The organism is Syntrophotalea acetylenivorans (assembly GCF_001887775.1).
GTDB classification, from domain to species: Bacteria; Desulfobacterota; Desulfuromonadia; order Desulfuromonadales; family Syntrophotaleaceae; genus Syntrophotalea_A; species Syntrophotalea_A acetylenivorans.
In genome coordinates, this window is sequence record NZ_CP015519.1 from 691549 (window position 1) to 749219 (window position 57671).

Sequence of the window (57671 nt, forward strand, 5' to 3'; positions counted from 1 at the left end):
ATTCTGACTAACAGGGTCGATGTCCGCAAAAACGGGCCGGGCTCCACGCATAACAATGGAACTGGCCGTGGCGATAAATGAACGACAGGTCGTGACGACTTCATCCCCAGGTTCAATCCCCAGCGCATACAAGGCCAGTTCCAGAGCCACGGAACCGTTTGCCACGGCAATCGCATAACGGGTCCCAACATATTCGGCGAATTCATTTTCGAAGAGTCGACATTCTTGACCGGTCCAATAATTCACTTTTCCCGACCGGAGGACGGCGCTGACCTTCTCAATTGCTTCTTCAGAGAAAATGGGCCAGGGAGATAATGGAGGGATTTTTCCGTTATGGTTTCGGAGCATGGCGTTACTCCTGGTCGAGGTTTATAAACATAACAGAATACAAGATATAAGCAGGCGTGGGATATTTCTGTCCTCTTTCAGGGAGATCAATCGCAGTGGCCGGGTATTTCCTCAGCAGTTTCAGCCATTATTTTATCCCGCCTTTCCTGATCCAGATCCGTTTCGACAGCGTCCGGATCAGCCGACACACCGTCTCGTGAAACAACTTTGACGACCGTCAGCAAAAGGATCTTGAAGTCCAACCACAGCGACCTGTTCTCGACATACCAAACATCAAGGGCCAGTCGTTCTTCCCAAGGCAGAAAGTTGCGGCCATGAATCTGGGCCCAGCCGGTAATTCCGGGTTTGACACTGTGACGCAATCGCTCTCGGTTCGTATAGTACGGCAGATAACGCATAAACAAGGGGCGTGGACCAACCAGGGCCATATCCCCCTTGATTACATTGTACAATTCAGGTAGTTCGTCCAGGCTGGTATTACGTAAAACACGTCCCAAAGGAGTCAATCGATGGGCATCGGCAAGTAATTTACCATCACTGTCCCGCTGATTGGTCATCGTGCGAAATTTGTAAAGGCGAAATGATTTTTCCCCTAAACCGGCCCTCTGTTGGGCAAAAAATACCGGCCAACCGTGCTTGGCCCAGACCAAGACAGCTACCAATGCCAAAACGGGCCAGATTAACAGCAAACCCAAGACAACCAAAATGAGATCCATCGTTCTTTTTGGAAAGGAACCTTGCATAGCATGCCCCTTGAAAATTACCAGACCTCCGTTCATCGGTTCGAATTACAAAAAAACTTATTGAAAAGCCTAACGGCAAGGCCATCCCTGCAATGGTGTACCTTCCATCAGGCCGTGTAATTTATCCTTGAAAACTCTCTAAACGCATCCATTTTCGATATGTTTATTTTCATTCACCTGATTCTTTTGTGAAAACTTTGCCACCACGATAGAGGCTGTTCCTCCTTTTCGCCTAGTCGACACTGTCTGCGCCGAATTAATTGTTTGGCCAAAAAGCAGAGCCTTTGCAGAAAAGGCTTAGGGTCTTTGATGTCCCAGATGGGATGCACATGGGGCTTAAAGTATGGCCGCAGATAAGCGGATAAAGGATATTTTTCTTGTCTGAACGACATCAGGGAATAACAAAAATCTCGCGTAATATCGGCCCAGTAAATACCTTCTTTGAACGCAGCAGCTTGGGGGCGTTCTCCCTCCATAAGGTGCCGGTAGTGCAACCAGGCAAAATTGATACCGCAGTGTACCGACAAAAGGCCGGATAAATTGTGACGACCATTAATCTCCATCAATTTATAAAGGCCGTCCCGTGCATCCCATTTGAACTCGGTACAAGCGTAACCGCTGAAACCGACAGACTGGAGAGCCTTTCTGCCGGGCTCGATGACTTCAGGTATCCATTCGCTCAGGGCCACCCTCGGTGACCCCCAAAGGTAAGGGGCATTTCGGATATGTCGCGAAGTAAATTCTGTCAAGGCTTGCCCTTGCCAGGTGTACGCATTGTAATTGACCACCGCATCATCCCCGCCGGGGATGATCTCCTGAAGCATTACCTCCAGATTGTTTTCCGCCGCCAATCGATAGACGGCGATCATTTCCTCCCTGTTCTTGACCGGGATCATCTTTCTTTTAAAACGTTTATAAAACAGATGCCCCTGGGAGGGTTTTACCAGATAGGGAAACTCTATACCGACGGCGTAACTCTCTACATCCTCCACCGAAGTTGGCACGAAAGTCCTCGGTACCGGTACTCCTGCTGACTCTGCCAGAGGGTAAGTATTTTTCTTGTCTATATACCGGGAAACAATCTCTTGATCCGGACAGGCGACAACAAAATGCTCTTCCAGTCGTTCTTTGTGCCGAGAAACCGCGACCAAGGTTTCATCGGAACAGGGAATCAGGAAACTGCCGCCAAAACGGGCTCTTTGCTGAACAATAATATCGATAAATTGATGTTCATATTTCTCGGGGTGAGGTACTTGGACTATTTCTTTTACATAACGGGAATGATGAGCCATATCCCCTTCGCGATAACAGAAAAGAACAATCGGCACCCCCATTCGCCCAAGAGAGCGAATAACGCCAAGGGCAACGGTATGATCGCTTAGCACAAGCGCAGGTTTCAGCATGAAGTCTCCTGAAATAATATTACCTTTTACAAACTAACGACCTATTTCAGCCCTAACACAGCCATTACAGGGAAATGGTCAGACCCACCTGAATCTTTAATCGTTCCTGCTTTAATGGATATAAAATGATTATTAAAAAAAATATGATCGATTCGAATCAGAGACGGCACCGAAACCAAACCGAACACCTTTATGACCGAAGAAGGAAAAGAAAAACCGAACCCGAATCCCGATTCCCAATGAGCATTTTTTAAAACCTCGCTGATATGTTTATACGTCTCTGCCTGATCCGTGGTATTGAAATCTCCAGCAAGGATTACAGGACCTGTTTCTTGAATTATATCTTCCTGTAGTAAAGTTGCTACTTTCCGGTACCTGGACAGCCAGCCTCCCCGTCGCAACATGTGAACATTAAAAACGGTGATTTGACCGGATGGAGAGTTTAAAACAACTTTCTGGACCCTGCCCTTTCCTTTTAAAACAGTACTAGAATTCGCTGGGTAACGGCTTGCTACCGCCAGTAACAGTTGAGGTTCATAGGAAAAATAGACTTTATGACCGTCATAAAGATCTTGAAGTTGGCTTGCCAGTCTCTCGAATACCGCGGGCTTAACCTCCTGCAACAGAAGAATATCAGGCCTCTGCCCCTTGATAACCCCAGCGATTCGACCCGTGTCCAAATTTTTAGACCAGGTATTATAACTGAGAACCTTGAGGTCCATGACACCAGGATCAAAACTTCCCGAACGTGACCAGAAAAGAGGGGCATAGTTGACTACGATGATCACTGCAGAAAGCAGCAAAAGAGCGGTCAGCCAGCGATATTGAATCAAACCGGCCCAGAGGGCACCGGGCAATAACGCGAGAAGAAGCCAAGGCATCAGATATCCCGTATAGCGGGCAAGAAAAAGCTGATCGCCGGTCCACCAACGCAGAATCAAACCTGCAAGAAGAAGTAGGCCCAAAACCCACCAGGCCAGCCATAATATGGTAGGCATTCTCATGTCTTTCTCAATATATTTGAGCGCATATCATTTACAAAAGCCGGTATTCGAATTGTAACCTTCCAGCTAATATCTCTTGCTTTTTTCATTTATAGGGACAAGGCACTTCAGTCCTTGACCTGAGCGGTCCGATAAAGAAGAAACCGCCGCATGATATAATGAGGCAGCTCCTGATATCCGAGCAGCCTATGAACCCACAGAGCGGGGATATTGGTCGCGGAGTAATAACCATATGCCCTGTGATACCCTTTACCATAAAGATGGTGCAGTACACTGTTCAGTAAAAAGGTCGCATGCCCACCTCCCCGCTGTTCGGCACCGACGTGCATATCGAACATGTAAATTTCTTTGTCGGCGAGATCAATTTTGAACCGCTGGACATCAGGATGGATCTCTGGGGTTTTAGCCGTGCCGCGACTCACGTACCAAAGATCGCCAATCGCCCTGCCATCATGGACCATGGCCAACCCCCGATACCCCTTTTGGAAATAGAGATCAACCCTTTCCTGACGGCTGCGCAGGGGATATTTGAATGCCTGGGGTGAAAAATTCTCTGGGGTCACCTCGACCAGGTGCATCCCTTCTTCGGCACCTTTGAGCGGCGGCAGATCCGTCAGGCTCCTTACTACCGGCACTTCCTCATCCCGGTGGTAAAGGGCGAAACAACAGGCCGAAAGAAAACCTTCCTGATGCCAGTGCTCAATAAACTGGAAATATTTCACCCGCAGGAGAGACAACATCGGTCTAAACCTCCTTTATGAACAATTTTTCCGGGTTCTCACCTGCAATCAGTGCAAACAGGTCTTCCGGTCGGGAAAATTGTTGTTCCAGAACCCAGTAAAGCTTGACAGCCGCTTTCCAGGAAAGCTCATACAAAGCATCTGAACCAAAAAGGATCCGCTCAGGTTCTACCTGACCCACGAGCACGCTAAGCACATCAACCGACAAAGCGGAGGTATCCACCAACAAATGATCATATTTGGAAAGTAGCTCATGTAACTGCGGCAAAACCCGACGTTGAAACTCTTCGGCACCGATCCCAAAGGCTCCGGCATGGGCGATGACGATGGGGTAGCAAGACCCGGCCAGATCGAGTTTGGCCAGATGGTCTAATTCGCCCTGTTGACATGCCGTTGGCGGATATCTCACGCTTGGGCTCTTCCCGCCATGCACAATCACCGGCATACCAACCTTCTGGGCCGTCTTTAAAAGAGCATCTACGCGCGCACGCCCTTCCACTGCAGTGAGCTCATGCCCGGATAATGTCGGATGGACTTTAAGTACGCTGATTTCGTACTTTTTGATCGCTTGCTGGATGTCCTCCTCGACCCTTTCCGGGGCCAGCGTATTTGGCAAACTATAGCCCCATAAAAAATGAGGGTCATCACCGAACATCCTGGCCATTTCCGCCATTCGAACATCGGCGGTGCGGCCCGGCTGTGCCACAGCCAAAAGAACGAATCTCCCCAATCCTGCAAGACGCGCCTGATCAAGCCAATATTGGGGCCCGGTATGGGTAAAACGGCGCCGCATGGTCAACAGCATCATTCGTTCTACCAAATCACGAGGCGTATCAGGATCTGGCGATGCCGGAGCTTCGAGAGAAATAGCGGCACTCATTGGCGGCACATAACACGCCTTTCCGGTACTATAAACTCCGGCCACTTCTGAATTAGGCTCGTATCTGCAATCGTCGTACATTACTTCATAAGGATGAGCATGGCAGTCTGTCAGTCGCACCGACGCTCCGATTTCTTGAATCGTCGCCAGATAACGCTCGACGGATGTCTTATCGATCCGCATGTTTGGTCTCCATGGCCAACGCTCGCAGCGCCGCACGATTAATTTTTCCCCTTCCACATCGGGGGATATCCGCCAATGGCAACAAACGCCGAGGCATCATGTATCCCGGAAGACGGTCACGCAATCGTGCCATAATAAATGCGTGGTCAGTTCCGCCATTGTCCTCGACAAAAGCAACCAACTCCTCCATCCCGCCCCGGTCTGCTGTCACTACCGCCGCCTCGCAAACCCCATCGATGGCCCGGAGCGCCTGTTCAATCTCTCCCAATTCGATACGATAGCCCATGACCTTAACCTGCTGATCCTTGCGGCCGACAAACTCGATATTGCCATCCTCCCTTCGCAATCCCAGGTCTCCGGTATGGTACCAGTTCTCTGCGGAAGCTCCCGGGACCCTTACCGTAAAAAACACCCGGGCGGTACGCTCCGTATCGTTCAGATAACCTTTTCCCAGACCTGGACCGGTCAAACAAAGCTCACCAACCGTTCCATTCGGAACAGGCAGGAGGCTTTCATCGAGCAGGTCCGCCTTCATCCCTTTGCAGGAACGACCGATAGGAATACGCTCTCCAGGTTCTTGCGGTATATTTTTAACTGGATAACAGAGGGAAATACCCGTGGCCTCGGTGGGCCCATAAACATTGAAGAATGATTTGTCCGGGAATGCTTCCATCCAACGGATAAGAGTGCGAGTCGGCAGCGCATCGCCGCCAAAAAGAACACGGCTCATGGTAGGAATTCTCCCTGGAGCAATAACCCCGGCCCGGTCCATATAGAAAAGGAGAGAGGAGATACCCTTCCAGATAGTGACTTGCTCCGCTTCCATGAACCCCAGAAGTTTTTCTGGAAACAGAGTCAGGGCTTTATCCGCCAGACAGAGAGTAGCCCCGGCCTTAATCGGGCACCATAGATCAAAGGTGGACATGTCGAAATGAAAAGGAGCCGTACCTAGAAGTCGGTCTTCACTATTTATGGCAAAATAGTCGACCGCCCAGTCAATATAGTTGCATATATTTCGATGAGTGATCATGACCCCTTTAGGGGCACCGGTCGATCCTGAGGTATACAGTACATAAGCCAGGTCATCGGGCTCGTTACTGCACGGGGGTGCCCTCATCGAACTTGCCAGGACATCTTCTATCGCCGCTGCCGCTTCAACACCGGCAAGAGGCAGTTCGCAACGGGGCGCGAAAAAGATACGTGGTATAGACGCCTTAACAGTCTCCGCTAGAGGCAGGATTGTCTGACTGTCACATAAGATGGCAGTCGGCGCGCAATCGGCCACAATCTTTTGCCACCTTTCCGGCGGGGAGTTGGGATCGAGCGGGACATATACCGCATCAGCTTTAAGAATACCCAGAACGGCTGGAAGAAAAGATGCCGACCGGTTTAAACAGAGGGCCACCCGGTCCTGGCGGCGGACTCCATATTGCTTCAGCAAGGTGGCCAGGCGATTGGAAAGGTCTGCCACTTCGGCATAGGTGATAGACCTGCGCCCATCGGTACAGGCCACCTTGGCCGGCGACACCGGGGAATGGTGCAGGTAATGTTGAACGAGGTTCCCATCCATAATTAAAGCCCCATCAAGCGCGAAATAATGGCCTGTTGCATCTCGCTGGTACCTGAGTAGATGGTGGCTGCAATGCTGTCTCGCAGATCTCTTTCGATTTCGTATTCCTTGGAAAAGCCATAGCCGCCGTGAACCTGAACAGCATCCAGGCAGCTTTGTTTCAGGCCCTCACTAATGTACAATTTAGCGATGGAGGCCTCCATGGCGGCTCTCTTACCCTGGGTTTTAAGGGTTGCAGCCTTGTACAAAATCAAACGGCCAAGTTCAAAAGCAATTTTCATATCAACAATTTTATTGGCCACCGATTGGTGTTTACCGATAGTCTTGCCGAAGGAGGAGCGTTTTTTGGCATAGGCAATAGAGGTCTCCAGCACCCGCTCAAGGGTTCCAAGGTGGGCAGCCGGAAGGAGACTCCGTTCTAACTCCATCGACTCGTTGAAGATGATCGCCCCCTGCCCTACCCGGCCAAGCAGAGCGGATTCCGGCACATAGCAATCATCGAAAACGAGTTCCCCGTTCTGCAGGGTGGATAACCCCATCTTTTCTATGGAGCGGCATCGCTCAAAACCCGCCGTTTCCTTCTCGACCATAAAGCAGGAGACACCGCCAAGGCGACTCCCTTTAGAATCGGTAAGGGCAAAAACGATGACTACATCCGCTATCGGTCCGTTGGAAATAAACATCTTCGAACCATTCAGGACATAACCATCTTCCGTCTTTTCGGCTCGAGTGCTCATGGCCCCTATGGCATCGGAGCCGGCACCGGGCTCGGTTATCGCTTGCGCAAAGATCTTTTCACCACGGCATAGCGCTGGCAGGAAGCCTCGCTTCTGCTCCGGGCTACCGAACTGTTGGATCTGCAGGCCACAGAGGATTTGCGTAGCAAGAGCATGAACCAGTCCAGAATCCATGCAGCTATAGCCAAGCGCCTGCAACACAATAGCGGTTGTCAGGAAATCACTTTCACAACCGCCATACGCCTCAGCAAAGGGAAGAGCGATGATCTGCATGTCGGCACACTTCTGCCATGATTCGAAGGGAAAGTTTCCTTCTTTATCGTAGCTGGGAAGGTCATGGTCGATTTCCTGGCGGGCGAAGCGGATAACCGCATCTCGCAAATCTATCTGTTCATCGCTCAAGACGAATTCCATATCAACCCTCCCCAACGATGCCGTTTTTTTTGTCGACTAAGGAGGAAATCGCTGCAAGGGTGGCGAAATTTTCGGGGAGCAATTCGTCACCTTCAATAGTGACGGCAAATTTCTTCTCCAGGAATTCCAATAGAACGATAATTCCCATAGAGTCGATAATCCCCTGATCGATGAGCAAATCGGTGTCGGTAATGGGTTCGCAATTTCCACCACAAATCTCGGAGGTTATAAAATGCCTGATATTGTCGATCGTCCTCATTAGGTCTTTCCTCCCTGGCATGAAGAACTGCGTCGTCCTGTATCGCTCCTCGTCTCTTAAATATCCCGGGGTCAAAATTCATAGGAATTTTTGCACCCTATTAAACATGTTCAGAAATATGAGCCAGCCGGTGACAGTTTAAAAAATTCGTTATGTCGAAAGTATATCAATCATCGATAAAGGCTCAACCTGAGAAGCCTGAATAACTTCCCGGAAGGCTAAAACAAAAAGACCTCTCCAAATGCTTAAAATGAATCAGAGGTCTCCCACAAGGAAACCCAGGCAACTCATTTTACGAGGGAAATATTCCATATCAATAACAAGGTGTTGAGTCGGTCAAATATGAACGATTCGAAATCCCTTTCAATGGCCCGCAACCACTGTCAGGGAACTTTCCAGACAATCCGTCACGCCTGTTACGTATTTATTGTTGCTAACCCTCGCAGAAAAACTAAAATTATAGAAAATTCTTTGGATTGGTCACTTTGACTCAAACAGCCATCCAGAAGGAATCATCCCATTTACGACGTTTGGGTAACCTGTAGTTGCAACGTCCGGATTTTCCAAACTTAGAGGGTGACCTTATGCATTTTGTCGTTTGCATTAAGCAAGTCCCGGATACGATGGACATAACGATTAATCCGGAGACCAACACCCTGCAACGGGACGGTGTCGCTTCCATCATCAACCCCTTCGACATGTATGCCATAGAAGAGGCCATACGCCTTCGCGAGAAACTGGGCGGGCAGGTAACAGCCCTCAGCATGGGGCCGCCCCAGGCTGAAAGTGCCCTCCGCGAAGCGATTTCTATGGGAGTCGACAATGCTGTTCTGCTCTCCGACCGTGCTTTTATCGGCAGCGATACCTGGGCTACCAGCTATACCCTGGCAACGGCCATACGAAAACTTGGGGATTACAGCGTGATATTGTGTGGCAAACAAGCGGCTGATGGGGACACAGCCCAGGTCGGACCAGGCATTGCTGAGCACCTCGATTTACCCCAGATAACCTATGTGCGCAAAATTGAAAAAATGACTCCGGATCTTATTGTGGCCCAACGCATGCTGGAGGAGGGAGTCGAGGTGCTCGAAGCAGAGTTGCCTTGTGTATTGACGGTGGTTAAGGAGATTAATAAGCCCCGGCTACCATCATTGAAAAACATTATGAACGCCCGCAAAGCACCCATTACCCACTGGCAGGCGAAGGACCTTGCCTGTGACACCTCAAAGCTCGGGCTGGAGGGGTCTTTGACCAAAGTATTAACAGTTTTCAGTCCTCCCCCACGAAGCAGTGGTGAGGTTATGACCGGAGAGGCCGACCAAATCGTTCACGCCCTGGTGGATAAAATCAAAGAGGCGATCATAACGGCAGCGTTATAGGACTATTGAAAGTGAAACAGACCCATGGATCCTATTTGCATCATAAAAACTAAATGCATCGGTTGCGGGTTATGCGTTAAGGCATGTCCCTTTGCCGCTATCAGCTTGCAAAATGATCTGGCAGTGGTCGATGTACCCAAGTGCACCTTATGCGGGGCCTGTCTTGAGGTTTGCCCCCATGACGCCATCGAGATACGTCAAGCACAGGGCGTTGCTCAGGATTTGAATGATTATTATGACGTATGGATATTTGCGGAACAGAAAAATGGGGTGGTTCAACCCATAGCCTATGAATTACTGGGCGAGGGTCGCAAACTTGCGGATACCTTGGGAATGTCCCTTTGCGCCGTTTTGATCGGACACGATATCCAAAAACAGGTAACCGCCCTCACCTCGCGGGGAGCCGATCGAGTGCATCTTGTCGATCGCGCAGAGCTGGCCTACTTTCAGGATGAACCCTATGCCAATGTACTGAGTGAGCTGGTCCGCCGTCACAAACCGGCGATTTTACTCTACGGCGCCACCAGCATCGGGCGCAGCCTGGCGCCACGGGTGGCGGTGGCGGTTAACGCCGGCCTCACGGCCGACTGCACCGGCCTGTCGATTGTTCCGGAAACCGGTGATCTTTTACAGACCCGTCCAACCTTCGGCGGCAATATCATGGCGACCATCATCAGTCCTGACAACCGCCCGCAAATGGCTACGGTGCGCCACAAGGTCATGAAAGAAGCCGAGGTCGTTGAGGGGCATAACGGTGAGATTGTGCTGGAAAAGATAGCGAGCGAGCTGTTGCGATCACGCACACGGCGCTTACGCTTCGAGCCCGAACAGGAAACCACCATGAATATCGCCGAAGCCAATATCATTGTCTCCGGCGGCCGTGGTTTGCAAAAGCCAGAAAATTTCAAATTAATTCGTGACCTGGCTGAAGTTCTAGGAGCGGGTGTTGGATCGTCCCGTGCGGCAGTAGATGCCGGCTGGATTCCCTACTCGCATCAGGTGGGGCAGACCGGAAAAACCGTCTGCCCGAAGATATACATTGCCTGCGGCATCAGCGGTCAGATTCAGCATCTGGCGGGCATGTCTTCATCGGATCTAATTATTGCCATCAATAAAGATCCGGATGCCCCCATATTCAAGTTTGCCAACTATGGACTGGTTGGGGACCTGTTTACAATCGTCCCGCTCTTAACCAAAGAGTTCAAAAACCTTTTGGGCAAGTAGTTGCGTATCGGTCAAAAATCCTGCCGATAGACCGGAAAAGCCTCCCTGTCCTGCCTAACCTGTCCAGACAAATTACGCCATTTTTCTTCCAGTCGATCATATTCCTCATGGTTAAGCACCATGCGAAAGGTAAAAAAGTCTGCATAATCATTGGAAAAGCCCGCCTTGAACTTAAACAGGGAATCGGCCTCTCCCCCAATCCGCCTCCCAGATGCAATACGCGATGCCCTTCCTCTTTTCCCCAATTCCGCACGTCGTAAAACATCAACTTGCTAGGCGCCACACCAAGAAATTGTTCGGCAGTCCCTCCCAGATGATACTCGATGATACCGTTTGTCACCGTAAACACAGCACCTGCGGCGAACTCGCCATCGGCAGAGAGCACCACCCATAAATCGAGTTTGTCTTTGAGAGCCTTTTTAAGATCATCGAAATACTCATCGGAAAAAAGATAGAACCCTTTTGCCTCGACCCTTCGCATCGTTGCACGGTAAACATCCATGAACTGGTGCCAGAATGTCCAAGCATTCCTTACTGTTGAGAATCCATTGTTCTGTAACTTCCTGATATTACGTTTATGATTCTTGCAAGTCTGCCCCAGCATGTCTTCGCAAGATAAACTTAAATCGCAATGAACGGTCTGGCCATGCTGTATCAGCAACCCATATTTTTGCAACGTCTCTTTGGGAAAAGAAAGCAAGGGATGCATACGCATGAAGACCGAAATAAGCCCACGCTCCTTTCCCAGTTCAATAAACTTTTGCCATAGAGCGTCTATAGCGTTTTCATCAGGAGAGCCATAAAGAATTGGGGCGGGATAACCGTAAGGAGACAGGGCATCGCAACCATCAGACTGGATATTTAGATTTTCTGGCAGCGGTCTGATAAGTAAGGGCAGCAACAGGCCCGCACCCTGTTCTTCAGCGAGGAAGGCCACCGGCTCGCCCTCTTCGTATCTGGCGGCAAAAGAGACATATTCCGGAAGGTGATAGAAATCGTGAGCAGCTTTGGCCAGGAAGGCCTTCCACCTGGGATCATCTGGGGTAATGAATTCGGCGCTCATAGTCACCTCACTATTGAAACAGGATCATATGCAAAAAACCATGTGGATATGGCCGTATTTAGTACTTATTCGGCGGCTCCTTCCAGCCAGGCGACAAATCTTTCGGCGAGAATGCCGCGGCCAAACTCCTGCTCAGCCAGAGCACGGGCATTTTTCCCCATTTCGACCAATTCGTCCCTGTGTTCCGCCATGTATTCCAGGGCATCTGCAAAGGCTTTCGGGTCAGAGGGAGGGACCGCGAGGCCACATTTATGGTCTTTGATCATGCCGGCGAGCCAGCCTGGGTAGTTGTTCAGTACCGGCAAACCGGAAGCGATGTAATCAAAAAACTTGTTGGGTGAGGTGCCATAGTAGAAAGCCGGAACATTGGCCAGGATCATCAACCCCACATGAGCGGCCCTCTGCAAACAGGCCAGCTGCTTTTTGGGCACGGGGTCGAGAAAAAGGCAATTGGTTAAACCTTCCGCTTCGGCGCGCTGTTTCAGGGACGGCTTGAGTTTTCCATCCCCGATAAAAACCAGCTTGATGTCGGATCTGTGCCGTTTGATTAATTCCGCAGCCGCATCCAATACAGCAGTGAGTCCATTAGCAATGCCATGGGCGCCGGAAAAAATGGCCACAAAATCGTTTTCGGAAATAGCCTCCGGAAGGAAAGTCTCTTCGGCATAGGGGGTAAAAAGATCCAGATCACAGCCATTGGGAATCATGGCTATGTCGGCGTCATCGATACCGCGCCGCTTGATCCCCTCCACAATCCCCGGAGACAGACCGATGCATTTTCTGGCGGAATGGTAAGAAAGCCATTCCAGGATATCCATGGCCTTAAGCACAAGGGGATCCCTGATAACTCCCATTTCGCGAGGGAGTTCCGGCCACAGGTCTCTGACCTCAAAAACAAAGGGTTTTCGCCGGAAAAAGGAACCGACAATGCCGGGCAGGCCAACGGTTAAAGGAGTGGAAGTGGTAAAGATAAGATCGTATTTTTCAGTAAGGACAATTTTTAAACTGCGCAGGGAAAAGCGTAAGAAGGTAATGCTTCTTTTATATATGCTGTCGTAGTTCGAGTAGGGCAATTCAAGCTCGATCACCTTGATGCCATCGACATATCCAATACGCTTGCCCCCTTTGAACTCTCCGGAAAGGCCGGTCCTGCCAAGAAAAGTAGCCGCGCAAACCATGGTGACCTCATGGCCCGTTGAATCAGGGCCTTGGCCATTTCATACGACCTAAGACCGCCTGCTCCTTCAGGAGTCGAGAAATACTGGTGAAAATATAAAATTTTCATAGTCACCTCAAGGGTTGATGTAAAGATCAGAGGTAATAATAGCCTCTGCAGCGTTGATCTCTATTTCCAGCACAGGAATCTGCGCTTTATGCAGATAAAATCGCGATTCCCAACCATCCTGCAATTCGAAACGACTGATCGCTACGTTACCGGATACTTTTATCTCTAACTGTTCTCCAACACATTTCAAGCCATCAACCAACCAATTCCCAGGTGCCAGGCGCCAACGTAAAACAGCCTTAGTTTCGATTCCACCTAACTCGTCGACGACTCTCCACAGACTGCCCACGTTGGTAATGGTACGCTTATGACTAGCCCCGCGATAATCGCGATAGGAACCGGACCAGGATGTCTGTCCATTCGAAAAGCTCAGTTCTCCCGGTTGCTCCATTTGCAGCCAGCCCCCGCGCAAAAACCGGCTGAGTCGCGGCATCTGATCCCGTCCGTCAAACTCAACAGTATTGTGGGCTCTGGTGGATGAGAAGTAACTCTGCCAGGGTTCTTCGGCATTGTAAGAATAAGATCCCGAATCGCGCAGCAGGTTGTCACCCCGATGCCACAAGTCCAAATGAAAGGCGTCGGCATGGCCTGGGCGAAAACAGAAGTTCGGATAACGCAGGGCACCCCATGTCCTGTCCTCGCCCCTGATCACCACATAGCCTCCGTCAGGAAAATCGCAGGCACTCTGAGAAACGCTCACCATAGGCAGACGTTCATTCGTCAACTCGAGCCATTTAAGAGGCTCATCCCACGGTCCGGATGGATACACCTTGCCGTCATAAAAAAGGCACATGCCGAGCTGCACTGTTGGGCGAAAGTCCCGGTAGTCGGTGTCCGAAAGAACGAAGAGCCGGGCACCATCATTGGACCCCAAGTTAGGACCATCTCCGCTTTCGTCCGTCAACTGATACAGCCAGTTAATCGCAGCCTTACATCGGGCATAATAATTGGCAGAAAACTCCTTCTGTCTCAACTGACGGCGCCAGAACTCTACGATATTCAAGGTGTCCACAAGAAGTCGGTGGTAATTGATGGAATATTGAGAAAAACTGCCATCTATCGCTACCAGTTTTTGTACCCTATTTTCCAGCCATTTAAGGCCTTTCTTTTTAAACCGGCGGCCATTGGTTCTGAGCCTGGGTTGTTTGGCGAATTTTTCAAGCCAGGCACCACCGACATAGAGGGCGGCCGCCTCACTCGTCCCGTGATTGTTATCCTGGGCTATGGCGTACTTTATGGTAGGCGCTATGCGGCCGCAGTGTTCCGCAATAAATCGGATAAGCCTAGTACTCGGGTTTTGATCCTGCCCGAGCAAAAAGCCGGTCAGCAGCACCTGTAGTAATCTTATGCTGCTCTCCTGACCGCATTTCCAATTGAGGCCCGCGTTGAGGGGGTTATGCTTAATCCAGTCCGCTACCCAGGAGTTTAAGGTGACAAGAAAACGTTCATCAGCTGTCTTGCCATAGGCCCTGGCCAAAACAAGTGCCCAATCAAAACGCGAAAGTTCCCAGCAAACCTTGATGTCGCCAACATCCTGATTGAAATCACCGATTTTCGACCAATGCCGCTCAGGGTCTTTGCAGGTGCGACCAGTCAAAGGATTTCTAAACCAGTCAGGCGGCGCGCCCACTTCGATGAACTGATGCGAAAAGTATTTGATTTTGCCTTGCAGGATGTCTTCAGCTTCCTTGACAACGGAACCGCTCAAAGATGGTTGAGATGGGCTATCACAGCAAACAGGCTCAGCGGTGAAAAATGCTCCTTCATAGTTCCTGCCCTTTGGGAGCAGCTTTTCAATCAGACCGGAACGAATGGCCAATCTGTACAAGGCTACGACCGCTACGTTGTTCAAGCCAAGACGATACAACGTAGGCATATAAACAGACAGTTTTCCAAGCATGTTGCTCCTGTTGAGCCTGGTGCTAATTAACTGGCATGGAAGTTCATATCGAGTATGGCATCAACGATTCTTTCCGCCGCCTTACCGTCCCATTTCTCCGGTATTTTTCCACCCTTAAATTGGCCATTCAGAATCCGTTCAGCTGCCTCCAGAATTTTATTTCGACTATTTCCAACAATGACATTGGTCCCTTCTTCACAGGTTATTGGTCGTTCTGTATTGTGCCGCAAGGTGATACAGGGAACTCCCAACACCGTCGTTTCTTCCTGCAATCCCCGCTGTCAGTGAGGACCATCGTGGCGCCCATATTCAGGTGCAGAAATTCGAGATATCCGAGGGGAGACGTGAGCCAGATTCCTTCAACCTTGTTCCCCGTGGTAAAAAAATGATCCAGACCAAACTCGCTTACCATCTTGCGGGTGCGGGGATGGATAGGGAAAACAATGGGCAGTTCCCTGGAAATTTCATTTAATGCCTCCAGGATTTCCACCAGGGTTTCTTTATCGTCCACGTTGGAAGGTCGATGAAGCGTTAGAGTGGCATATTGCCGACAACCAAGACCCAGGTCTTTACGAAGACTGAGTCGTTCGGCCATCTCCTTGTGCTTTAGCAAGGTGTCGATCATGACATTGCCGACAAAATATATCTTGTCCTGCGCAACGCCTTCGGTTTTCAGGTTTTGACCTGCCATGTAGTCTGTGATGAAAAGCGCATCGCATAATACGTCGGTACAGAGCCGGTTAATCTCCTCCGGCATGGTCATGTCACGGGAACGAAGTCCCGCTTCCACATGAGCAACACGAATCCCGAGTTTTTTGGCGGTTATGGTACAGGCCATGGTTGAGTTCACATCTCCCACCACGATTACCAGGTCAGGTTGCTCTTTAATACAAACATTTTCGAATTCCACCATGATACGGGCAGTCTGTTCAGCATGCGATCCGGAACCGATTCCCAGGTCTATATCGGGTTTCGGCATACCCAGTTCTTCAAAGAAGACCTGGCTCATCTTTTGATCGTAATGCTGACCGGTATGCACAAGAATATGGTGAATACGATCCGGATATCGATTCATGGCATCGATAATCGGTGAAATTTTCATAAAGTTGGGGCGAGCCCCGACAACATTGATAATTTTCAAATCACAACTCCTCACCAAAGCAAGAGAGAAATCATATATTCAACTCTCTAAACAGCATCATTTAAGACGGGGCCATCCCCAGAATTAATATCTTCTCTGGTAATTATATCCAAAGGGGTCATTAAACCGACGAAGGCCAAAGCTAGCTCCAGTATTTCTCCGACATCGAAAAAAAGTTTATCGATCAGTAGATAGGCAATTAAATTGACACCGCAAAAAATGGCGGTACTCAACGAAGGAGATGGCAAGGTTGAAATCAATTTATTCCGGACAAAAATCCCTATTTTTTTCATAAATGGAATGACAAACCATACAATTCCACAAATTAAGTAAAATAAAGGGTTAAGTATGATATTAAAGTTACGCAAATAATTGCACCTTGGGTCACCATCGGGAAGGCCGCAAATCTTACAGATATTTAAATTGTGTACATTGAATTCATTTTGTTTGTTGTATTCTTGCAGAATTTTCGTTGTTTCAAATTGAAAAACATGCTGTCCCCAGCTCAGCTCTTCTCCAAAACATACGAAGCTAAACAGAGAAAAGCCAACAAGCCAGAAAGCAACCATATTCCAGCCATTTTTCCTAAAATACTTAAGAAATATCATCAAAAATATAATTGCAGAGCATAGCCAGCAGAGTGCTTCAATATATTCTATAAGGCCTTCCCCGTTATAGTTTCTGTTGGCTATTTTTGCGGACCATTCACTCAACGACGGAAAAATAATTCCACTGATACTGATAAGGAAAAACAGGGCTACTATAACCGAGGCTAAATAGGTTCTTTTTAAACTCATGGACAAATTGAATATTGATATCATCACATCACCTTTCCTGCGGCATTTTGTGGCTTTTTCGAAAGGAAGTATTGGTATGCATACAATAACTCACAAAACGGTCTGTCCATTTCTCAAAATCAAACAGGGCTCTTCGATTTTGAACGCCGTGACATAAAGTCTGATACATCGCCCCATCAACGACCATGTCGGACATGGCGTTATATAAACTATCTGCATCTTGAGGCGGAATCAGTATTCCGCATGTTTCATCGACAATTTCAGGTATGGCTTTCCATATCGTCGTAATGACGGGAATTCCTGCATTAAATGCTTCCAGTATCACTCCGGGATACCCTTCCCCGACATAATAGGTGGGCAAAATAAGCGCATCGTGGTTCTGAAGTATTTCCGGAACCCTGTCCGGTTCGGCAACACCGCAATAACTGACACGTTTGCACTGGTTGAAAACGTCTTCCTTCAGGCCATCATAAAACGGTCCATATACATTAACCGATACACTATCGTCAAAGCGCTCCGCCGCGGCGATTAGTTCCGGAATGCCCTTAGTAGGGCGAACATGCCCTAAAAACACGAATCGTCTGCATTTTGCCCTACCTCCGCTACAGTCAGAGAAAGTTCCCGGCAAAGGCCTGCTGGTGGGAAACCACTCTACCCTTTCAAGCCCTGCATCCTTGGCCCCTTGCTGCAGAACCCGGGTCTGAACCAGATAAAGATTGGCTCTCCGTATGACCCACTCGCCGACAAAGCCTTTCAGCCCCTTAAGCTCCCGATGATCATTTCCTCCAAACCGCCTGATCAGAAACGGTTTTTTTGACCAACGGCAGGCGGTATAAACAAAAGGACCGATCAAGGGCAATGCACCCAGCCCGACATGCAGTGTGACAACATCAACGTCACGAACACAACGAAAGATCTCAAAAACAGTCCTCAAAAATTGCCGGATTGCCTTGAACCCCGTACTGCGAATACCACCTGTATTGATAACCCGGACCCGAACATCATCCCTGCTCTGTAGAGAGCTTACTAGATGCTTCAGCGATACGCTGGTGCCACCGACCGGAGGTGGAAGTGTTCCTATTACGCATATCTTAAGAGTCAACGGACTATCCTTTGCTTCGTTAAAGCCACTGGGTCAAAGGTTATGCTTTCGGTGTATCGGCAACAGACTGTATTTCCTCATCCTGTTTCAAGTATACGGCCCCCTGGGCTGCCACCAGAGAGATAAAGAACCAGGTCGGTTTGCGATGAGCCCAGCCCAGTGTCATAACCCCTACAAGCCAGGTTGCAAAAATAAATATCCACAATCTCCTTTTGACTACGGGCATGTCTTTTAGCCCGTAAAGAGCTGCCAGAACAATAGCGATGAATAACAGCAGCCCGACAATTCCAAGGTCGACCATAATCGACAAAAACAAATTGTGGGGTGACATCGGAACCCCGAGAAATGGCTCAACACTAAAAGAAAAGGTGCCAATCCCCGACCCAAAGAACGGATCATGAAAAAATGCCTTCAGGCCACTTCGCCAGATGTTCATGCGCGAACCCAGATCACCGGCAGACACCTGACTGCCTATGGTCATCAACCTGGCCCATGAATAGGATGGGATGTATTTTATTGTTAATAAGCTTGAAACAAGGACCAAAAGGAACAATGCACATTTATTGAACAATGATAGACGGGTAAAACTTGCAACCACAAAAAGCATCGCCACCATCAAGGCAATGAAGGCCGACCTTGAGGCCGTAAGTATGATTGCAATTGTCGCAAGGGGAACATACAGGCGAAACAGCCAGGACATCCAATTGCCCTTCACCAGGGTCCCAAGATACCAGGCGATTGGAACACCGAGCGCTATGGTCAAACCGATATCGTTAGGGTCAAATCCGGCAGCTGAATAACGGAAATACGAACTCTGGGCCCCCTGGAAAAAAGCCATTGCTATGTTGATTATCGGTATCAGTGCTCCAAGAACATAGGCTTTAAGAAGCTGAATTTGCCGTTCTTCAGAAACAGCTATTTCCCAGACAATCCATACAAATACTCCCTGTTGGGCAAACAGTTTGATTGCATCCCGACTGCTGACAAGATCCCTGCTCCAGTAAAAAGTTGCCGTAATCCATATGAAAAAAAATACAAAAAGAATTTGAACAGGCCCAATCCTCCGTATCCTCTGTTTCTTGCATAATAAAAGCATTACAGCAGCGGCAACCAGAATACCGACAAACCGGGAGATCGTTCCGATGCCCGGCAATACGAGCATATTTTCTGCCGGAATCGAAAAAACAAGGAGCCAGAGAAGTCGAAATGCTAATTTATCCACAACACTCCCCTTCAACAACTTTCAGATAATCGTTGACCGCCCACTCGGGTTCGTATCTTTTCATCAACCCGTCATCCAACATACCCTTTTCACTATCAAGACACTCGACAATGGCTTCGGCAAGCTGCCGGGCATCATCGACCGGAACCAGTTTACCAAGGGCACCACCCATAAGAATCTCTTCAGGACCGCTTCGGCAATTGGTAGAAACAACGGCCGCCCCGACGGCAAGGGCCTCGATAAGAACGGTCGGAAGACCTTCCCACTTGGAAGAAAGAGCAAAAACAGCTGCCTTACTCATATATTTATAGGGGTTTATAACAAAACCAGGCAAGGCCACATCTTCGTCTAGATTCAATTCAGATATTAGCTTTTCGAGGTCTGGTCTCAATTCTCCCTCTCCCAGAATCATCAACCGGGCAGCCTGTTTTTCTCTGACTAAAGAGAAAGCCTCTATTAATTTTGCATAATTTTTTTGTTCGCTCAGGCGGCCTACGGATAGGATGACAGGCGGCTCCTCTGAATTGAACCAGGGGTGTTCCAGGATTTCTGCAGCTTTTTCTAAAACCTCGGACGTTATCACCGGGTTATATATTACCTGTATTTTTTCAAGGGGAATCCCTGTGACTTCGGCATAGTCACCGGCCACCCCATTGGAGACCGCAACGATTGCATCAGCCCCGGGAAAAAACCTTCGGATCAAAAACGGGAAGAGCTTTCGTCTGGAAAAGAGCGGTGTTGTCTTCATTTTTTCGGAGACGGTATTGTGCAGGGTAATGATAACCCGGGTTTGAACTCCAGCCAGCCGCTTGGCCCACAGGGCCGCGATATTGGCGTGATCCAGGGCAGAGATCAAAGCTTTTGGACGTTCTGTTCGAAGATATCGAACAAGTGCCGGCAAGCTTGTAAGCACCCTGGATGCCTTTAGATCCACCAGCCTGGCTTCTTCAGGGAGTTGGTCCAGAAAAGGCCCTTCGGCCCTTCCCAGGATAAAATCCACCTTGTGACCTTTACTGACAAACCCATGGGCCAGATTCAAAATGACCCGTTCGGCTCCTGCCCCGACAAGCAGAGGCAGAAAGAGGGCGATGCGATCTGATTGAGATTTCATTGGTCCCCCTGTATTTTGAAAGGTTGTCCTTTCACTGTGCTAACCTCTGTCGTATCTGTTCATTTATCCAGCTCCTGGAAAAATTCCTGGAAAAATACATATACTCAAGGTACCCGCTGTATAAGGCGTGACAGGTGCCCCCTCATCCCTCCTACATTTAAAAGCCATAGCAGAACGCCAAAAACGACCGTACCCCAACTCACCTGAGCGGCAAGCTGTAAACCGCCGCGCAAGTTTTCAATGGGCAGCAGAGCCAGCACCATAATGAACGTTGCAAGAACCAACTTGGCAGCTTCTTTGCCCGGCCAGGGTAAAACAAAGACCTTCCGCCCCATAATCAAACTCAAGACAATACCTATTGCGTAAGCGACAACGGTCGCGTAAGCGGCTCCTATAAAGCCGAAGACCGGAATCCACCAAAGATTTAACGCAACATTAACGACAGCAGCGACCAGGGCAACCCACACTTGACCCATCGTATATTGCCCAAGCTGAAAACTAAGATCAAAATGGAAGGACTTGATTCCGGATAGAAAAGCTCCGAGAGCCACCCATGGGATCAGTCCGGTTGCCGCTTCGCGAAAAGCTTGCCCCAGAAAAACCTCCGCTATGTTGGGGGCCAGCAAAGCAAGACCTGCAGCAGCCGGCAGTGAAATAGTCAACAAAAGAATCGCATTTTTCGAAAGCTGAAGGTTTGCGGCTTCCTTGCCCTTTTGCTCCAGAGCACTGACTGCCAGGGGATATGCAGCGAGATTAACCACCATCATAAATATCCCCAGTGAATTACTGGCAAGATCGTAGCTAACGGAATATAGACCCGTAGCCTCGCTGTGAACCATATATCCCAGAAGAAAACGATCAGAACTTCGAACAATAAATTTCAACGCAAACGTCGCCGTTAGGGGCAATCCATAAAAGAGAAGTTGACGAAAAAGAGCCGAGCTCGCCAGCCGCAGTCGAACCGTTCGCCAGTCCCGCCAAACTTGCCAGATACCCGGCAAAACAAAACCTAATAGCAGCCCGTAAAGAAGGCCATTGACGCCCCATCCCAAGTAGGCGAGTCCACCCCCTACCCCCAGAGCGATAACTGCCTTAAGAAGGGCCAGAAGCCCATACTGGCTTGGGGAAAAACGGCATCGAACAAGCTCCTTGTTAAGTTCGAAGAATGCGCTGCCCCAGAGCAAAATCAACCCAATCGCTACAAACCAGCGGAGCAACGGATCAACCATAAAGAACAAGGCAATGACAGTTGAAATCCCTGTCAATACAACCAAACCGACAAAACCAATAAAAATCGTGGAAAGGAAGACGTCCTGCTCTTCTTTGTAGGCCGGTAAAAACCTTAGTAACCCAAGGCTCAGCCAGCGAAAAAGCACCACATTGAACAACCCTACCCCGGCGACTACCAGAGCGTACTGACCGTAAGCTTCAGGTGAAACGAGTCGAGTCAATACAGGTATCGCCAACAGATTGACTGCCCCGGACAGTCCGCAAGCGACAAAATATAAAGCACTGTGTTTTAAAAGCATCGGGCATAATCCCGGTTAAAATCCGGGACCCTCTTTGAAGAAACTCCCTGGAAGATCTCTCAACTCTCAAGGCAATTTATTTATAGGTAGACGCTTTCTACGAGACTCCTCATATTATTTTCTTCATTGTGATATTGCTTAACCAAGGCCCACGCCATCATGCTGGACAACTTGAAGCCAGCGATTCAGGTAACCCTGCTGTTCTTACAACAATAGAACACTTGAAACCCGATTCAAGGGGTAGCCCCTAAAAGAGGCTGATTGAGAAAATTACGAGGTAGAACAATAAGGAAAGAGAGTCCCTGAACAGGAACCCATTTAATCTTGCAGGAAAATTTCAGTAGAAAATGAAAACAGCATTAAAGAAAGTGGTTAGTTCATACCGTATGTTTCGAAAGCGGCTACCATACCTAACCGGGCTCGCTCATATGCCTCTGGCTACAAACCGCTGACAAATATATAGAACGGTACTCAAGAAATCATGAAAACAATTGACAAGGAAAACACTTTTGTACAAACCCAATATTGCAAGTAAATCGCTAATGATCTGCTATCATTGGTTAAAAGGTAATCGGAATCTAGCATCGACGAGAATTCAAAAAGCATCCCAGGCAAATGCTAGACACTTGGGAAAAATTCTTTTGTGGTTGAAAGTAAGATACATGTCGATTCCCGGCCGCCTATTTCACTATCGAAACTATGGAACTTAAACTAGAAAAAAAATCAAGTCTGGCAATATTAATTGTGTTCCTCCTTACTGCTATTCTTCTTTCCATTTTTGCTTGTTCGGAATTGAATTTGGCATCAGGGCATTCGACCGCCCCACTCCCTGAAGCACAAAGCCATTATGGTAGCAGCAGAGATATTATCAATATTCCTTCGGTTAAGACTCTCAGCAATTCCTCCCTCTGGCCAAAACGAACCTTAAAAGTTTTTCCAGGCGCTGAAGGTTTTGGAACAGAGACCCCGGCTGGACGGGGTGGAAAAATCGTTAAAGTAACAAACCTTAAAGACAATGGTCGCGGTTCCTTGCGCAGGGCAATAAATACAAAGGGTCCAAAAATTATTGTATTTGAAGTAGCGGGAACCATTGAACTTGAATCAAACATAATAATCAGTCATCCCTATTGCACAATCGCCGGACAAACAGCACCACCACCAGGCATAACTATTAAAAATTATGGAATCAAAATTTCCGCTCACGACATTTTGATACAGCATCTGAGAATAAGACCTGGCGACCAGGGGAAAACCAGGGATGGCCGCTGGGACAACCTGGACGCTCTTCAGCTCAATTCTGGTGCCGGAAATGTGGTAATCGATCATGTTTCCGCCAGTTGGGCAGCAGACGAAAACGTAAGCACCTGGACGGGTGGGATGAACAATGTCACTTTTTCCAACTGTATTATCAGCGAAGGGCTGCACAATTCCATTCACACTGAACAACCTCATTCTAAGGGATTGTTGATTGGACCCAATTCCGGAAATGTTTCAATAATTAGCAACCTGATGGCGCACAATTTTGACCGGGTGCCGCAAATCCAGGGAGGCAATAATGTTGTAGCCGTCAATAATCTGATTTATGAGGGTGGCGCATATGCCTTTGTTGATCTGACCGACCCCTATAAAGGAGGTCCGATAAGGGCCAATTTCCAAAGCAACATCTTTATAGATGGCCCTGCCACCTCCGGGAAAAGAATTTTTGCCTTAGCCGATAACCTCCACCCGAAATCCCTGTTTTTCCAGCAAAACAATATCCACATCAATCGCTCTGGGACCCAGGTACCTGTTCTGATCAGGGACAATACACCTGGTGGGATAGAGACTACCGAATCCCCAATTTCGATTTCAGGAATAACTGTAAGGGATCTTGCGGTATTGGAGGATCATGTTTTAGCTACCGCCGGCGCTCGCCCCGGAGAGAGAGGAACTCCCGACGCAGATCCCGTTGATGAAAGAATCGTCAAACAGGTAAAAAGCCGCACCGGCAAGCAGATCGACTGTGTAGAAGGCTGCGACAATTCTTCTCCAAATGGATGGCCAGCCCCTCAAGTATCAAAAAGAGCATTCCCTATCCCACCCTATCCCCATGATGATTTTGATGCCGATGGGTATTCAAATATCGAAGAGGTATTGCATCACATGGCCGAAACGGTAGAAAAATCCAACAAGAATGTTAAATGGTGGCGATGGTAGAGGGTCAACTAAGATAGCCCTGCCTTTTCACATAAAAACAGGGGATGAATCAAGTTTGATTCACCCCCTGTTTGGTTCAACCTATGGGAAAGGCCTTAAATTTTAACCTGTAGCATTTCCCTTTTATACTTTTAATAAACTGCGCCCTGACTTACCTTCCTTCAACCTGCATGGCCATCTGATGCAAGACTTCTTCAAGGTTGGTGTAGCCGTCGCCATCGCTGTCACCGTTCGGGGACGAAGGAATGTACTGATCGAAATCCCGCGAGGTCGAAGAATAGCTGGGCCACAGGCCGCTGGAGTGGTTTTTCCGAGAACCGGTGCCGCTGTATACCTCGGAGACGATCCGTGCGTCGACATCGTCCCGCTGCGCAGGACGGCTGCCGGCATAGGTCAAGACCGAGTCCGCCACCTGACCGCTCGCCAGAGGAGTGTAGTCGGAAATCACGAGGGGCGGCGAGCTGACCCGGCAACCGGCGCTGTCCTTAATCAGATAGGACGGACGGCTCAGATTGACGTTATCGTCTGCATAAAACGCTGAACCGGAAGCCAGGTTGGATTCGGCTTTGATGGCGTAAGCGCCGGAAGCCGACTGCGGACCGTCGACGAAGACATTGCCCTGATAGGTGGCCAGAGTCTTTTCGCTGACGTAATTGCGGGTCATGTTGGAGATAGAGTAGCTATCCCCGCAGTTGTACATGACGTTGTTGGCGATAACGGTGCTGGTTCCACCCTTGAGCTGGGGGTTGCGATCAACATTGTGAGCAAACAGGTTGCCGATGATGGCCACGCGCTTGGGGTTGTTGCTGCTGCCGCCGATCAGCAGACCCTTGGAGTGGGAACCTTCCGAATGGGCCGAGTTCACCAGGGCTTCACCAATAAGACAGTTACTGAAGGTAATGTCATGGGCGTTCGAGGCCCAGGTACTGGAGTTTTCGTCGATACCCCAGGACCAGGAGCAATGATCGATGACGATATTACTGGAGCCACTGCCGGTAATCTGCAAAGCGTCCTTATTGTCCCAGGAACCGTCCGAAGATCGGCCATCGTCACCCACCCTGATGGCGATATGTTGCATCAGAATGTTAGAGGCGGTAATTCGCACACCATGTCCTTTGAGCATGATGCCGGGAAAAGGCGCCGTTTGTCCGGCAATAGTGACATTACCATTGGATATTCTCAGATCGCTGTTCAGATTGATCGCACCGCCAACCTCAAACACGATAGTCCGTGTACCGGAAGCATCTATGGCAGCTCTCAAGGAACCCAAGCCACTGTCATTGAGGTTGGTGACTTTAATGATTTGACCGCCACGACCAGCCGTGGTTTCAGTGCCGAAACCTACCGCGCCGGGAAAGGCCTTGACAGAGCCGCCAGTGGAGCTGGGGGTTCTACCCCACCGGAACCATCACTGGAATCTCCGCCCGAAGATCCGGAGTCGCCGCCGGAAGTATCGGCAGGGATCGTCTCGGAAAGTTCGTTGGACAAAGGCACCTGATGAGGATCGGCCTGTAGCCAGCGGGCCTGGACCTTGAAAGTATGTGCCACGCCGCTGGAAAGCCCTGTGATCACAGTGCTTGTTGCAGTGGTGCGCCAGTCGGTTCCGGTGTCCACGCTGTCGATGATTATGTCGTAACCGCCGGAAGGAACATCGCTGGTGCCAGCAGGCAGACTCCAATTCAGAACGAAGCTGCTACCATCCACCTCTACGCTGTCCAGAATGGGAGCAGGATAAGTAGTCGGCTCCGGTTCGGGCACAATCACGCCTTGAACCGTGATATCGCCGGCAAGATCGAGCTGGGGATATTGAGTTCCGTCGATGTCAGGCAAAATATCATGGTTAACAGCTTCCTCGATGGCAGCGTCACCGCGATTTTCCAGCACATAGTAATGCAGTGTCAATTCGGTAAGGCTATCGTTGAGCACGGCAATTTCGCCCACCAGGTCCACCGGGTCTGCGATATCACCGTCCCGGGCAGCAATAGTCAAGGTTTCAACGGTATTGCTGGTTGCGCTGATCAGGTGGTCGAGGGTCACTGGACTGGAAAAATCTATCAAAGTGTCGCTTAGTTCACTTTGAACCTCCTGGTAACGGCTCAAACTGAGCCCATATTTGACCATATCGGCAGCTTCACCAAGGTAAGCGACGACACCAGGATCACCAGGGCCATAGTTAAAATTATCGAGCCGCAGGAGGAAACTATTCACTGCCATGCTTGCCTGCAGCAGAACCAAATCGTCATCTGTGAACGTTTCAAGGCCGGCCAGCCCTACCATTGGGTCGTTATAGAGATCGCCTTCCTGCAGGCCGCTGATCCCAGCATCTTCCAGCATGGCGATCACTTGTCCAGATGAAAACCCGTTTGCAAGCAAGGTTGTCAGGGGTGAAGCCACCAGCGCTCCGGAATGATCAGCTATCCCCCGCAGAGAACCCTCGTAGGGCTTGCCCGCATGGGTCCCTTTCTGGTCTTCCTTGATGCGTATTGTCGAATCGGTTCGGATCGTTTGTGGAAATCTGAAATTGCCCTCCGCATCGGAGATAGAGGACCTTTGCAACACCTGCTCTTCAGGGGACACTTCCTCAAATACCGCTCCCACGATATAGGGGTCTACGGCTACACCGGAAGTACCACCACTAACTGAAGCACTGTCACTACCTCCACCTCCACCACCACCGCCACCGCCGCAGCCGGGCAACAACAGCATTACGGCGACTAAAATCATCCAACTCGTTCTAAATATCTTTTGCTTCTTCATTTGTACATCCTTTCATAAAGCCTGTTTTGAACTTTATGACTCTGGTTAAAGGGATCGATTCAATACCAATCCGAAAGTCGTCTCCCCCTGCTACCATCCAAGCATTGCACCTGCGCTCGACAGCGCTAACTTATATAGCTTTTTTTGAACTACGATTATGTTTCCTGCATTAATAGCAAAGGAGATGCCAAAACCTTGGATGTAATAATTCGCAACCCTAGTTCCGTCAATTTTGAGGCAATGTATTATCAGCTAGTTACACAGGTTGGAAACTGCCAACACTTTGAGATGTTTGGTTAATTAAGGATTGATAGAGATGTGATTAGTATTTTCCATATCAATAAATGAATGGTTTTAATAACTTGCACAGTAATTTTAAAAAGTGTCAAAAACTGGTTTCAGCATCGGCCTTCTCGCTTAGATACTCAATGTTCATGACTGTTTCTTTGGTTTTATATAGAAAAAAAATGGTTATTGTAAATCTGCCTCGTGTGTTATGAAACTCTCATCTGTTTTACAATTCAACCACCGATTCGGTCATCTGAATGTCACCCATGAGCGACGCTGGAATATGAACGTTTAAGAAAGGCCTGACAACACCCTTTTAAAACTGTTGTCTATTTGTGACAAACCTGCGCAAATACGCAAAACTGCAGCTAATAGTCGAAAGGCCTGGAGAAACAAACTGAAAACTATAAGTAGAAGTTCTCGGACATTACTGGTCGAATGGCCCAGTTTTAGAAATATCCTGAAGCGCGAAACCGAGCCTAGAACTCTCTTCACCTAAATACCCAAACCTTTCCTCTTGATTTACAATTGCGAACAGAAATACTGCCTATCATCCATTCCAGGGCAATACAATTTTCTAGCTCTAATATAGAAAAAGGGGGGGAAGAATCAGAACTGATTCTTCCCCCCCTTTTATTGTGCAATGCTTGGAAAATGCTCATGGATTACCAGGGGAGCATTTCCCTTATGTGCTTAAGTATAAGCAGACATTTTTACCTGCCTTCCACCTGCAGAGCCATCTGGTACAGCACTTCTTCAATGTTGGTGTATCCGTCGCCATCGCTATCACCAGTGGGGTTCGACGGAATGTACTGATCGAAATCACGCGTGGTCGACGGATAATTGGGCCACAGGCCGCTGGAATGGTTCTTCCGTGAACCGTTCCCGTTATAGACCTCGGAAACGATCCGAGCATCGACATCGTCCCGTTCTGCAGGACGGGTGCCGGTATAGGTCAGAACGGAATCGACTACCTGGCCGCTAGCCAGAGGCGAATAATCTGCAATAGCAAGGGGAGCAGAACTCACCCTGCAGCCGGCACTGTCTTTGATCAGGTAAGAGGGACGACTCAGGTTGACATTGTCGTCGGCATAAAAGGCTGATCCGGACGCCAGGTTGGACTCGGCCTTTATGGCGTAAGCACCCGATGCGGATTGGGGACCATCGACGAAGACGTTGCCAAGGTAACTGGCCAGGGTTTTCTCGGTCACATAATTCCGAGTCATGTTGGAGATAGAGTAGCTATCGCCGCAGTTGTACATGACGTTGTTGGCCACCACGGTGCTGGTTCCACCCTTCAACTGAGGATCGCGGTCGACGTTGTGGGCGAACAGGTTGCCGATAATCGCGATATTTTTCGGATTGTTGCCGCTGCCACCAATAAGCAGCCCTTTCGAGTGGGAACCTTCGGAATGGGTCGAGTTAACCAGAGCTTCGGCGATAATATTGTTACTAAAGGTGATGTCGTGGGCACCCGAAGCCCAGGTACTAGAGTTCTCGTCGATACCCCACGACCAGGAGCAGTGGTCGATGACGATATTGCTGGCACCGCTGCCGGTGATCTGCAAGGCGTCCGCGTTATCCCAGGAACCGTCTGCAGTGCGGCCATCGTCACCTACGCGGATCGCTATATGCTGCATCAAAATGTTGGAGGTGTTAATACGCACTCCGTAACGCTTGAGCATGATACCCGGGAAAGGTGCAGTCTGACCGGCAATGGTAACGTTGCCGTTAGAGATGCGCAGATCGCTGTTCAGGTTGATGGCACCACCAACTTCAAAGACGATAATACGCGGACCTGAGGCCTCGATAGCGGCCCGCAGAGAACCTGACCCGCTGTCGTTGAGGTTGGTAACTTTGATTATCTGCCCACCACGACCGGCAGTGGTTTCAGTACCAAACCCGACTGCACCGGGGAAGGCCTTGACCGCGCCGCTGTCGGAGCTGGGAGGCTCTACCCCACCGGAACCGCCGTCGGAAGGATCGGAATCGCCGCCGGAAGTATCGGTCGGAATGGTGCCGGAAAGTTCGTTGGACACGGGCACCTGATGGGGGTCGGCTTGCAGCCAGCGGGCCTGAACCTGGAAGCTATGGGCCGTGCCGCTGGAAAGCCCGGTAATGACGGTGCTGGTCCCGGTGGTACGCCAGTCGCTGCCGGTGTCGGTACCATCAATGATAATATCGTAACCGCCGGAAGGAACATCACTGGTGCCGGCAGGCAGGCTCCAGTTCAGAACGAAACTGCTGCCATCCACGTTTACGCTGTCGAGAATGGGCGCAGGATAAGTAGTCGGCTCCGGCGTGGGAAGAGGGTTTACAGTAATGACACCGGAAAGCTCGTTGGACAGAGGCACCTGATGGGGATCGGCCTGCAGCCAGCGGGCCTGGACCTGGAAGGTATGAGTCGCGCCAATTTCCTGACCCGTGATCACGATACTGGTCTGGGTGGTACGCCATTCGGTACCGGTGTCCACGCCGTCGATGATGATATCATAACCGCCCGAAGGAACTTCATTGGTGCCGGCGGGCAGGCTCCAGCTTAATACAAAGTCACTACCGTCTGCATCCACGCTCTCCAGAATAGGAGCGGGATAGGCAGCAGGCTGCGGCTCAGGGGGCAGACTAACAGGTATGATACCGGTAAGTTCGTTGGACAGTGGAACCTGGTCCGGGTCGGCCTGCAGCCAACGGGCTTGAATCTGGAAGGTGTGGTTTACGCCGGCTTCCAGACCAGTGATCGCGATAGAGGTGCCGGTGGTACGCCATTCGGTGCCGGTATCGGTGCCATCGATGATAATATCGTAACCGCCTGAGGGAATTTCGCTGGTACCGGCAGGCAGGCTCCAATTCAGTACAAAATTGTTGCCGTCAACTTCGACGCTGTCCAGACTGGCCGTAGGGTAAGCGGTCGGCTCCGGTTCGGGAGGGGTTACCTGGAAGGCCGCCGAAATCTCGTTGGAGAGCGGACTTTCATCGGGATCGGCCTGCAGCCAGCGAGCCTGAACCTGGAAAGTATGGCTTACGCCTGGTTCAAGACCGCTGATAACCATAGTGGTCTCAGTGGTACGCCATTGGGTACCGGTATCCACGCCGTCGATGACAATATCGTAACCGCCGGAGGGAACTTCGCTGAGGCCATCAGGAAGACTCCAATTCATAACGAAGGTATTACCGTCGACTAACACGCTGTCCAGTATGGCGGCCGGATAAGCAGCGGGAGCAGGATCAGGAGTAGATCCAATGTCGCTAGAGGCCACCGATCCGTCCTGGTTATAAATGGTCACCAATCCGCTGAAATCGATCCGGGGGTATTGGGTCCCGCTGATATCCGGAAGGATATCGTAGCCGATCGCATCCTCGATGGCTGCATCACCCCGATTTTCCAGGACATAGTAATGCAGTGCCAGCTCGGAAAGGCTGTCGCAGAGCGAAACACACTCGGCAACTGGATCTGTAATTTCACCGTTACTGGCCCACACGGTCAATGTTTCAAGATAATTGTTCGTGCCGCTGATCAGATGGTCGATCGTCAGAGGACGATTGAAATCAGCCAAGGTGGGATTCAACTGAGTAACCACTTCCTGGTAGCCTGCCTGGCTGAGGCATCTCTTGACCATCTGTACGGCTTCATCCAGATAGGCAAGATCACCTGCATCACCGGGGCCCCAGGAATAATTGTCCAGGCGCAACAAAAAGAGGTTTACGGCAGTTGAAGCCTGCAGCAAGGTAATCTGGCCGTCAGTAAAGTTTTCCAGCCCAGCCAAACCTTCCATGGGATCTTTATAAATATCGTTTTTCCGCAAGCCACTGATGCCTGCATTTTCCAGCAGAGAAACGACCTGATCGGCAGAAAAGCCATTGGCCAGAAGCTGGGTCAGGGGCGAATTAACGGTAACACGCCGCCCGGCAGAAGCCTCCGTGAGACTACCGAGCAGGAAAACTCCTGCAAGCAACGTCATTAAACATGTTCTTAAAACTTTTCCTTTAAACATCTGAAATCCTTCCATGAAGCTCGTGACACAATTTATTAGCCGGGTTAGTGGGATAAGGAAACGACCTACCCCATTGACCACCCCCACCCTGTACACAGGGATCACCACAATGCACAACTAGTTGATCTAGGGGGATTTTCTATGCATACGAATTTACAGGAAAGGACATAAGCAACGGATGTGCCAAAACATCAGACCTAAGATGTTTCACCAAATTGAACCTGTATTTCCCGGACAACCTATTTTCAACCAGTTACATAGATTAGGTTTTATTTATTTCCAAACAAGAGGAATGGCTTTCCTGGAGAGGCAATGGATTATTGAAATCTAGCTATGCAATTTCAAGAATGATCAAGGCAATTTAGCGCTTCACAAAAAAACAGAACATAAATTTGTTAGCACCTCTGGCCTTTTGGCGTATACCACATGACGTCAGGACAAAACTTTTCTATATGTTGTTGAAAAATAATGTTTTTATAGTCCCAAACGCGCATAAATCATAAAAACAATCCACCTCTCTGGTTGTTAGATATCTTCCTGATTATCCAGATTGTCATCTCCAAGCGACAGTTGCCTTCTATTTTTAGACTTAATGGCTTCAAGAGTCTTAGGAGAGCATTCGTCAATGGGCTAAAAACAGCCCCCAATGGGGAAATGCCGCGACAGACAAACTTATACAAGCTGGACAATAGGCAAAACATGTCGGGATATGGATACACCCGGTCTTGAATACTTCCAAAGATAGGAGATAATGGTATCTGGCGAGGCAATGCCCTGAAGGGTTAAAACCGTCACCCAGGATTATAGGCTTTGTAGATTTATAAGGATTATTCCCGGGTGCCGAACCAAGGAGGCTCTCTATGACCTATTCAGTCAGCCCTGCCGGGGAACGATTTCCCCTCCCCGGCGAGAAAGACTATGCCGACGAGTTTTTCAAGCTTGAGCAGCTTGTTGCCGATAAACGTGATGAAGGCAAGGAGATTGTCGTGGTCATGGGGCTCGGTTTTGTCGGAGCGGTCATGGCTGCGGTCGTTGCGGATTCAGTCGATCCAAGTACGTCCCTGCCTGGAAAGTTTGTTATCGGCATGCAACGACCCAGCACCAGAAGCTATTGGAAAATTCCCTTATTTAACCAGGGAATCTGTCCCCTAAAAGCCGAAGACCCTGAGGTGGCTGAAATCATAGAGCGCTGCGTCGTAAAGAAGAAGAACCTCATTGCCACCTATACCAATGAGGTTCTTAAACTTGCGGATGTGGTCGTGGTAGACATCCAATGCGATTTTCTTAAACAGGACCTGGGTGATCTGCGTACTGGCTATGCCGACATTAGTGCCCTTGAGGAAAGCTTCAGGATTCTTGGGGAAATGATTTCTCCAGACTGTATGGTGCTCATTGAAACCACGGTACCGCCTGGCGCTACTGAATATATCGCTTATCCCGCCATCAAAAAGGCTTTTCGGCAGCGAGGCCTTTCCGGCGAACCGTTATTGGCTCATAGTTATGAGCGAGTGATGCCCGGCAAAGAATATGTAAAATCCATTCGTGATTTTTGGCGGGTCTGCAGCGGGATCAACCCGGAGAGCCGCACTCGGGTCAAAAAGTTTTTGGAAGAAGTTCTCAATACTACCGATTTTCCCCTTACCGTACTCGACAGGCCTATTGAAAGCGAAACCTGTAAAATTGTGGAGAACAGCTACCGAGCCACGATCCTTGCTTTTCTTCACGAGTGGAGTCTGTTTGCCGAAACGAACGGCGTCGATCTCATCAAGATAATCGACGCGATAAAAGTGCGACCTACACACAGCAATATGATTTTCCCGGGGCCTGGAATTGGCGGCTACTGTCTGCCCAAGGACGGGGGGCTGGGGCTGTGGGCCTACCGTCACCTGATGGGCTTTGAAAACGAGATTTTCCAGATTACTCCCGAAGCCATCAATATCAACGATACCCGTCCGCTGCATGTGGTACAGCTTGTGAGAGACGCCCTGCGAAACATGGGAAAAATCGTGGCGGCCACGCCGATTACCATCCTGGGTGTCTCCTATCGAGAGGATGTGGGCGACACTCGCTACAGCGGTTCGGAAATTGTTCTGCGCAAGCTGACAGAGATGGGGGCTGAAGTTAAGGCACATGACCCCTATGTCGAGCATTGGTGGGAAATTGAAAAACAGGATAGTTATCCGGCTACCGGGATGAGTCTATCGCGTTTTTTCCGAAATCAGCAGGAATTGGATGACTTTGCCATGACCCGCGAGTTATCCGATGCGCTGTGCAATGCCGAAGCCGTTGTTTTAGCCGTACGCCACGCGCCCTATTTAACCCTGACACCGGATGAAATTTTGCGCATGGCTGGCGGCCCTATTGCCGTAGTCGACTGTTTTGGCATTTTGACGGATGAACATATTCAGCGTTATTTCGAGTTGGGCTGCGAGGTAAAGGCCCTTGGTCGCGGGCATGTCAAGCGTATCAAAGATACGGTAAAAAATGCCAGAGGATAGAGGAACCCTTGTCTTTAATATCCACCCTTTTAAGACTTTATTACTTACTGCAGGAGATAATTGACAACAAGAAACGGTCCTATAACCCATACAAGAAAAACCAGGGGACCAGGGTCGATACCCTTTTTTCTCTGCATATCGGATAAGCCTGCACTAGAACGATTCGGAATCTAGGAACGATAGAATTTCCTCAGTGAGAACAGATCCTGGAGAAGAAAATGAAAGGTCTCGCTAGAGCACTTTGCCTGCTAACTACCTTAAGTATATTGGCTTGTGGCGGTAGCGGTGGGGGGGGATCGACCGATGTGGCAGAAACGGCGGGGCTCTCCGTCACGATCGAAGATTTCGGTGTCAACATGACTGAGGCAGAGTCCAAATGGTGGGGAGGCGTCCGAGGGCCGGACGGCAAGATCTATGGAATACCTTACGGTTCGAATGACATCCTTATCATAGACCCGATCGCAAATACCGCAACGCGCAGCTCTATGGGAACAAGCCTTTCCGGTTCCAGCAAATGGGCAAGTGGATGCCTTGGCCCTGACGGAAAAATTTATTGCATTCCTTATGATGCTCCAGACGTTCTGATCATTGACCCGTTAGCAGGAACCGCAGCTCGAAACAACTTTGGATTGAATCTGACCGACACGGCTAAATGGGCGGGAGGAGTGCTGGGTGCTGATAATAAAATTTATTGCATTCCGCGAGATTCCACAAACATTCTTATCATCGACCCAGTCAACGGAACCGCTTCCCGCAGCAACATGGGAACGGTCCTTACCGGCCCCCACAAGTGGACCGGGGGAGTGCTCGCTGCAAACGGAAAGATTTACGGCGTTCCCCGCAATGCTATGGATATCCTTATCATTAACCCGGCCACCGGGACGGCCTCCCGGAGCAATATGGGAGCAGCTCTCACCAGCATTCATAAATATGCCGGGGGAATTCTAGCGCCTAATGGGAAGATTTACGCCATTCCTTATACCGATTCCCCTGCTATTCTGATCATCGATCCGGCAGCCAATACGGCAACACTCAGTACTATGGGGGTAAACCTTTCCAATTCAGGGTGGTCAGAAGCAATCCTTGGTCCAGACAATAAAATTTACGCCATTCCATACACGGCTTCAAATCTATTAATCATTGATCCTGTTGCCGGCACCGCTTCACGCATCTCGATTTCCGGTGTGGAATCGACAGCCTCCGGCAAATGGGTGATGGGAGATATTATAAACAAAGGATTCTACGGGATCCCTTACAAGGCCACGGATATTATTCGTGTGAAAATTCTTTAGTTAGCGTACTGGTTCTATTTTACAAATGCAGCTTAAGTTATATGCCGCCTCTATCAATACCCTGGTTTACTTAAGGATATACATCATTGATAGCATGACCTGTCTTGAAACTATTTCTCACCAAAGAAAAAAGGCCATGATGTCTTTTCTGACATCGTGGCCTTTTTTATATACCCGCACCCCGCTGGAACTGCACGCTGGCAACCGGGGTTCTCTCAAGAACAGCCTGTAATCAAACGATTCATTAATTCATAACCGTGTTCAATGAAGAATCCGGTATCGACTGCCGCTTTTTCATGATAGGCACTGCCGGCAAAAGCGTTAGGGTTGTCCTTGGCCCGCGAGTCGAACAGGATAAAGGGTACTGCATCCCCGGTATGGGTCATTTTTGAAATCGGTGTCGGATGATCAGGCAGAACCATTAAACGAAATTCTCCCAGCGCGGGAAGACCTTCCAGCACGGTACCGACGACCAATTCATCGAAAGATTCGATAGCACGAATTTTTTCCGGCAAATCCCCGCTATGGGACGCTTCATCAGGAGCCTCTACGTGAACATACACATAGTCTCTGGTTTTAAGAGACTCCAGTGCATAACGTCCCTTGGCCAGGTAATCGGTATCGAGATAGCCCGTAGCGCCCGGCACCTCGATAACGTCGAGACCGGCATAGACTCCTATACCTTTAATCAGGTCAACAGCCGATATGACCGCCCCGCTGATACCGAATTTTTGCCGCAAAGTTTCCATTTGCGGAGCACGGCCATGGCCCCATAACCAGATAGCATTGGCTGGTTTATTTCCGGAGGCAATGCGCTCCCTGTTGACCTCGTGAGTCTCAAGCAAAGCCTTGGCACGGTTGGCGAGGTCCTGCAATGTTTCGGCACCCTCCCCTTTTGGCAGGAATTCAGCCACGGGCTGTCCGGTAATATCATGGGGCGGGGTAAAGGAAAGCTGGTCTCTGCCACCATGCCATACCATGAGGTGGCGATAAGAAACCCCCGGATGAAAAGAGAAGTTTTCCCCTCCGAATTCCTGCTGCAAAGCCTCGACAAGCTGTCCGGCCTGTTCTGAACCGATGTGACCAGCGGAAAAGTCATCCATATACACTTCACCATCGCGGTCACCAAGAGTAACCAGATTCAGGCGAAACGCGATATCGTCCGGTCCGAGTTCAACCCCCATGCTGGCAGCTTCCAGAGGTGAACGACCGGTATAGCAGACAGCTGGGTCGTAGCCAAAGGCCGACAGATTAGCGACATCACTGCCGGGCGGATACCCAGCGGGAATGGTCTGGACCATGCCAAGAGCACCCTGGCGAGCGAGACGATCCATATTGGGGGTATCGGCTGCCTGGAGAGGCGTTTGACCATTCAATTCGGCCAAAGGCTCATCAGCCATTCCATCACCTAACAGAACTACATATTTCATAATAACCTCAAACAAATACCATCGTTAATCGTCTGTGCGTAATCAATTGAAACAGAGAGAAGAAATGTCGTTCCGGTGTTTCGAATTACCCTCTGGGATGAATCAGTGCATGTAAGCGTTTCAGCCGTTCCCGGGTAACGTGGGTATATATCTGAGTAGTAGATATATCGGCATGACCCAGCATGGTTTGAACAGCGCGTAAGTCCGCCCCATTATCGAGCAGATGGGTGGCAAAGGAATGACGTAATGTATGCGGGGTAATATTTTTGCTGATCCCGGCTTGCAAGGCTCGCCGCTTAATAATCTTCCAGAAGCCCTGACGTGTCAACCCATTCCCCGATCGGTTGAGAAACAGAAACGAGTTCACTCTGTCCTTGACCAGGGACGGACGTCCCATATTCAGATAATCACGCAATTCTCCAAGGGCCGATTCTCCCATGGGAACGATGCGTTGCTTGCCGCCCTTGCCAAAGGCGGTTAAATAGCCGACATCGAGTTGCAAATCAGAAACCTTAAGCCCGACCAGTTCAGATACCCGAAGCCCCGTTGCATAAAGCAGGTCGAACATGGCTCGATCCCTCAGATCAAGGGGAGTATCACCAATCGGTGCCGCAAGTAAACGTTCCACCTCTTCCGGAGACAAGGTCTTTGGCAAACTACTCAGGGTTCGCGGAGCCTTGATCTGACTAGTGGGATTCTCGCAGGCGTACCCTTCGGCAAGCAAAAAGCGATGAAAAGTCCGCAAGGCTACGAGAGTCCTCGCCCGGCTCCGGGAGGACAGTCCGGACTTTTTTAAAGAGCCGAGAAAATCCAGCACCAGCGTGGCCGTGGCCTGATCCGGATGGTGAGCTTCTTTCTCGAGCAGAAACCCCACATAGCGGGACAGGTCCCTTCCATAAGCCTCCAGCGTATTAGCCGACAAGCCCTTTTCGACAGTCAGATAGTTAAGAAAAAGGTCGAGCTTTTGGTTCATACATTCCTGCTTTACATTGACTATTCTTCGCCTGAGCTATCGATAGCATTAAGCAGATTCTGGCGTAGCTCGGAAATGCGGTCAGGGTCGGTAATCTTTTGGCTGAAAATATCGCGGACGTAAAAAGTATCGGCCACTTGATCGACCTTTGTCGAGATTTTAGAAACGCCAATATAGAGGCCCATATCTCGCAAAGTCTTGCTGATGGTATAGAGCAAGCCAACTTTATCGTGGGTATAGATATCGAGGACCGAATAATCCCTGGACACCTCGTTGTCAATTTCCATACGGCTGGGCTTCCGTGGCTTTGGAGAAGTCGGCAACGCCTTGACTTGCTGGCGATCACGAACAAGATCATCAACCTGCATGCGTCCTTCAATCACAGCTTCAAGAGAGCTGCGCACCTGTTCCCACTTTTCCTGAGAGACGATCGGTCGGCCCTGATGACCCCGCACCTGCAAAACATCAAAAGCCAGTCCGTCATTATGGGTGTAGATCTGCGCCCCGAGGATGTTGATATTATAAGCCGCCATCACACCCGTGATCATGGTGAAGAGACCGGCAACATCCAGGGTGACAATCGTCAGCTCCGTATAATTTGCATCCTTTTCGTTGGTTGCCTTAAAAGCCAGGGTGGAATCTCGCCGATTCATGATCAGGCGTATGTGTTCGGCGATATTTGCCGAACGCTGCGCAAACAGGTAGCGCATACTCATCAAATTGAGACGCTCCTTGACAGCGCGTTCACTGTACTCGCCCTTCAACAACTCCACAACCCGGCGTTTGCGATTGCGAATCCTCTCCGAACGGCTCTCCCGGTAAAAGTCGCCGCGCTCCAAAACATCGTAGGCCTTTTCATAAAGCTCTTGTAAAAGCAAACCCTTCCAGGCGGTCCAAACATCCGGGCCAACGGCCCTGATATCGGCAACGGTCAACAAAAACAACATACGCAGATTTTCGCTCATGCCCATCTGCCGGGCAAACTGCACGATCAATGCATCATCGTGCAAATCCCGTCGTTGGGAGATATGAGCCATCTGCAAATGATTCCGCACTAAAAACTCCAGGCGACTGGCGTCTTCCTTATTGAGACCGAGGCGCCGGGCGATGGTCGGGATCATGTCAGCACCTTTGTTGCAATGGTCCTTTCCCTGCCCTTTACCTATATCGTGGAGAAGAGCTGCTAACAGCAACAATTCTCTTTTTTCGAGGTCATTGGCCACCTTACTCAGAAGTTCAAATGATTTATCGTATTCTCCCTGTCGGATTTTTACCAGTTCTTCCAGGGCAAAAAGGGAATGAAAGTCTACGGTGTAGATATGGTAAGCATCGTGCTGCACCTTGCAGTAAAGACGACCGAATTCAGGTATGAAGTGATTCAAAAAACGCAAATGATGCATGGTATTCAAGGCATCGAAGACCCGGTGCGGAAAACGCAGAATCGCCATAAAGTCATCGGTCATTGTCCGAGAACGACGTACCCGGTCGTTGATTCGATGTAGATTTTCCCGGATCAACGTTTTTATTTGGATACTGACCTTAACCCCTTGCTCCTGAGCAAGGCGGAAGGCCCGCATCATCAGCTCCGGTTTTTCTTCAAACAAACCGTCCTGCTCAACCCGCAATTCGTTTCCGTGAATGTAGAAATGGTCTCCAACTTGGCGTCGTACGGGCCGTCTGCTGCTATGAACCGCACGCGTCGACTGGGCGTCAAGGGCCCCCATCACCTTAGCCATCAGGTAAGACGTAATATGCTCTACATGGGTGGCATGGGCATAATAGTCCTGCATAAACTGTTCGACTGCAGGAGCTTGCTTGGTATCCTGATAACCTAGAAAGTGAGCGATCTTTTCTTGTTGGTCGAAACGAAGCTGCTCGTTTTTTCCCTTGGACAAATAGTGCAGTTCGTTGCGTATTCTCCACAGATAGTCGAGGGCCCTCTCAAATTCCTCCCCCTGCCGTTCGGTAACCATTCCTTTCATAATCAGTTCGCGCAGGTTTCGGCATTTATACTTGGCCTGGGCCATCCACAAAGCGGTTTGGATATCACGCAGTCCCCCTTCCCCCTCTTTGATATTGGGTTCCAGTAAAAAGACCGATGATCCGTACTTGCCCATCCGTCGTTCATGTTCAACCAGCTTTTCCTGCAAAAACTTTTTACTGTTCCAGCTGTATATTTTGCTGACCACCGTCCGTTCAAATTCAGCGTAGCACTCCCGACTACCGGTCAGATACCGCGTATCGAGCAGAGCGGTACGCACAGTGGTGTCTTTTTCGGCCATATCAATACAATCGCGACTGGCACGAACACTGTAGCCAACCTCAAGATTCAAATCCCAAAGAACATACAGCATCCGTTCGGACAGAGCTTCGGCATAGTCCTGGCCTTTGCTGGAATAAAAAAACATCAAATCGATATCGGATCTGGGATTGAGCTGCGCGCGACCGTATCCCCCAACAGCCAGCAATACGCAAAACTTCTCTTTATCTTGAGGCAGGCCTTCAGAGGCAGTCCGATACAACCTCTGCAGCAAAATGTCGTTTAATTCCGTCACCTGTTCAACGACTGCTCGACCACCGAGTCCTGCACGGTGCCGGTCACGGATTTCCGACTGCCCCTTTGAAAGAAAGGCCCGGGCGGCCTCAACCAGCAGCAAGCGATTCCCCTGATAGTCTTGCTTGCAAGCCGCTATCAGTTCGGCAGTAAAATAGGCATCGATATCAAATAACATGACAGGTCCTTATTTGATGCATTAGCAAAAACCTACAAAATGGATCAGAAAGGATTTCATCCTGCAAAACCTGGTGTTTTTCAGGGATAGAGGCATACATCGAAGTCCTGAAAAAATGTCGTGAATTCGGGGGTCTTACATTCTTAGACGTCATCCTATTTGGTAGCGACCATGCGGCTGGCTTTGGCGAATTTCTTGACCCCGGCGACAATAGCGTCAGCGGCCCTCCCCTGGAACTTGCTGCTTTTCAATCGACTTTCTTCTGTTTTATTGCTGATAAAGGCCGTTTCAACCAGAACCGAAGGCATGGTGGCCCCCAGTAACACGTAGAAAGGTCCTTGACGAACCCCATGGTCCTTGATTTGTGAATAATGGCGTCCAAGGGAATTGACCAGACTACTCTGGATCTCCGCAGCCAATCTACTCGATTCATTGATCTTCGAGTTGGCCATCAAATCAAACAGAATCATCTCCAAATCCCCGACCTGTTTCAACGACGTACCATTTTCCCGGGCGGCAACCGCTGCGGCCTTATCGTTTTTCGAGAAATTCAAATAGTAGGTTTCAACACCACGAACAGACCGGTTCCTGCTGGCGTTGGCATGGATTGAAATAAACAGATCGGCACCAACCCGATTAGCCAGGGCGGTTCGCTCTTCCAACGCCAGATAGACATCCTTGTCACGGGTCAGGACAACCTGACAACCGAACTCTTGTTTCAAGCGCTTTGCCAGCTTAAGGGCCATAGCCAGGGTCACGTCCTTTTCTTTCGTGCCCCCGGAACCTATCGCACCGGGATCCTTGCCGCCATGACCGGCATCGACTACAATCCGTCGCAACCGATTGCTTCCCCCTTCAGGCAAACGTACCTGAGGTTGCCGGTCTTCAGGGGTTTGATCCAGAACCTTGGCAATAGGGTCTCCTGCGGCGGGCGGTGATCGTATTTCCGTTGGGTTGGCCGCAAGCACTGCCTGCTTAGTGGTGCCCATATCGATTACGATGCGATCGGGTCCCTTCAGGGCAAAGGCCTTGTACTCGGCTGCCATAGCGAGATCAAGAACTACCCGGGTACTGTTGTTCTTTTGCGTTCCAACGCGGACCTGACGGAGCATCCCTTCTTTGACCACCGTCCTCTGATTAATGCCTGATGCAATCCCGGCTCCCTGCAGATCAATATAGATTCGCGGCGCGGTTCCTTTGGCAGCATCTCCCGGCAAAGAACCGGTACGAAAAACCACCGAACCGTTGAGTTCCAACACGATCCGCGTGTATTCAGGGCTGGCCCAATGACGAATGGCGTTTAACAGCCGTTTCCCCGATACTGCGCTGGATGGTTTTTCAACAGGAGAGGACGCTGAGAGCACCTTCTTAGCAGGGGCATACGAAGCCAAACGGCGGACCCCCTGTTCCGCCAGACGGATCATATCCCCTTCAGGGTAGCGCTCAACTGCCTCCTGGTAGAGCAGGTAAGCCTTTGCGTGCTGCTTCTGATGTTTTTCAACAGCCCCTGCTGCCAGCACCAAACCGTCGTCGGCCAGATTACTGCTTGGATACTTGCTCGCAAGACGTCTATAAAAAGCAATTGACGAAACAATGTCGGATCTTTTTTGAGAAATACCGTAAAGCCGTTGACTGGCTTTTCCAGCCAGATAAACGGCAGCGGGCGCCTTTGAGTGAGTGCTGTAGCGTTCGGAAAAGTCCTCAAAGCGATTGATAACTCTTTCCCAGTTGTCCCTATAGAGCTGCTTATTTTGCGAAGCCAGCAGAAGATCGTACTGCTGGCGTGCCTTGTTGAAAGCATCGATGGGACCGGCATGACAAAGTCGGACCGGCAACAAAAAGGCCAACAGCAAAAATACGGCACAGATAAATCGAATGAATTGCATAGCGCTATACCATCTTTTGTAATTCATAGAGCAGATTAAGCCCCTCCAGAGGTGTCATATGAGCGATATCAAGCTCCTGTAACTTTGTACGTAAAGGATCGTCAGCAGCGCCAAACAAAGGAAGTTGCGGCTCGACAGGACATTCCCGGGGCTGTTGACTACGGGCCAATCTCGGCTGCCCCTGTTCTTCAAATTCACCTCGTTCAAGATTATGCAAAATCTCCCTGGCCCGACCAAGAACGGTTTCCGGCAAACCGGCCAGGCGTGCTACCTGTATCCCGTAAGAATGGCTGGCCCCCCCGGGTACGATGCGACGCAAAAAAATAATTTGATCGTTCCATTCCTTCACCGCGATATTAAAGTTTTTCACCCTTGGACAAGTCATGGCAAGATCGGTCAACTCGTGATAGTGGGTAGCGAAAAGGGTCTTGGCAGCTACCTGTGGATTGTCGTGCAGAAACTCAGCGACGGCCCAGGCGATGCTGATGCCGTCAAAGGTCGAGGTACCTCGGCCGATTTCATCTAACACCAGCAGGCTGCGGGGACTGGCGTGGCGCAAGATATTGGCCGCTTCGGTCATTTCGACCATGAAGGTCGATTGACCTTGAGCCAGGTTGTCGCTGGCCCCGACCCGGGTAAAAATCCGGTCGACCAGGCCGATACGAGCCGCCTTGGCCGGGACCAAGCTGCCCATATGAGCCATCAAGGTGATCAGAGCCACCTGACGCATAAAAGTCGATTTACCAGCCATGTTGGGACCAGTGATAATCAGAATCTGGTTTTCCTGGCAATCGAGGCTGACATCGTTCGGCACAAAATTCTCACCAAGATGCATGGCCTCGATAACCGGATGGCGCCCCTCTTCGATAATCAATTGGCTGCTGTCGTCCATCTCCGGTTGCACATAATTTCGGCTATGGGCCACCTCGGCCAGTGACTGCAACACATCGAGATTGGCCACCGCCTCGGCAGTCTTCTGAATACGTTTACCTTCTCTTGCCACCTGGCATCTCACCTGCTGAAAAAGATCGAATTCAATCACGACCATCTTCTCTTCAGCACCAAGAACCTTTTCTTCGTATTCTTTTAACTGAGGCGTAATGTAACGTTCGGCATTGGCCAGGGTCTGTTTGCGCTGGTAATCCTCGGGAACCTTGGCGGTATGGGTTCGGGTGACTTCGATGTAATAACCGAACACCTTGTTGAAGCGTACCTTAAGGGATGGTATACCGGTGCGTTCCCGCTCTTGCTGTTCCAGCTGAGCTATCCAGCCCTTGCCGGTACGGCAGATATGGCGTAATTCGTCGAGATCGCCATCAAAACCATCCCGAATCAATCCCCCTTCACGCAATACAAAGGGCGGGTCTTCGACGATAGCCTTGTCGATAAGCTCTAAGACGTCCTGCAAAGGATCGAGGTTTACAGTCAGTTCTGAAATCAACTCGCTGGAAAGTTCCCCCAGTTGCTCGCTGATTGCAGGTAATTGTTGCAGGGTCTTTTTAAGCGCGACCAAATCTTTACCGTTGGCGTTGCCCATGGATATCTTGGAATTGAGTCTTTCGAGATCATAGACTCCGTCCAGCGCTTCGCGAAGTTCATCCCGTATCAGGCTTTCATCAACCAGTTCTGCAACCGCTTCGTGGCGAGCACGAATCCTCGGCAAGTCGATGAGGGGGCGATTGATCCAATGACGCAACTTGCGTCCCCCCATGGCGGTCACGGTGCCATCAAGCACACCGAGCAACGATCCCTTTTTACGCTGATCATTGAGAGTGGCTGTCAATTCCAGATTACGTCGGGTGTTGTTATCCAACGCCATGAAATCCTGACAGTGATAAGTCACCAGCGATTGAATATCGCTCGACGACACCCTTTTGTGTTTCCAGCAGATAATGAAGAATGGCGCCCGCGGCCCCTTGGGCCAGAAGTAAATCCTCGCATCCGAAGGCAGTCAGGGAATCGCAAGAGAAAAACTGCTGAATACGCTCCCTGCCGTAATCAGCCTCAAAAGCCCAATCCGGCAAGCGGTTAAGGGAACGTTCCTGCAAAAGGGAATCGAAATCAGTCAATAATTGCCGGCCGGATTCATCGGCACACAGAATTTCTCGGGCATCGACGGATGCGATTTCGCTGCGAACCGTCTCAAGATCATTTACTTCGGTGACGCGAAACTCGCCAGTAGTAATGTCCAGCAGGGCGATCCCCCAACTCTTTCCGCTATCGCCGCAAAGAGCCAGCAGATAATTGTTTTGCTTGGGCTGAAGGGTATCGCTGTCGATGACAAGTCCCGGAGTAACAACCCGTACCACCTCTCGCTTGACGATCCCTTTCGTGGCCTTGGGATCTTCAACCTGCTCACAAATGGCCACTTTGTGGCCCGCTTCAACCAATTTGGCGATATAGGGTTGACTGCTGTGGAAAGGAATGCCGCAGAGAGGGATCTCGTCGTCAGAGCCTTTATTCCGAGAAGTCAGGGTAATATCAAGCACGCGGGAAGCGATGACGGCGTCATCCATGAACATTTCATAGAAGTCGCCAAGACGAAAAAACAGGATAGAATCGGCACACTGGGATTTGATCTCCAAGTATTGCCGCATCATGGGAGTCATTTTACTCATATCACTGCATCAAAAGTAAGAAATCAGATAAAAACAGGCTCTTGTGAAACGCCGCTGGAGTTATGTCAGGTCTTATCGTTTATAGGAGTGTTATGTTAACAAAGGGCTTCGATGATGTAAATAGAGTCGGCCACAAGCATATCAGGCGAATCTCTGAATTTTCGTAGAGTTGCCATGGATATTGACTAGATGAATCTGTTATAGTGTTCTGCATCATTTCCTGTAATGAAGACATTTTTCACATTATCCCTTCTGGGAAAAAAATGGCACCTATGACCAACAGCACTCGAAAAATCCGGGCGGCACGCACTTCTTTGGCTACGACCATTATCCTGACAGGCCTTAAGCTATTGGCCGCACTGGCTACCGGTTCCCTTGCAGTATTGTCATCTGCCATTGATTCGCTGCTGGACATCTTCATGTCAAGCGCCAATTATTTCGCCATTCGTCAGGCCGAATTACCGCCTGACCCCAAGCATCCCTTCGGCCACGGCAAATTTGAAACTCTGGCAACCATCTTTCAAGCCATGATGATCGCCCTTTCGGGCCTATGGATCCTTTACGAATCAACTCAGCGTCTAATTCATGGGAGCAACCTGGCTCGCTTAGAAGAAGGAATGGTGGTTCTGCTGATCAGTTCGGTGGTTTCCTGGAAAATCGCCAGTTACCTAAAAACCACCGCTAAGGCAACCGAATCTTCCGCTCTGAAGGCAGACGCCTTACATTTCTCCATGGACATCTATACCAACATTGCCTTGGTGGGCGGACTTGGCCTGGTGATGTGGCTGGATACCCCATGGCTCGACCCGGTACTTTCACTTTTGGTGGGATGCTACATCCTTTTCGAGGCGTACCGTCTGGTGCGTTACGGCATGAGCGACATTCTCGACGAACAACTCCCCGATTCGATCCGCCAGGAAATCGCCGCCATTATCGACCTCCACCAAGCGCACCTGATCGACTATCATCGGTTGCGCACCCGACGGGCCGGGTCGCAAAAGATCATCGATTTTCACCTGACTGTTTGCAAGCACCTGACCGTTAAGGAAGCCCACGAGATTGCGGATCATCTCGAGGAACGGATTCGTACCAGAATCGGCGGCAGCGATGTGACCATTCACATCGAGCCTTGTATCCGGTCCGATTGTAACGAACGTCAGCCCTGCCCCAAGGATTCTCCACCTTTAGAAAAGGGATCTTGATCCTCAAGCCTTTAATAAAGAAAGCCCGGCAGTGATGTCGGGCTTTCTTTAAAAGCGGTATCCAAAAAATATCAAGCCGCCGATAAGGCCGGGCCAATGCCATCCGGTAACCGAAGACTTCTACCATCATGCTGGCAGCCCCCATGATGGAGTAGACACCTCGCTAAGTCACAGGTCGCTTGTCATAATGAATAGTGGCTGTTCCTTGAAGGTTTCGTATTTCGGGCGCAATCGTTCCGGTTGGTAGTGACGGTTGATATCGACCACTTTTTTGGTGCTGGTGACGACATCCAGAGGCACGCTGTCATAGCAGCCGTTGTGCAAACTGACCAGTCGCCCGGTCTGATCGCTGAGGATAAGATCCAAAGCAAGGTTGCCGTAAGCCATGGGAACGATAGAGTCGATGGCGTCGGGGTTACCGCAGCGAACCAGATAACCGAGTCGCTGGTTCACAACATTAATGCGCTGACCGCAGTTAAAACGGGAAGAGAGGTGCTTGAGCTGGGCGGCCACCCGGTCGCCGATGCCTCCTAATTTACGGTGCCCATACTGATCCTTTTCTACCCCCTCAAATGACATGCTGCTGTCCTCGAGCATCTGGGCTCCTTCGGAAACCAGGACCACCGCATATTTGCTCGGATGACGGTTACGGTCGGCTACCAGCAACTCGGTCAAATGCTCCATACTGAAGGGCTTTTCCGGAATGACACAGCGGTTAGCCGCCCCGGCCATTGTCGGCAGCATGGCGGTAAAACCGGCATAGCGACCGAACACCTCGATGACCAGCAGCCGTTCGTGGGAACCGGCCGTGGTTCGCAAAGTATGGGTGAGTTCGATGGTGCGAGTTACGCAGGTACTAAAACCGATGCAGTAATCGGTACCAGGCACATCGTTATCCATTGTTTTGGGAATAGCCACGACCTTGATTCCCTCTTCGGCCAGGCGTTGAGCATAGCTCAGGGTATCGTCTCCGCCGATCGGTATGAGATAGTCGATGCCGAGAAATTCGAGATTTTCCAGCACCGCATCAGTCACGTCATTCGTCTCCTCCTGATAGCGAGTCCGCAGATGTTCCGGGACTGACTCCTTGGGCAAATGACTTGGCCGGGTCCGCGAGGTGTGGATGAAGGTACCACCGGTCCGACCGGCGCGGTTGACGATATCCTCGTTCAAAACCAGAACATGGTCGCTATAATCAACGGTCGGGTCGGGCACGAGATCGACCAGCCCAGCCCAACCGCGCCGAATACCCAGTACCCGATAACCTTCACGTAAAGCGCGGAAAGTCACGGCGCGAATGGCCGGATTTAATCCGGGGACATCACCGCCACCAGTGAGAATACCAATCGTTCCTCGATAATGAGCCATGGGCAAATACCTCCTCTGCAAAATATTAAATAGCGCATAAATAGGATAGCGAAAAAAAAGCGTTTTGCAGGAACAAAACAATTATCAACCTTTGCGGGAGCCATAATGCGTTCCTTCAGCAGATATCTCCAGATACAACAAAACCCCCTGGTCTGTTTAGACTAGAGGGTTCTGAGAAAATGAAAGGTGATTTTGACCCTTAAAAAGGGTTAGCCTGACGCGTACCCCATATTTGTAAACATACCCAAACAAGCTCCGATCAACGGCCGACCATAATACCCAGGGCCTCGGCGGTATGTACCAGACTCCCCTGCGGGTTGACCAGATTCAGCGATTCAACAGCCATATCGATCTCGGCAACAACCACCTCACGCCCACTCAGGGCCACCATCATGCCAAAATAGCCCTTTTCGATGAGCTCTACCGCTTTAACGCCGAACCGGGAGCCAAGGATGCGGTCAAAGGACGAAGGCGTACCGCCCCGCTGCAGGTGACCGAGAACCACCGTCCGAGTTTCGATCCCTTGCCTGGCTTGAATCGCATTAGCGACCTGCTGACCGATGCCGCCCAAACGTTCCATGCCACAATTCTGGTCAGCAGATATTTGCACAACCTTATGGCCTCCGATCGGAACGGCGCCTTCGGCTACCACCACGATATGAAAGCGGCGCCCATTTTCCCGGCGCTTACCGATATGGTCACAAACATGATCGATGTGAAAAGGGATTTCGGGCAACAGAATAACATCCGCAGAACCGGCGATCCCTGATTCCAGGGCAATCCAACCTGCATCTCTTCCCATTACCTCAACGACAATGGCCCGGTGATGACTTTCCGCAGTGGTATGCAGGCGATCCAGAGCTTCTGTCACTATTCCGACCGCCGTATTGTAACCAAAGGTGACGTCGGTGCCGCACAAATCATTATCGATGGTCTTAGGCACACCAACAACAGGAACTCCCATGTCATTGAGTCGGCGGGCTATTTTGAGAGTACCGTCACCACCAACGACAACCAGAGCGTCGGCACCAGTTTTCCTGAAGTTGTCGACGACCCGTTGGGAAACATCGAGCAATTCGGTAGTCCCCTTCTGTTGAACCGGATAGCGAAAGGGGTTGCCGCGATTGCTGGTGCCGAGAATGGTGCCGCCGCGCTGCAGAATTCCCCGTACCGAGGCTAAATCAAGGGGAACAGTTTGGGGACCGTCAATCAGACCGTCAAACCCGTTCAGGATACCGACGACCTGCCAACCCCGCTTAAGAATAGCAGCTCTGACCACCCCTCGAATAACGGCATTCAAACCAGGACAATCTCCCCCGCCGGTAAGAATGGCTATCGACTTGATCATTACTGAGTCCCTTTCGTTAAAACAACCCATCGCCCCATAGCTGAAATCAACGGTGTTCCAATCGATCAAATAACAGACTGGCAGCGCCAAGAATACCGGCTCGATCGGCAAGGCATGACTTAACCAGGTGCAGTTGTTGTCGGTTGACTGCAAAAGCACGCCGGGCTAACTCCTGCTCCAACGATGGCAGCAGCAAGTCTAAGCAACCGCTAAGTCCTCCGGCAAAAACCACGCCTTCTAAATTCAATAAATTGACAACTCCGGCAATCCCCTGCCCGAGATAACGACCGGCTAAATCAAAGGCCTTTTGAGCGAGGGGGTCGCCTTGGCGAGCCAGGTCAGCGATACCAAAAGAATCAAGGTCATTTGCTCCCCTGCCAACGCCCAACTCCTGAAAAGTTCTAACGATCCCTTGGCCAGAGGCATACTGTTCAAGGCAGCCGTGGGAACCACAACCACACGGTCGACCTTCTGCCTCAACAGCCAAATGGCCTATTTCTCCAGCTCCGCCGTATTTCCCCTGCCAGAGCTGGCGATGCAGAATCAATCCACCTCCGACTCCGGTTCCCAGGGTAATCGTCAAAAAGGAATCGAAAGGCTGACCACCACCATATTGGGCTTCTCCCCAGGCAATAGCATTGGCGTCGTTAATCACCAGAGCAGGTGAATTAAGCTCTCGCTGTAGATGGCCTTGTAAATCAAACCGGTTCAACAGTTGAAGGTTGGGCGCGCTGCGAATCTTCCCTGAAGGGTCAACGACTCCTGCAGCGCCGCAGCCAATTCCCACAACGTCCAACCCCATTTCGGCAGCAGCGGTTCGCAGATCCTGACAAAAGACCGTGAGACTTTTAAGAAACACCGTTAAGTTGTCAGTTAATTCGGTTTCAATCGATCGCCATCCACTGACCTGGCCGCTCTGCGACACGAGAGCACCACGACAATTGGTTCCACCGAGATCGATACCGATGGCTACCGCCCTGTTCACCGTCTTTCCCGCTGTTCCGTAGCAATAGCTAACTTGGCGAACCCTGTCTCTTTGGCCAGATCCATAAGCGCAACTACCTTGCCGTGCAATGCCTCCTTATCAGCCAACAACAAAAAGGTCATCTCCGCAACCCGCTCACCGTGCGTACGCAAGCGTCGTCGTAACTCGGCCATGTCCACGGGTTCCTTACCGAGAAAAATGTCCCCGTCTTTGGACAGGTAGACCTTGATCTCTTTGATGTCCTGTGATCGTTGCTGACTGGACGACTCGGGAAGTTTAACCGAGATACCCGGTGTTTCAACAAAAGTAGTAGAAATCATAAAAAAGATCAGCAGCAGAAAAACCACGTCGACCATCGGTGTAAGGTCGACACGCGGGCTCTCCCGTTTTTTACGAAGAAAGGCCATGCTAGTCTCCCAGAAGATCTACCAGGCGCAAGGAACTGGCTTCCATTTCCAGAACGATACTATCGAGTCGGCTGGAGAGATATTTGTGCAATAACAAAACCGGAATAGCGACGGACAATCCGGCCGCGGTAGTAATCAATGCTTCAGAGATTCCGCCACCAAGGGTCGCTGGAGTTCCCATACCTTGAGTCGCAATCACGGTGAACGCCTCTATCATGCCAAGAACGGTTCCCAGCAAACCGAGCAAAGGAGAAATTGTAGCGATGGTTCCAAGCAGTCCCAGGTATCTTTCAAGGGGCGCTGATTCACGGCTGCCGGCTTCTTCAACAGCCGTTTTGATTTGATCGCGACTGCGGCCTTTGGCCCTGAGAGCCGCCAAAAGAATGTGCGCAAGGGGCGTTCCATAGCGTTGGCAGACAATGGTTGCTTCATCGATGCGCTGCTTAGCGACAAGATCTTCAACCTCTTTAACCAACTCCCGGGAACCGCGGTTTACCCGAAAAAAACTCCACAAGCGCTCGAGAAAAATACCGAACGCAAGAACCGAACAGAGCAGAATCGGCCACATAAGTGGTCCACCCTGTATGAAATATTCCATCATAACAATTTATCCTTTCTTACCTTATGCGAACTCAGATTATCACAAGACCAATAAAATTCTATGGTTGGAATATGGAAACTAATTGCAACCTTCTTTCTGGAAGTCGGCAAAACACTGGGACAAAAGACGATAGGTTTCCTGCAGGTGCTGCGGAATAACACGTACCTCGGCAAAAACCGGCATAAAATTAGTATCCCCGACCCAACGCGGGACAAGGTGTAAATGAAGGTGGTCCGCAATTCCCGCCCCGGCAATGGGACCGATATTCATCCCGATGTTAAACCCCTGGGGCTTGCAATATTTTTCCAGGACCTTTCGAGACAACTTCAAAAGCTGGTGCATTTCCAGCATTTCCTCATCCTCAATATCCGATATGTCCGCAATATGACGATAAGGGGCAATTAAAAGGTGGCCATTGGTATAAGGGAACTTGTTCATCATGACAAAAGCCAGGCGCCCACGATGTAAGACCAGTCGTTCATAGTCTTCATCGTTCTTGTCTGCCACACAAAAAATGCAATCGTCACACCGTTCATCCTTGCATTGCAGATAACTCATTCGCCATGGTGCCCACAAATGCTTTACCATGAATCCTCCTTCGGAATAGAGTCGATAGTCGCCCGAAAGCCTTCAGCCGTTACAATATCGGCTATTTCTCTAATACGCCAACCGGTTTAAAAACTATCAAGTGCCCTTTGTTGGCAACTGGAAAATCGGCAGTTATTTCAATCCAGCGGAATAATACGACCCTGAATTGTATCACCAACCTCTAAAATACCTACGGAATGAAACGGCGCATTACGGCGGTCCGTAGGACTACCTGGATTAAAAAGCAATTGTTCTCCTTGCCATCGGCAAGTCGGCATATGGCTGTGGCCATAGACCAAACAATCGATATCTTCGTCAGTAAACTCTTTCAATAACCGCTGTTCAAGTCCTTTAGGAGATCCCCAACCATGCGCGAGCCCAATACGAAAGGGGCCCGCAGATATGAGCCCTCGCATGGGAAGATCACCGGTTGGCGGATCCATGTTTCCGCACACCGCCAGAACAGGACAAGCGGTAAATCGCGTCAGAATCTGCGAATCGACCAGATCTCCAGCATGCAAAACTAGGTCTACTCCTTGAAAATGCTGTTCTTGAACGGATTCAAGCAAATTGTTATCAAACCAGGCATCGACGATATGAGTATCAGAAATGACACCGATACGGCAGGGCCATTTGATAGAAAGGTATTGCACGTAGTAAACCTCAGAATTTTTTATAATAACGCTTGGCACTCAAGTCAGTTGAACAATGGCCGGGAAAACGAAAAGTGGTCCCACGGGAGGAGCCAACTATTTCATTTCGGCAGTTTAACTGGTATGATGCTGGGCAGTCAAAAACAATTATCACCTATTTACAATTGATGTTGAGGAGAACAACTGCCAATGCAATATATCAGCACTCGCGGACAGATTCAGGAAATTTCGTTTAAAGAGGCTGTCATGATGGGCCTCGCGGACGATGGTGGCCTGCTGCTACCCGCCAGCATTCCAAGCCTGAGCGCCGGGGACATAGCAGCGCTGAGTAAAATGACCTATCCCGAACTGGCTTTGCGAATCATATCCTTGTTTGCCGAAGGCATTCCGGCCGATGACCTTAAGGACCTGGTCGACCGTTCTTACAGCACCTTCAGCCACAAGGAAGTCACCCCGGTGGTTCACCAGGACGGCATCTACATCCTTGAACTGTTTCACGGCCCTACCCTGGCCTTTAAGGATGTCGCCCTGCAATTCCTCGGCAACCTGTTCGAATATCTACTGAAAGAACGGGGCGAGAAGATGAACATCCTTGGCGCCACCTCCGGGGATACCGGAAGTGCCGCCATCTATGGGGTGCGGGGTAAAGAAAACATCAATATTTTCATTCTTCACCCCCATCAAAAAGTCTCCCCCATACAAGAACTGCAGATGACCACGGTTACCGACCCCAATGTCTTTAACCTGGCTATTCGCGGGACTTTTGATGACGGCCAGCGTATTGTCAAAGAAGTTTTCGGAGACCTCGATTTCAAATCCGAATTTTCTTTAGGGGCGGTAAACTCCATCAACTGGGCAAGGGTTTTGGCCCAGGTTGTTTATTACTTCTATGCCTTTGGCCGAGTACAACGGGACACCGGCTGCAAGGAAGCATATTTTTCAGTACCGACCGGTAATTTCGGCGACATCTTTGCCGGATTTATCGCGAAACGTATGGGGCTGCCTATCCGCCGTCTTATTCTAGCCACCAACGAAAACGACATCCTGTCACGCTTTGTAGGAAAAGGCGACTATTCCATTGCCGATGTGGTAGAAACCCCTGCCCCGTCCATGGACATTCAGTTAGCCAGCAACTTCGAGCGTTATCTTTACTATCTGATGGATCAAGACACCGCCAAAGTTCGCAAGGCCATGGCCGACTTTTCCAGCACGGGGGGCTTGAGTTTCGATGCGAACCTGCAACAACGCGTAGCTCAGGACTTCCTCAGCGGGTCTGCCACTCGCAGCGAAACTATCGACACCATTCGGGACTTTTACCAAAAGACCGGATATATCCTGGATCCGCATACGGCTATCGGCGTCAAGGTCGGCAAAGAACAAACCGGCGGCGAGTGTCCTCTCATCTGCCTGGCGACGGCTCACCCGGCCAAATTTGGAGATGCTGTCCAAGAAGCCATCAATACCTCGCCGACCATGCCTGACTCCCTGGCCGGTATTGAAAAACGCCCTAGTCGATGTGAAATTATCGACGCCGAAACCGACGCAGTTCGCAATTTTGTCGAACAGCATAGCTGCTGACCTTGATCATTCTGAGACGTATTCTTCTCAGGAACTTTAAAAACAAAAAAACCCCGGTCCTAGGACCGGGGTTTTTTTGTTTAACAACCAACGACGAAATTAGCAGTCGTAGTAAAGAGCGAACTCTTCAGGTACCGGACGCATGCGAACCGGGTTAACTTCAGCTTCGGTCTTGTACTCGATCCACTTCTCAATAACATCTTCGGTGAATACGTCGCCCTTGAGCAGGAAGTCATGATCGGTCTTAAGAGCTTCGAGAGCTTCAGCCAAAGTACCGGCAACGCAAGGAATGTCAGCCAGCTCTTCAGGAGGCAGAGCGTAAAGGTCTTTATCCAGAGGCTCGCCCGGATCCAGTTTGTTCTCGATACCGTCGAGACCAGCCATAAGAATGGCCGAGAAGCACAGGTAGCCATTGGAAGACGGATCAGGAGTACGATACTCGACTCGCTTGGACTTGGGATTCGAGGTGGTCGGGATACGCAGAGCAGCAGAGCGGTTACGGCCGGAGTAGGCCAGGTTAACCGGCGCTTCGAAGCCAGGCACCAGACGCTTGTAGGAGTTGGTGCTGGGGTTGGTGAAGGCGCACAGAGCCTTCGCGTGCTTGATGATACCGCCGATGAAGTACAGGGCGTTCTTGGACAGACCGGCGTAGCCGTCGCCGGCGAAGGTGTTTTCGCCGTCTTTCCAGATCGAAACGTGGCAGTGCATGCCGCTGCCATTGTCGTCAAAGAGAGGCTTGGGCATGAAGGTTACGGTCTTGCCATTGCGTACTGCAACGTTTTTGATGATGTATTTGAACCACTGAAGAGTGTCGCCCATGCTGACCAGAGAATCGAAACGCATGTCGATTTCGCACTGACCGCCGGTGGCCACTTCGTGGTGAGAAGCTTCAATGCGCATCCCAACGCTCTGCAGGACCTGAACCATCTCGTTACGCAGGTCAACCAGGGAATCGGTGGGGGCGCAGGGGAAGTAACCTTCCTTGTGGCGGGGCTTGTAACCGAGGTTGGGGTACTCTTCACGACCGGTGTTCCAGATGCCTTCGGTAGTGTCGACGCTGTAGAAAGACTGGTTGCAGCTGGAAGCGTAGCGCACGTCTTCAAAAACGAAGAATTCAGGCTCGGGACCGATGAAAGCGGTATCGCCAATTCCGGTAGACTTGAGGTAAGCTTCAGCTTTCTGTGCGATGAAGCGGGGATCACGGCTGTAACCTTCTTTGGTGATCGGATCGTAGATGTTGCAGATCAGGCTCAGGGTGGTCATTTCTACGAAAGGATCGATCATCGCGGTGCTGGGATCAGGAACGATCGCCATATCGCTGTTGTGGATCGGCTGCCAACCGCGGATGGAAGAACCGTCAAATCCGAGGCCATCTTCAAAAACCTCTTCTTCAAACTCGCTCACCGGGGTGGTGAAATGCTGCCAGATACCGACAAAATCCAGAAACTTGTAATCCACCATCTGGACATTATTTTCCTTGGCAAACTGAATTACCTCTTTTGGCGTCATTGCGCTACTCCTTTAGATTTTTAATGCGTTTTCAGAACCACACCCGGCGGATATCCCCCGGCTTCAATAGCTTGTTATTACAAAGCATCCACACCGGTTTCGCCAGTACGAATACGAACGACTTCTTCGATATTAGAAACGAAAATTTTACCATCACCGATACGACCGGTCCGGGCAGCCTCTGAAATAACTTCTACAACCTTGGCGGCCATGTCGTCCTGAATGATAATCTCCATTTTGATCTTAGGAATGAAATCTACCACATATTCAGCGCCGCGGTAGAGTTCGGTGTGACCCTTCTGGCGACCGAAACCCTTAACTTCGCTGACAGTGATTCCTTGAATACCACTTTCGCTCAATGCTTCTTTAACTTCGTCGAGCTTAAAGGGTTTGATGATCGCTTCAACTTTTTTCATCTGTTTTACCTCCGGAATAAAAATTAAGGTAAATGAAGGAATATTCGACTCGATGCAATTCCATGCTTTTACCGTAAATCTACTTGCCGCAAATCAAGCGCAACCAAGTCTTCTTCTAGTTTCCACACCTGACTGAGCAATTCCCTTGCCAAAACAACCAACCAACCTGAAATAAGAAGCTAACATGCTGAAAAACGATTACTTTTCAAGAAAGTGCTATTTGCATTCAAACTACAAAACCTGAACCAACGGACAAAACTGCCTGTTTTTTGGGCACGCCAAGCTGCACGGAGATGTTTTTTTAGGCATTCAATCGTTATGCATTATACAGTTTCAAAGGAATTATCCTAAACAAAAGATGGTGATAAAAACATAAAAAAACCAAACAAGGTCTTTAAGTATTTGAAAACGGGGACGTTAAGGCGCCTCGATTGCTCTCCCACTCCAAAAACAGGCTCCATTCATGTTCGAAATTAGGAGTCAAAAAACCACTGCCCAGCATTTGAGCAATTCTTTCCGGTGAGTAAAAAGCAACCGCTTCTATCTCTTTGGGATCGAAGTGGACTGGACCATCGTAGCAGAGCCAAAAGGAAGTAACATTTTCCGATTCAAAGGTGTTGCGGTGGGGGTAAGAATATAAAAGTTCAAGGGGCTGATTAATAATACCCAGTTCTTCAGCCATCTCCCGGAGGGCGCCTGCCAGATAATCTTCTCCCGGATCGAGGTGACCTCCAACGCTGGTATCCCAGCGGCCGGGCTGCACATCCTTAAATCTGGAGCGTTTTTGTAAAAGTACCTGCCCCGCACTGTTAAATACCAAAACATGAGCAACACGGTGAATCAACGCAGGATTACCGTGACACGCAGACCTGGGTGCCTGACCGATTACCCGGTCTTGGTCGTCTACAATATCAAACAATTCTTCCATGGGAACCATCTACCCACGGTCGAAAAAGAGATTTTTACCACGGGCCGACAAGGGAATTCCGTAAGCCATCGATACATCGGGGCCTAACAGCTTAAGTTCTACCGCCGCCTTGCCGACAGAATACATAATCCGATTGTCCAACCGCAGATCGGCAGCACGACTGACTGCCGACCCCAACGCTATACCGAGGTCACCGCTGTTAAAGGCGCAAACCCCACCAGATTCACTGAGTTTCTGGCAATCTTCAAACCCACAGTATCCACAATGCGGCAACCCCATAACTTCCTTACGGGTGCCGATCAATACAACCACAGGTGAATCGTCAATGTTCTGGGCATCACGCTCAAAGAACGCTACGCCGTCACGGCGGGCTATATCCCTCATTGTGTCGGCAAGGCGGGTTTTATCTGCCCCACTGACAATACCCGTCACCAAAAAATCACGACCTCTAGCCTTGGGTGCTGTACGGGCAGCGATACACAATTGATGTGCCATCTCGACAAGTGTTTGGGTATGAGATTCGGCATTAAGGTTCAACATGAAATAAGCCTCGACAAAATCACCTGCGACACATTACAGCAAGAGGCTGTATCCTACCCTCTTGCCAACACCTGTCAAGAGGAAATTATAGAAGCCCCAAGGGCCACTCCACCCATCAACAAAAAAGGAGGTTAAAATACAACTAGGATGACCTTTGCTGATGCAACCAGGCAAGAATTAGCTCGTGCATTTCATTTTTATTTTGTTCGATAAATTCGTAACGTACCTGCTCTATGGGTTTTTTCAATTGAAGCAAACGATTCAGGTCCACCGGAGTTGCCGATACGATTAAATCACAGTCCACTTTTTCCAGGGTCAAGCGCAAATCTTCCAATTGCTGCACGGTGTACCCCATGGCAGGCAACACGCGAGACAGATGAGGCCAACTTTCATAGACGGCACGCAAGCTTCCATGCGCGACAGAGCGAGGGTCAACAACCTCTGATGCACCGTAACGTTGCGCGGCAACCATGCCAGCTCCATAAGCCATGCCGCCGTGGGTCACGGTGGGGCCATCTTCCACCACCACAACGCGCTTCCCTTGTAGAGCTTGAGGGTTATCCAATAGCACCTCCAGACGTCCCTCAATGACATCGGCTGTCGGATTTAGCTCTTGAATATTGTCCTGCACTCTATCCAACTGCTGCTGGCTTGCCTCATCAACTTTATTCATTACCAACACATTTGCCCGCCGTAAATTCACCTGGCCGGGATAATACTCAATTTCATCCCCAGCCCGTAAGGGGTCGAGCAGTACCACTTCAAGGTCCGGACGAAAAAATGGCGTATCGTTATTGCCACCGTCCCAGATGATTAGATCCCCGGCTTTTTCAGCTTCGTCTAGAATAGCTT

The 57671-nt window shown here is 50.0% G+C and carries 42 protein-coding genes and 3 pseudogenes (2 of these 45 only partly in view); 7 read left to right on the plus strand and 38 right to left on the minus strand.

The genetic code is table 11. The features are described 5' to 3' along the window. The 9 genes from A7E78_RS03235 to A7E78_RS03275 form a co-directional block, all read right to left on the minus strand. Positions 1–348: the 5' portion of a DegT/DnrJ/EryC1/StrS family aminotransferase gene (locus tag A7E78_RS03235; RefSeq protein WP_072282889.1), read on the minus strand. 843 nt of this gene lie to the left of the window's left edge; only the first 348 of its 1191 coding nucleotides appear in the window; the start codon lies at positions 346–348; the stop codon falls past the left edge of the window. 86 nt (positions 349–434) lie between these two features. Continuing rightward, a complete protein-coding gene (locus A7E78_RS03240; RefSeq protein WP_269466062.1) occupies positions 435–1064 on the minus strand; it encodes a sugar transferase in 630 nt (209 codons plus the stop codon). Positions 1065–1264: 200 nt separating this feature from the next. After that, entirely contained in the window at positions 1265–2494 is a 1230-nt protein-coding gene (locus A7E78_RS03245) for a carboxylate--amine ligase (RefSeq protein ID WP_072282891.1), read from the minus strand. Positions 2495–2535: 41 nt separating this feature from the next. Further along, positions 2536–3498 (minus strand): endonuclease/exonuclease/phosphatase family protein, encoded by a 963-nt coding sequence (locus A7E78_RS03250; protein WP_083552608.1) that lies wholly within the window; start codon positions 3496–3498, stop codon positions 2536–2538. 107 nt (positions 3499–3605) lie between these two features. Beyond that, a complete protein-coding gene (locus A7E78_RS03255) occupies positions 3606–4238 on the minus strand; it encodes a GNAT family N-acetyltransferase (RefSeq protein WP_072282893.1) in 633 nt (210 codons plus the stop codon). A 4-nt stretch (positions 4239–4242) separates the two neighbouring features. Next, the gene (locus A7E78_RS03260) at positions 4243–5301 is read right to left on the minus strand and encodes an amidohydrolase family protein (protein WP_072282894.1); all 1059 of its coding nucleotides are present in this window, start codon (positions 5299–5301) and stop codon (positions 4243–4245) included. Further along, entirely contained in the window at positions 5288–6871 is a 1584-nt protein-coding gene (locus tag A7E78_RS03265) for an amino acid adenylation domain-containing protein (protein WP_072282895.1), read from the minus strand. The genes A7E78_RS03260 and A7E78_RS03265 overlap by 14 nt, the downstream gene beginning before the upstream one ends. A gap of 2 nt (positions 6872–6873) precedes the next feature. After that, positions 6874–8022 (minus strand): acyl-CoA dehydrogenase family protein, encoded by a 1149-nt coding sequence (locus A7E78_RS03270; RefSeq protein WP_072282896.1) that lies wholly within the window; start codon positions 8020–8022, stop codon positions 6874–6876. Between the two features lies 1 nt (position 8023). Then, positions 8024–8281, minus strand: coding sequence for an acyl carrier protein (locus A7E78_RS03275; RefSeq protein WP_072282897.1), 258 nt, complete (start codon positions 8279–8281; stop codon positions 8024–8026). Positions 8282–8865: 584 nt separating this feature from the next. On the opposite strand from A7E78_RS03275, the gene A7E78_RS03280 reads away from it, so the two are divergent. Both A7E78_RS03280 and A7E78_RS03285 read left to right on the plus strand, forming a co-directional pair. Further along, positions 8866–9660 (plus strand): electron transfer flavoprotein subunit beta/FixA family protein, encoded by a 795-nt coding sequence (locus A7E78_RS03280; RefSeq protein WP_072285027.1) that lies wholly within the window; start codon positions 8866–8868, stop codon positions 9658–9660. Positions 9661–9684: 24 nt separating this feature from the next. Continuing rightward, positions 9685–10884 carry an electron transfer flavoprotein subunit alpha/FixB family protein gene (locus A7E78_RS03285; RefSeq protein ID WP_072282898.1) on the plus strand — a complete coding sequence of 400 codons (1200 nt, stop codon included), beginning with the start codon at positions 9685–9687 and terminating at the stop codon, positions 10882–10884. On the opposite strand, the gene A7E78_RS03290 is transcribed toward A7E78_RS03285, so the two are convergent. The 9 genes and pseudogenes from A7E78_RS03290 to A7E78_RS03330 form a co-directional block, all read right to left on the minus strand. Beyond that, complete coding sequence (locus A7E78_RS03290) at positions 10862–11947, minus strand: GNAT family N-acetyltransferase (protein ID WP_072282899.1); 1086 nt, start codon at positions 11945–11947, stop codon at positions 10862–10864. The genes A7E78_RS03285 and A7E78_RS03290 overlap by 23 nt on opposite strands. Positions 11948–12012: 65 nt before the next feature. Continuing rightward, positions 12013–13232 (minus strand): annotated as a pseudogene (locus A7E78_RS15700) (glycosyltransferase family 4 protein). A gap of 7 nt (positions 13233–13239) precedes the next feature. Next, entirely contained in the window at positions 13240–15132 is a 1893-nt protein-coding gene (locus A7E78_RS03300) for an alginate lyase family protein (RefSeq protein ID WP_072282900.1), read from the minus strand. A 26-nt stretch (positions 15133–15158) separates the two neighbouring features. Continuing rightward, positions 15159–16234, minus strand: a pseudogene (gene wecB / locus A7E78_RS03305) (non-hydrolyzing UDP-N-acetylglucosamine 2-epimerase). An 86-nt stretch (positions 16235–16320) separates the two neighbouring features. Then, positions 16321–17097, minus strand: coding sequence for a hypothetical protein (locus A7E78_RS03310; protein WP_072282901.1), 777 nt, complete (start codon positions 17095–17097; stop codon positions 16321–16323). A gap of 1 nt (position 17098) precedes the next feature. Then, a complete protein-coding gene (locus A7E78_RS03315; protein ID WP_072282902.1) occupies positions 17099–18172 on the minus strand; it encodes a glycosyltransferase family 4 protein in 1074 nt (357 codons plus the stop codon). A gap of 40 nt (positions 18173–18212) precedes the next feature. Next, entirely contained in the window at positions 18213–19394 is a 1182-nt protein-coding gene (locus A7E78_RS03320; RefSeq protein WP_072282903.1) for an O-antigen ligase family protein, read from the minus strand. Next, a complete protein-coding gene (locus A7E78_RS03325) occupies positions 19387–20505 on the minus strand; it encodes a glycosyltransferase (protein ID WP_072282904.1) in 1119 nt (372 codons plus the stop codon). The genes A7E78_RS03320 and A7E78_RS03325 overlap by 8 nt, the downstream gene beginning before the upstream one ends. Positions 20506–20609: 104 nt before the next feature. After that, the gene (locus tag A7E78_RS03330) at positions 20610–22034 is read right to left on the minus strand and encodes a lipopolysaccharide biosynthesis protein (RefSeq protein ID WP_072282905.1); all 1425 of its coding nucleotides are present in this window, start codon (positions 22032–22034) and stop codon (positions 20610–20612) included. Positions 22035–22733: 699 nt separating this feature from the next. Between A7E78_RS03330 and A7E78_RS03335 the strand changes: the two genes are divergently transcribed. Beyond that, positions 22734–24230: a pectate lyase family protein gene (locus tag A7E78_RS03335; RefSeq protein ID WP_072282906.1), complete on the plus strand. Its 1497-nt coding sequence runs from the start codon at positions 22734–22736 to the stop codon at positions 24228–24230. A 151-nt stretch (positions 24231–24381) separates the two neighbouring features. On the opposite strand, the gene A7E78_RS03340 is transcribed toward A7E78_RS03335, so the two are convergent. The 3 genes from A7E78_RS03340 to A7E78_RS14780 all read right to left on the minus strand — a co-directional run bounded on the left by A7E78_RS03340 (position 24382) and on the right by A7E78_RS14780 (position 31234). Then, the gene (locus A7E78_RS03340; protein ID WP_145924834.1) at positions 24382–25491 is read right to left on the minus strand and encodes a pectate lyase family protein; all 1110 of its coding nucleotides are present in this window, start codon (positions 25489–25491) and stop codon (positions 24382–24384) included. Positions 25492–25571: 80 nt separating this feature from the next. Continuing rightward, positions 25572–26987, minus strand: a complete 1416-nt coding sequence (locus A7E78_RS03345) for a fibronectin type III domain-containing protein (RefSeq protein WP_145924835.1) — start codon at positions 26985–26987, stop codon at positions 25572–25574. Positions 26988–27988: 1001 nt separating this feature from the next. Next, the gene (locus A7E78_RS14780; protein WP_083552611.1) at positions 27989–31234 is read right to left on the minus strand and encodes a hypothetical protein; all 3246 of its coding nucleotides are present in this window, start codon (positions 31232–31234) and stop codon (positions 27989–27991) included. A gap of 893 nt (positions 31235–32127) precedes the next feature. On the opposite strand from A7E78_RS14780, the gene A7E78_RS03355 reads away from it, so the two are divergent. Together A7E78_RS03355 and A7E78_RS03360 are read left to right on the plus strand one after the other, a co-directional pair. Then, positions 32128–33765, plus strand: a complete 1638-nt coding sequence (locus A7E78_RS03355) for a nucleotide sugar dehydrogenase (protein ID WP_072282909.1) — start codon at positions 32128–32130, stop codon at positions 33763–33765. Between the two features lie 218 nt (positions 33766–33983). Further along, positions 33984–35057: an NHL repeat-containing protein gene (locus A7E78_RS03360; RefSeq protein ID WP_072282910.1), complete on the plus strand. Its 1074-nt coding sequence runs from the start codon at positions 33984–33986 to the stop codon at positions 35055–35057. 215 nt (positions 35058–35272) lie between these two features. On the opposite strand, the gene A7E78_RS03365 is transcribed toward A7E78_RS03360, so the two are convergent. The 5 genes and pseudogenes from A7E78_RS03365 to mutS all read right to left on the minus strand — a co-directional run bounded on the left by A7E78_RS03365 (position 35273) and on the right by mutS (position 44696). Further along, entirely contained in the window at positions 35273–36487 is a 1215-nt protein-coding gene (locus A7E78_RS03365; RefSeq protein ID WP_072285029.1) for a cofactor-independent phosphoglycerate mutase, read from the minus strand. An 85-nt stretch (positions 36488–36572) separates the two neighbouring features. After that, on the minus strand, positions 36573–37460 hold the full coding sequence (gene xerD / locus A7E78_RS03370; RefSeq protein ID WP_072282911.1) for a site-specific tyrosine recombinase XerD: 888 nt from the start codon (positions 37458–37460) through the stop codon (positions 36573–36575). A gap of 20 nt (positions 37461–37480) precedes the next feature. Continuing rightward, positions 37481–40192: a [protein-PII] uridylyltransferase gene (glnD, locus tag A7E78_RS03375; RefSeq protein ID WP_072282912.1), complete on the minus strand. Its 2712-nt coding sequence runs from the start codon at positions 40190–40192 to the stop codon at positions 37481–37483. A gap of 155 nt (positions 40193–40347) precedes the next feature. Beyond that, on the minus strand, positions 40348–42078 hold the full coding sequence (locus A7E78_RS03380; protein ID WP_158516060.1) for an N-acetylmuramoyl-L-alanine amidase: 1731 nt from the start codon (positions 42076–42078) through the stop codon (positions 40348–40350). Positions 42079–42082: 4 nt separating this feature from the next. Further along, positions 42083–44696 (minus strand): annotated as a pseudogene (gene mutS / locus A7E78_RS03385) (DNA mismatch repair protein MutS). 272 nt (positions 44697–44968) lie between these two features. Between mutS and A7E78_RS03390 the strand changes: the two are divergent. Next, entirely contained in the window at positions 44969–45898 is a 930-nt protein-coding gene (locus A7E78_RS03390) for a cation diffusion facilitator family transporter (protein ID WP_072282913.1), read from the plus strand. A gap of 168 nt (positions 45899–46066) precedes the next feature. Here A7E78_RS03390 and A7E78_RS03395 read toward each other — a convergent pair whose 3' ends face one another. The 7 genes from A7E78_RS03395 to A7E78_RS03425 form a co-directional block, all read right to left on the minus strand. Then, on the minus strand, positions 46067–47266 hold the full coding sequence (locus A7E78_RS03395; RefSeq protein ID WP_072282914.1) for a 6-phosphofructokinase: 1200 nt from the start codon (positions 47264–47266) through the stop codon (positions 46067–46069). Positions 47267–47525: 259 nt separating this feature from the next. Beyond that, positions 47526–48614 (minus strand): 6-phosphofructokinase, encoded by a 1089-nt coding sequence (locus A7E78_RS03400; RefSeq protein ID WP_072282915.1) that lies wholly within the window; start codon positions 48612–48614, stop codon positions 47526–47528. A gap of 46 nt (positions 48615–48660) precedes the next feature. Beyond that, positions 48661–49599 (minus strand): ROK family protein, encoded by a 939-nt coding sequence (locus A7E78_RS03405; RefSeq protein WP_072282916.1) that lies wholly within the window; start codon positions 49597–49599, stop codon positions 48661–48663. Further along, on the minus strand, positions 49596–50006 hold the full coding sequence (locus A7E78_RS03410; protein ID WP_072282917.1) for an ExbD/TolR family protein: 411 nt from the start codon (positions 50004–50006) through the stop codon (positions 49596–49598). The genes A7E78_RS03405 and A7E78_RS03410 overlap by 4 nt, the downstream gene beginning before the upstream one ends. 1 nt (position 50007) lies before the next feature. Further along, the gene (locus A7E78_RS03415) at positions 50008–50607 is read right to left on the minus strand and encodes a MotA/TolQ/ExbB proton channel family protein (protein WP_072282918.1); all 600 of its coding nucleotides are present in this window, start codon (positions 50605–50607) and stop codon (positions 50008–50010) included. 78 nt (positions 50608–50685) lie between these two features. Further along, on the minus strand, positions 50686–51195 hold the full coding sequence (locus A7E78_RS03420; RefSeq protein ID WP_072282919.1) for an HIT family protein: 510 nt from the start codon (positions 51193–51195) through the stop codon (positions 50686–50688). A 137-nt stretch (positions 51196–51332) separates the two neighbouring features. Beyond that, complete coding sequence (locus tag A7E78_RS03425; RefSeq protein ID WP_158516061.1) at positions 51333–51848, minus strand: metallophosphoesterase family protein; 516 nt, start codon at positions 51846–51848, stop codon at positions 51333–51335. A gap of 189 nt (positions 51849–52037) precedes the next feature. Between A7E78_RS03425 and thrC the strand changes: the two genes are divergently transcribed. Beyond that, positions 52038–53426 (plus strand): threonine synthase, encoded by a 1389-nt coding sequence (thrC, locus tag A7E78_RS03430; RefSeq protein WP_072282920.1) that lies wholly within the window; start codon positions 52038–52040, stop codon positions 53424–53426. Positions 53427–53525: 99 nt separating this feature from the next. Here thrC and glnA read toward each other — a convergent pair whose 3' ends face one another. From glnA to A7E78_RS03455, 5 genes are all read right to left on the minus strand, one after another. Further along, positions 53526–54935: a type I glutamate--ammonia ligase gene (gene glnA / locus A7E78_RS03435; RefSeq protein ID WP_072282921.1), complete on the minus strand. Its 1410-nt coding sequence runs from the start codon at positions 54933–54935 to the stop codon at positions 53526–53528. 77 nt (positions 54936–55012) lie between these two features. Beyond that, positions 55013–55351, minus strand: a complete 339-nt coding sequence (locus tag A7E78_RS03440; protein ID WP_072282922.1) for a P-II family nitrogen regulator — start codon at positions 55349–55351, stop codon at positions 55013–55015. A 394-nt stretch (positions 55352–55745) separates the two neighbouring features. After that, positions 55746–56279 carry an NUDIX hydrolase gene (locus A7E78_RS03445; RefSeq protein ID WP_072282923.1) on the minus strand — a complete coding sequence of 178 codons (534 nt, stop codon included), beginning with the start codon at positions 56277–56279 and terminating at the stop codon, positions 55746–55748. Positions 56280–56288: 9 nt separating this feature from the next. After that, positions 56289–56819 carry a ferredoxin domain-containing protein gene (locus tag A7E78_RS03450; RefSeq protein ID WP_072282924.1) on the minus strand — a complete coding sequence of 177 codons (531 nt, stop codon included), beginning with the start codon at positions 56817–56819 and terminating at the stop codon, positions 56289–56291. 142 nt (positions 56820–56961) lie between these two features. Then, positions 56962–57671 carry the 3' portion of a GTPase gene (locus A7E78_RS03455; RefSeq protein ID WP_072282925.1) on the minus strand. The gene runs 637 nt beyond the window's last position, so the window shows 710 of its 1347 coding nt (coding positions 638–1347); its start codon lies off the right edge, out of view; the stop codon is at positions 56962–56964.

Coding starts and splice junctions, on each gene's coding strand:
- A7E78_RS03380 (WP_158516060.1), bottom strand. CDS start 42,078: ATGCAATTCATTCGATTTATCTGTGCCGTATTTTTGCTGTTGGCCTTT.
- A7E78_RS03395 (WP_072282914.1), bottom strand. CDS start 47,266: ATGGCTCATTATCGAGGAACGATTGGTATTCTCACTGGTGGCGGTGAT.
- A7E78_RS03345 (WP_145924835.1), bottom strand. CDS start 26,987: ATGAAGAAGCAAAAGATATTTAGAACGAGTTGGATGATTTTAGTCGCC.
- A7E78_RS03270 (WP_072282896.1), bottom strand. CDS start 8,022: ATGGAATTCGTCTTGAGCGATGAACAGATAGATTTGCGAGATGCGGTT.
- A7E78_RS03330 (WP_072282905.1), bottom strand. CDS start 22,034: ATGCTTTTAAAACACAGTGCTTTATATTTTGTCGCTTGCGGACTGTCC.
- A7E78_RS03335 (WP_072282906.1), top strand. CDS start 22,734: ATGGAACTTAAACTAGAAAAAAAATCAAGTCTGGCAATATTAATTGTG.
- A7E78_RS03265 (WP_072282895.1), bottom strand. CDS start 6,871: ATGGATGGGAACCTCGTTCAACATTACCTGCACCATTCCCCGGTGTCG.
- A7E78_RS03285 (WP_072282898.1), top strand. CDS start 9,685: ATGGATCCTATTTGCATCATAAAAACTAAATGCATCGGTTGCGGGTTA.
- A7E78_RS03300 (WP_072282900.1), bottom strand. CDS start 15,132: ATGCTTGGAAAACTGTCTGTTTATATGCCTACGTTGTATCGTCTTGGC.
- A7E78_RS03420 (WP_072282919.1), bottom strand. CDS start 51,195: ATGGTAAAGCATTTGTGGGCACCATGGCGAATGAGTTATCTGCAATGC.
- A7E78_RS03445 (WP_072282923.1), bottom strand. CDS start 56,279: ATGGAAGAATTGTTTGATATTGTAGACGACCAAGACCGGGTAATCGGT.
- A7E78_RS03280 (WP_072285027.1), top strand. CDS start 8,866: ATGCATTTTGTCGTTTGCATTAAGCAAGTCCCGGATACGATGGACATA.
- A7E78_RS14780 (WP_083552611.1), bottom strand. CDS start 31,234: ATGACGTTGCTTGCAGGAGTTTTCCTGCTCGGTAGTCTCACGGAGGCT.
- A7E78_RS03260 (WP_072282894.1), bottom strand. CDS start 5,301: ATGCGGATCGATAAGACATCCGTCGAGCGTTATCTGGCGACGATTCAA.
- A7E78_RS03450 (WP_072282924.1), bottom strand. CDS start 56,819: ATGTTGAACCTTAATGCCGAATCTCATACCCAAACACTTGTCGAGATG.
- A7E78_RS03365 (WP_072285029.1), bottom strand. CDS start 36,487: ATGAAATATGTAGTTCTGTTAGGTGATGGAATGGCTGATGAGCCTTTG.
- A7E78_RS03250 (WP_083552608.1), bottom strand. CDS start 3,498: ATGAGAATGCCTACCATATTATGGCTGGCCTGGTGGGTTTTGGGCCTA.
- A7E78_RS03400 (WP_072282915.1), bottom strand. CDS start 48,614: ATGATCAAGTCGATAGCCATTCTTACCGGCGGGGGAGATTGTCCTGGT.
- A7E78_RS03360 (WP_072282910.1), top strand. CDS start 33,984: ATGAAAGGTCTCGCTAGAGCACTTTGCCTGCTAACTACCTTAAGTATA.
- thrC (WP_072282920.1), top strand. CDS start 52,038: ATGCAATATATCAGCACTCGCGGACAGATTCAGGAAATTTCGTTTAAA.
- A7E78_RS03245 (WP_072282891.1), bottom strand. CDS start 2,494: ATGCTGAAACCTGCGCTTGTGCTAAGCGATCATACCGTTGCCCTTGGC.
- A7E78_RS03290 (WP_072282899.1), bottom strand. CDS start 11,947: ATGAGCGCCGAATTCATTACCCCAGATGATCCCAGGTGGAAGGCCTTC.
- A7E78_RS03325 (WP_072282904.1), bottom strand. CDS start 20,505: ATGAAATCTCAATCAGATCGCATCGCCCTCTTTCTGCCTCTGCTTGTC.
- A7E78_RS03390 (WP_072282913.1), top strand. CDS start 44,969: ATGACCAACAGCACTCGAAAAATCCGGGCGGCACGCACTTCTTTGGCT.
- A7E78_RS03410 (WP_072282917.1), bottom strand. CDS start 50,006: ATGGCCTTTCTTCGTAAAAAACGGGAGAGCCCGCGTGTCGACCTTACA.
- A7E78_RS03255 (WP_072282893.1), bottom strand. CDS start 4,238: ATGTTGTCTCTCCTGCGGGTGAAATATTTCCAGTTTATTGAGCACTGG.
- glnA (WP_072282921.1), bottom strand. CDS start 54,935: ATGACGCCAAAAGAGGTAATTCAGTTTGCCAAGGAAAATAATGTCCAG.
- A7E78_RS03440 (WP_072282922.1), bottom strand. CDS start 55,351: ATGAAAAAAGTTGAAGCGATCATCAAACCCTTTAAGCTCGACGAAGTT.
- xerD (WP_072282911.1), bottom strand. CDS start 37,460: ATGAACCAAAAGCTCGACCTTTTTCTTAACTATCTGACTGTCGAAAAG.
- A7E78_RS03240 (WP_269466062.1), bottom strand. CDS start 1,064: ATGGATCTCATTTTGGTTGTCTTGGGTTTGCTGTTAATCTGGCCCGTT.
- A7E78_RS03415 (WP_072282918.1), bottom strand. CDS start 50,607: ATGATGGAATATTTCATACAGGGTGGACCACTTATGTGGCCGATTCTG.
- A7E78_RS03275 (WP_072282897.1), bottom strand. CDS start 8,281: ATGAGGACGATCGACAATATCAGGCATTTTATAACCTCCGAGATTTGT.
- A7E78_RS03355 (WP_072282909.1), top strand. CDS start 32,128: ATGACCTATTCAGTCAGCCCTGCCGGGGAACGATTTCCCCTCCCCGGC.
- glnD (WP_072282912.1), bottom strand. CDS start 40,192: ATGTTATTTGATATCGATGCCTATTTTACTGCCGAACTGATAGCGGCT.